The organism is Pedobacter sp. BMA, from assembly GCF_001027745.1.
Taxonomy (GTDB): domain Bacteria; phylum Bacteroidota; class Bacteroidia; order Sphingobacteriales; family Sphingobacteriaceae; genus Pedobacter.
The window spans coordinates 173,014-230,684 of record NZ_LECU01000004.1 but is presented as its reverse complement, the minus strand read 5'-3'; the positions used below and the strand labels follow the sequence as shown (position 1 = coordinate 230,684).

56 protein-coding genes and 1 tRNA gene (1 of these 57 running past the window's edge) are annotated in these 57,671 nt (G+C 40.6%); 29 read left to right on the top strand and 28 right to left on the bottom strand.

The window, feature by feature from the left end; translation table 11 throughout:
* The first annotated feature begins 61 nt into the window (after nucleotides 1-61).
* From AB669_RS07315 to AB669_RS07295, 5 genes are all read left to right on the top strand, one after another.
* Nucleotides 62-1,219 carry a hypothetical protein gene (locus AB669_RS07315; RefSeq protein WP_156166700.1) on the top strand — a complete coding sequence of 386 codons (1,158 nt, stop codon included), beginning with the start codon at nucleotides 62-64 and terminating at the stop codon, nucleotides 1,217-1,219.
* 201 nt (nucleotides 1,220-1,420) lie between these two features.
* On the top strand, nucleotides 1,421-1,990 hold the full coding sequence (locus AB669_RS07310; protein ID WP_047798648.1) for an RNA polymerase sigma factor: 570 nt from the start codon (nucleotides 1,421-1,423) through the stop codon (nucleotides 1,988-1,990).
* Nucleotides 1,971-2,723, top strand: a complete 753-nt coding sequence (locus tag AB669_RS07305) for a hypothetical protein (RefSeq protein ID WP_047798647.1) — start codon at nucleotides 1,971-1,973, stop codon at nucleotides 2,721-2,723. The genes AB669_RS07310 and AB669_RS07305 overlap by 20 nt, the downstream gene beginning before the upstream one ends.
* A gap of 48 nt (nucleotides 2,724-2,771) precedes the next feature.
* Nucleotides 2,772-3,584, top strand: a complete 813-nt coding sequence (locus AB669_RS07300) for an outer membrane beta-barrel protein (RefSeq protein WP_047798646.1) — start codon at nucleotides 2,772-2,774, stop codon at nucleotides 3,582-3,584.
* A gap of 166 nt (nucleotides 3,585-3,750) precedes the next feature.
* Nucleotides 3,751-4,743, top strand: a complete 993-nt coding sequence (locus AB669_RS07295; protein WP_047798645.1) for an ABC transporter ATP-binding protein — start codon at nucleotides 3,751-3,753, stop codon at nucleotides 4,741-4,743.
* Between the two features lie 5 nt (nucleotides 4,744-4,748).
* Here the strand turns inward: AB669_RS07295 and AB669_RS07290 are convergent, their stop codons facing one another.
* Nucleotides 4,749-5,186, bottom strand: a complete 438-nt coding sequence (locus AB669_RS07290; protein ID WP_047798644.1) for a hypothetical protein — start codon at nucleotides 5,184-5,186, stop codon at nucleotides 4,749-4,751.
* 135 nt (nucleotides 5,187-5,321) lie between these two features.
* Between AB669_RS07290 and AB669_RS07285 the strand changes: the two genes are divergently transcribed.
* Nucleotides 5,322-5,882: a DUF4230 domain-containing protein gene (locus tag AB669_RS07285; protein ID WP_047798643.1), complete on the top strand. Its 561-nt coding sequence runs from the start codon at nucleotides 5,322-5,324 to the stop codon at nucleotides 5,880-5,882.
* Nucleotides 5,883-5,960: 78 nt separating this feature from the next.
* Here AB669_RS07285 and AB669_RS07280 read toward each other — a convergent pair whose 3' ends face one another.
* The 18 genes from AB669_RS07280 to AB669_RS21485 form a co-directional block, all read right to left on the bottom strand.
* Nucleotides 5,961-6,308 carry a cupin domain-containing protein gene (locus AB669_RS07280; protein WP_047798642.1) on the bottom strand — a complete coding sequence of 116 codons (348 nt, stop codon included), beginning with the start codon at nucleotides 6,306-6,308 and terminating at the stop codon, nucleotides 5,961-5,963.
* A 45-nt stretch (nucleotides 6,309-6,353) separates the two neighbouring features.
* A complete protein-coding gene (gene ilvA / locus AB669_RS07275; protein WP_047798641.1) occupies nucleotides 6,354-7,604 on the bottom strand; it encodes a threonine ammonia-lyase IlvA in 1,251 nt (416 codons plus the stop codon).
* A gap of 98 nt (nucleotides 7,605-7,702) precedes the next feature.
* On the bottom strand, nucleotides 7,703-8,863 hold the full coding sequence (locus AB669_RS07270) for a 2-isopropylmalate synthase (protein WP_082120612.1): 1,161 nt from the start codon (nucleotides 8,861-8,863) through the stop codon (nucleotides 7,703-7,705).
* A gap of 10 nt (nucleotides 8,864-8,873) precedes the next feature.
* Nucleotides 8,874-9,965 carry a 3-isopropylmalate dehydrogenase gene (gene leuB / locus AB669_RS07265; protein WP_047798640.1) on the bottom strand — a complete coding sequence of 364 codons (1,092 nt, stop codon included), beginning with the start codon at nucleotides 9,963-9,965 and terminating at the stop codon, nucleotides 8,874-8,876.
* A gap of 95 nt (nucleotides 9,966-10,060) precedes the next feature.
* Nucleotides 10,061-11,530, bottom strand: a complete 1,470-nt coding sequence (locus AB669_RS07260; protein ID WP_047799049.1) for an ATP-binding cassette domain-containing protein — start codon at nucleotides 11,528-11,530, stop codon at nucleotides 10,061-10,063.
* Nucleotides 11,531-11,628: 98 nt separating this feature from the next.
* Nucleotides 11,629-12,210 carry a 3-isopropylmalate dehydratase small subunit gene (gene leuD / locus AB669_RS07255; protein ID WP_047799048.1) on the bottom strand — a complete coding sequence of 194 codons (582 nt, stop codon included), beginning with the start codon at nucleotides 12,208-12,210 and terminating at the stop codon, nucleotides 11,629-11,631.
* 59 nt (nucleotides 12,211-12,269) lie between these two features.
* Entirely contained in the window at nucleotides 12,270-12,956 is a 687-nt protein-coding gene (locus AB669_RS07250) for a class I SAM-dependent methyltransferase (protein WP_047798639.1), read from the bottom strand.
* 17 nt (nucleotides 12,957-12,973) lie between these two features.
* On the bottom strand, nucleotides 12,974-13,267 hold the full coding sequence (locus tag AB669_RS07245) for an antibiotic biosynthesis monooxygenase (RefSeq protein WP_047798638.1): 294 nt from the start codon (nucleotides 13,265-13,267) through the stop codon (nucleotides 12,974-12,976).
* 75 nt (nucleotides 13,268-13,342) lie between these two features.
* Nucleotides 13,343-14,749, bottom strand: coding sequence for a 3-isopropylmalate dehydratase large subunit (gene leuC, locus AB669_RS07240; RefSeq protein ID WP_047798637.1), 1,407 nt, complete (start codon nucleotides 14,747-14,749; stop codon nucleotides 13,343-13,345).
* A 56-nt stretch (nucleotides 14,750-14,805) separates the two neighbouring features.
* Nucleotides 14,806-16,287, bottom strand: coding sequence for a ketol-acid reductoisomerase (ilvC, locus tag AB669_RS07235; RefSeq protein WP_047798636.1), 1,482 nt, complete (start codon nucleotides 16,285-16,287; stop codon nucleotides 14,806-14,808).
* A 45-nt stretch (nucleotides 16,288-16,332) separates the two neighbouring features.
* On the bottom strand, nucleotides 16,333-16,794 hold the full coding sequence (locus AB669_RS07230; RefSeq protein WP_047798635.1) for a DinB family protein: 462 nt from the start codon (nucleotides 16,792-16,794) through the stop codon (nucleotides 16,333-16,335).
* Nucleotides 16,795-16,803: 9 nt separating this feature from the next.
* Entirely contained in the window at nucleotides 16,804-17,442 is a 639-nt protein-coding gene (gene ilvN / locus AB669_RS07225; RefSeq protein ID WP_047798634.1) for an acetolactate synthase small subunit, read from the bottom strand.
* A gap of 30 nt (nucleotides 17,443-17,472) precedes the next feature.
* The gene (ilvB, locus tag AB669_RS07220) at nucleotides 17,473-19,221 is read right to left on the bottom strand and encodes a biosynthetic-type acetolactate synthase large subunit (RefSeq protein ID WP_047798633.1); all 1,749 of its coding nucleotides are present in this window, start codon (nucleotides 19,219-19,221) and stop codon (nucleotides 17,473-17,475) included.
* Nucleotides 19,222-19,373: 152 nt separating this feature from the next.
* Complete coding sequence (ilvD, locus tag AB669_RS07215; RefSeq protein ID WP_047798632.1) at nucleotides 19,374-21,056, bottom strand: dihydroxy-acid dehydratase; 1,683 nt, start codon at nucleotides 21,054-21,056, stop codon at nucleotides 19,374-19,376.
* A 99-nt stretch (nucleotides 21,057-21,155) separates the two neighbouring features.
* Nucleotides 21,156-22,046, bottom strand: coding sequence for a branched-chain-amino-acid transaminase (ilvE, locus tag AB669_RS07210; protein WP_047798631.1), 891 nt, complete (start codon nucleotides 22,044-22,046; stop codon nucleotides 21,156-21,158).
* Between the two features lie 698 nt (nucleotides 22,047-22,744).
* The gene (gene atpC, locus AB669_RS07205) at nucleotides 22,745-22,990 is read right to left on the bottom strand and encodes an ATP synthase F1 subunit epsilon (protein WP_047798630.1); all 246 of its coding nucleotides are present in this window, start codon (nucleotides 22,988-22,990) and stop codon (nucleotides 22,745-22,747) included.
* Nucleotides 22,991-23,076: 86 nt separating this feature from the next.
* Nucleotides 23,077-24,579 carry a F0F1 ATP synthase subunit beta gene (gene atpD, locus AB669_RS07200; RefSeq protein ID WP_047798629.1) on the bottom strand — a complete coding sequence of 501 codons (1,503 nt, stop codon included), beginning with the start codon at nucleotides 24,577-24,579 and terminating at the stop codon, nucleotides 23,077-23,079.
* A gap of 203 nt (nucleotides 24,580-24,782) precedes the next feature.
* Complete coding sequence (locus AB669_RS21485) at nucleotides 24,783-25,301, bottom strand: hypothetical protein (RefSeq protein ID WP_053058322.1); 519 nt, start codon at nucleotides 25,299-25,301, stop codon at nucleotides 24,783-24,785.
* An 88-nt stretch (nucleotides 25,302-25,389) separates the two neighbouring features.
* Here AB669_RS21485 and AB669_RS07190 point away from each other — a divergent pair, with 88 nt between their 5' ends.
* The 4 genes from AB669_RS07190 (at nucleotide 25,390) to AB669_RS22465 (ending at nucleotide 27,525) form a co-directional block, all read left to right on the top strand.
* On the top strand, nucleotides 25,390-26,304 hold the full coding sequence (locus tag AB669_RS07190) for an NAD(P)-dependent oxidoreductase (protein WP_047798628.1): 915 nt from the start codon (nucleotides 25,390-25,392) through the stop codon (nucleotides 26,302-26,304).
* A 24-nt stretch (nucleotides 26,305-26,328) separates the two neighbouring features.
* Nucleotides 26,329-26,793 (top strand): redoxin domain-containing protein, encoded by a 465-nt coding sequence (locus tag AB669_RS07185; RefSeq protein ID WP_047798627.1) that lies wholly within the window; start codon nucleotides 26,329-26,331, stop codon nucleotides 26,791-26,793.
* A gap of 99 nt (nucleotides 26,794-26,892) precedes the next feature.
* Nucleotides 26,893-26,966: transfer RNA gene (locus AB669_RS07180), tRNA-Arg, on the top strand.
* 430 nt (nucleotides 26,967-27,396) lie between these two features.
* Complete coding sequence (locus AB669_RS22465) at nucleotides 27,397-27,525, top strand: hypothetical protein (RefSeq protein WP_255352145.1); 129 nt, start codon at nucleotides 27,397-27,399, stop codon at nucleotides 27,523-27,525.
* A 97-nt stretch (nucleotides 27,526-27,622) separates the two neighbouring features.
* Here the strand turns inward: AB669_RS22465 and AB669_RS07170 are convergent, their stop codons facing one another.
* Together AB669_RS07170 and AB669_RS07165 are read right to left on the bottom strand one after the other, a co-directional pair.
* Complete coding sequence (locus AB669_RS07170) at nucleotides 27,623-28,303, bottom strand: DUF4397 domain-containing protein (RefSeq protein ID WP_047798625.1); 681 nt, start codon at nucleotides 28,301-28,303, stop codon at nucleotides 27,623-27,625.
* 32 nt (nucleotides 28,304-28,335) lie between these two features.
* Complete coding sequence (locus AB669_RS07165) at nucleotides 28,336-28,782, bottom strand: DUF2141 domain-containing protein (protein ID WP_047798624.1); 447 nt, start codon at nucleotides 28,780-28,782, stop codon at nucleotides 28,336-28,338.
* A 275-nt stretch (nucleotides 28,783-29,057) separates the two neighbouring features.
* Between AB669_RS07165 and AB669_RS07160 the strand changes: the two genes are divergently transcribed.
* The 3 genes from AB669_RS07160 (at nucleotide 29,058) to AB669_RS07150 (ending at nucleotide 31,590) form a co-directional block, all read left to right on the top strand.
* Nucleotides 29,058-30,095: a sensor histidine kinase gene (locus AB669_RS07160; RefSeq protein WP_047798623.1), complete on the top strand. Its 1,038-nt coding sequence runs from the start codon at nucleotides 29,058-29,060 to the stop codon at nucleotides 30,093-30,095.
* Nucleotides 30,076-30,840, top strand: coding sequence for a LytTR family DNA-binding domain-containing protein (locus tag AB669_RS07155; protein ID WP_047798622.1), 765 nt, complete (start codon nucleotides 30,076-30,078; stop codon nucleotides 30,838-30,840). The genes AB669_RS07160 and AB669_RS07155 overlap by 20 nt, the downstream gene beginning before the upstream one ends.
* 228 nt (nucleotides 30,841-31,068) lie before the next feature.
* Nucleotides 31,069-31,590 carry a porin family protein gene (locus AB669_RS07150; RefSeq protein WP_231582642.1) on the top strand — a complete coding sequence of 174 codons (522 nt, stop codon included), beginning with the start codon at nucleotides 31,069-31,071 and terminating at the stop codon, nucleotides 31,588-31,590.
* A gap of 107 nt (nucleotides 31,591-31,697) precedes the next feature.
* On the opposite strand, the gene AB669_RS07145 is transcribed toward AB669_RS07150, so the two are convergent.
* Nucleotides 31,698-32,282 (bottom strand): Crp/Fnr family transcriptional regulator, encoded by a 585-nt coding sequence (locus AB669_RS07145; protein ID WP_047798621.1) that lies wholly within the window; start codon nucleotides 32,280-32,282, stop codon nucleotides 31,698-31,700.
* A gap of 176 nt (nucleotides 32,283-32,458) precedes the next feature.
* Here AB669_RS07145 and AB669_RS07140 point away from each other — a divergent pair, with 176 nt between their 5' ends.
* From AB669_RS07140 to obgE, 3 genes are all read left to right on the top strand, one after another.
* Nucleotides 32,459-33,526 carry an SDR family oxidoreductase gene (locus tag AB669_RS07140; RefSeq protein ID WP_047798620.1) on the top strand — a complete coding sequence of 356 codons (1,068 nt, stop codon included), beginning with the start codon at nucleotides 32,459-32,461 and terminating at the stop codon, nucleotides 33,524-33,526.
* A gap of 204 nt (nucleotides 33,527-33,730) precedes the next feature.
* Nucleotides 33,731-34,300 carry an adenylate kinase gene (locus AB669_RS07135; RefSeq protein ID WP_047798619.1) on the top strand — a complete coding sequence of 190 codons (570 nt, stop codon included), beginning with the start codon at nucleotides 33,731-33,733 and terminating at the stop codon, nucleotides 34,298-34,300.
* A gap of 75 nt (nucleotides 34,301-34,375) precedes the next feature.
* A complete protein-coding gene (gene obgE / locus AB669_RS07130) occupies nucleotides 34,376-35,371 on the top strand; it encodes a GTPase ObgE (protein ID WP_047798618.1) in 996 nt (331 codons plus the stop codon).
* 16 nt (nucleotides 35,372-35,387) lie between these two features.
* On the opposite strand, the gene AB669_RS07125 is transcribed toward obgE, so the two are convergent.
* Both AB669_RS07125 and AB669_RS21480 read right to left on the bottom strand, forming a co-directional pair.
* The gene (locus tag AB669_RS07125; protein WP_197082375.1) at nucleotides 35,388-36,101 is read right to left on the bottom strand and encodes a YdcF family protein; all 714 of its coding nucleotides are present in this window, start codon (nucleotides 36,099-36,101) and stop codon (nucleotides 35,388-35,390) included.
* Between the two features lie 68 nt (nucleotides 36,102-36,169).
* On the bottom strand, nucleotides 36,170-36,535 hold the full coding sequence (locus AB669_RS21480; protein ID WP_053058321.1) for a YtxH domain-containing protein: 366 nt from the start codon (nucleotides 36,533-36,535) through the stop codon (nucleotides 36,170-36,172).
* A gap of 138 nt (nucleotides 36,536-36,673) precedes the next feature.
* Here AB669_RS21480 and AB669_RS07115 point away from each other — a divergent pair, with 138 nt between their 5' ends.
* From AB669_RS07115 to AB669_RS07100, 4 genes are all read left to right on the top strand, one after another.
* A complete protein-coding gene (locus AB669_RS07115; RefSeq protein WP_231582641.1) occupies nucleotides 36,674-37,054 on the top strand; it encodes an OsmC family protein in 381 nt (126 codons plus the stop codon).
* A gap of 85 nt (nucleotides 37,055-37,139) precedes the next feature.
* On the top strand, nucleotides 37,140-38,393 hold the full coding sequence (locus AB669_RS07110) for a DUF2130 domain-containing protein (protein WP_047798615.1): 1,254 nt from the start codon (nucleotides 37,140-37,142) through the stop codon (nucleotides 38,391-38,393).
* 22 nt (nucleotides 38,394-38,415) lie between these two features.
* Complete coding sequence (locus AB669_RS07105; protein WP_047798614.1) at nucleotides 38,416-40,569, top strand: glycoside hydrolase family 97 protein; 2,154 nt, start codon at nucleotides 38,416-38,418, stop codon at nucleotides 40,567-40,569.
* 286 nt (nucleotides 40,570-40,855) lie between these two features.
* A complete protein-coding gene (locus tag AB669_RS07100; RefSeq protein ID WP_047798613.1) occupies nucleotides 40,856-41,332 on the top strand; it encodes an acyl-CoA thioesterase in 477 nt (158 codons plus the stop codon).
* A gap of 41 nt (nucleotides 41,333-41,373) precedes the next feature.
* Here the strand turns inward: AB669_RS07100 and AB669_RS07095 are convergent, their stop codons facing one another.
* A complete protein-coding gene (locus AB669_RS07095) occupies nucleotides 41,374-41,895 on the bottom strand; it encodes an NADPH-dependent FMN reductase (RefSeq protein ID WP_047798612.1) in 522 nt (173 codons plus the stop codon).
* 182 nt (nucleotides 41,896-42,077) lie between these two features.
* Here AB669_RS07095 and AB669_RS07090 point away from each other — a divergent pair, with 182 nt between their 5' ends.
* The 9 genes from AB669_RS07090 to AB669_RS07050 all read left to right on the top strand — a co-directional run bounded on the left by AB669_RS07090 (nucleotide 42,078) and on the right by AB669_RS07050 (nucleotide 54,383).
* Entirely contained in the window at nucleotides 42,078-42,881 is an 804-nt protein-coding gene (locus AB669_RS07090) for a ParA family protein (RefSeq protein ID WP_047798611.1), read from the top strand.
* 7 nt (nucleotides 42,882-42,888) lie between these two features.
* Entirely contained in the window at nucleotides 42,889-43,797 is a 909-nt protein-coding gene (locus AB669_RS07085; RefSeq protein ID WP_047798610.1) for a ParB/RepB/Spo0J family partition protein, read from the top strand.
* On the top strand, nucleotides 43,797-44,528 hold the full coding sequence (locus AB669_RS07080) for a DUF5683 domain-containing protein (RefSeq protein ID WP_053058320.1): 732 nt from the start codon (nucleotides 43,797-43,799) through the stop codon (nucleotides 44,526-44,528). The genes AB669_RS07085 and AB669_RS07080 overlap by 1 nt, the downstream gene beginning before the upstream one ends.
* Nucleotides 44,529-44,532: 4 nt before the next feature.
* Nucleotides 44,533-45,267: a 4-hydroxy-tetrahydrodipicolinate reductase gene (dapB, locus tag AB669_RS07075; protein ID WP_047798609.1), complete on the top strand. Its 735-nt coding sequence runs from the start codon at nucleotides 44,533-44,535 to the stop codon at nucleotides 45,265-45,267.
* A 101-nt stretch (nucleotides 45,268-45,368) separates the two neighbouring features.
* Nucleotides 45,369-46,565, top strand: a complete 1,197-nt coding sequence (gene lepB, locus AB669_RS07070) for a signal peptidase I (protein WP_047798608.1) — start codon at nucleotides 45,369-45,371, stop codon at nucleotides 46,563-46,565.
* A gap of 154 nt (nucleotides 46,566-46,719) precedes the next feature.
* A complete protein-coding gene (locus tag AB669_RS07065) occupies nucleotides 46,720-47,910 on the top strand; it encodes an ROK family protein (protein WP_047798607.1) in 1,191 nt (396 codons plus the stop codon).
* A gap of 111 nt (nucleotides 47,911-48,021) precedes the next feature.
* Complete coding sequence (locus AB669_RS07060; RefSeq protein ID WP_047798606.1) at nucleotides 48,022-51,288, top strand: SusC/RagA family TonB-linked outer membrane protein; 3,267 nt, start codon at nucleotides 48,022-48,024, stop codon at nucleotides 51,286-51,288.
* A gap of 19 nt (nucleotides 51,289-51,307) precedes the next feature.
* A complete protein-coding gene (locus AB669_RS07055; protein WP_047798605.1) occupies nucleotides 51,308-52,903 on the top strand; it encodes a SusD/RagB family nutrient-binding outer membrane lipoprotein in 1,596 nt (531 codons plus the stop codon).
* A gap of 55 nt (nucleotides 52,904-52,958) precedes the next feature.
* Nucleotides 52,959-54,383, top strand: a complete 1,425-nt coding sequence (locus tag AB669_RS07050; protein WP_047798604.1) for an alpha-L-fucosidase — start codon at nucleotides 52,959-52,961, stop codon at nucleotides 54,381-54,383.
* A 64-nt stretch (nucleotides 54,384-54,447) separates the two neighbouring features.
* Here the strand turns inward: AB669_RS07050 and AB669_RS07045 are convergent, their stop codons facing one another.
* The 3 genes from AB669_RS07045 to AB669_RS07035 form a co-directional block, all read right to left on the bottom strand.
* Entirely contained in the window at nucleotides 54,448-55,542 is a 1,095-nt protein-coding gene (locus tag AB669_RS07045; protein WP_047798603.1) for an Ldh family oxidoreductase, read from the bottom strand.
* 20 nt (nucleotides 55,543-55,562) lie between these two features.
* Nucleotides 55,563-57,149, bottom strand: a complete 1,587-nt coding sequence (gene bshC, locus AB669_RS07040) for a bacillithiol biosynthesis cysteine-adding enzyme BshC (protein ID WP_047798602.1) — start codon at nucleotides 57,147-57,149, stop codon at nucleotides 55,563-55,565.
* 323 nt (nucleotides 57,150-57,472) lie between these two features.
* Nucleotides 57,473-57,671, bottom strand: partial view of a DEAD/DEAH box helicase gene (locus AB669_RS07035; RefSeq protein ID WP_047798601.1) — the 3' end only. 1,706 nt of this gene lie beyond the right edge of the window; 199 of the gene's 1,905 nt are visible here — the last part of the coding sequence; its start codon lies off the right edge, out of view; it ends in the stop codon at nucleotides 57,473-57,475.

Here is a 57,671-nt window from a genome sequence, read left to right as displayed (position 1 = left end):
GCTTGCTAGTTTATACTTTACGAAAAAACTATCCTAAATTTGAGCCTTAAAATCCAAACTCATGTTTATAAAAACGGGTCTGAAGAAGACCTTACTGCTAATATCCCTTCTTTGTATTTCCTTGGCTGCTTTTTCCCAGTTCGATCAGTCTGCACTGGAAAACAGGATTCGTCCGGATAGCAGTCTGACAAACGAAGTTCATTTTAATCTCTACAACTTCAATTACGTTCGAAACTACGAGTATACCAACGATTTCCATGATGGCTATACTTTGTATGGAACCCAGTTGCAACCTCAGATTGTTTACTATGCACATCCTAATTTAGCCATTATTGCAGGTGCTTTTATCCGCAAAGATTTTGGCCGGAACGGTGTTACTGATGCGAAGCCACTTTTTAGCCTTAAATATCATAAGCGGAATTTAACACTTATTTTCGGTAGTCTTGAAGGTGGAATTCAGCACAAGTACATTGAGCCACTTTACGATTTTGAAAGAACAATTACCAATCCAGTTGAATATGGAACCCAGTTGTTAATCGAGCGCAAAAAATTTAACCTGGATGCCTGGATTGCATGGCAGAAAATGATTTACACCGGTGAAGCAGCCAAAGAAGAGATTGTAGGTGGTTTATCTACTGAAACCACCATCTCTGAGAATAATGGCTGGAAGTTCAGTTTTCCTGCTCAGTTTCTGGCTTTCCACCAGGGCGGTCAAATCGATATGCTGAAAGAAATTCCGATCAGTACGGTTTTCAATGGCGCCACTGGACTAAAATTGCATAAAGAGATTAACACCAATATTAAACAGGTTTATACAGACAATTACATCGCTGTTTATAAAGACTTTTCACCCGATAAACGGAGGGCCTATCAGGGTGGTTTCGGTATGTGGTTAAATGCGGGTGTAGAAAGTAAATGGGGAAGCCTGGTAGCGTCATATTGGAAGGGGAATAACTTCATTTCGATCAAGGGAATGCCCTTGTATGAATCTGTTTCCGGTAATTTATACACGAATGGCTTAAAGCAAAGTGCGAGGAACATTGTTTCATTACGCTATGCTTATCAGAAAGAACTAATCCCTAACCTATATCTTGATGTTCGCTTCGAACCGCATATTGATCTGGATAATACAGATAAACAACTACAGTTTAACCATTCATTTTTTCTAACTTATAAACAGGATTTTAAATTGTTTAAAGTTAAAAAATCAGAAAAATAAAGGCTAAGGTGCAAAGCCACGCCTGACAAACCCCATAATTTTAAAAAAATTATGGGGTTTTAGTTTAATATATCGTATTCTTATTTATTATATCTTTCTGATAATCATTTGTTAACGTGGTTTTCATCATTTATTTAACTTTTTTTTACACCTCATGCAACCATTGTTTGTAATCTGCCATCTTCTATATACAAACACACAATGAAATTGACGCGAAGCTATACGATAGACGATTTGATGGAGGGCTGCAAAGCTGGCGACCGGAAGATGCAAGAGATGCTCTACAGGCAAACTGCAACGAAAATGCTGGCTGTTTGTATGCGCTACGCCAAAGATAGAATGGAAGCCGAAGATGTTTTGCAACTGGGCTACATCAAAATCTTTCAGAAGATTAAAGATTACAGAGGGGAAGGTTCTTTTGAAGGATGGATCAGAAGGGTAATGGTAAATACGGCAATTGAAAGTTACCGTAAAAATTTAAGGAGCTTGAGTGTAGTCGAAATAGACGAAGCTTACGAACAGCCTTCAACCGGATTTGATTTTAGCCGTTTGGGGATGCAGGATTTGATGAAAGTGATTCAAAAACTGGCCGATGGTTACCGGGTGGTGTTCAATATGTATGCAATTGAAGGCTATTCACATAAAGAGATCGGAGAGGCATTGGGTATTTCTGAAGGCGCCAGCAAATCCCAGCTGTCAAGAGCAAGGGCAATTTTAAAAGAAGAAATTATAAAAATGGAGGGATTTGGTTATGCAACCTATACGGGATAAGGATTTAGATAAGCTATTTAAAAATGCTTTCGAAGATGCTGAAATCATACCGTCGAGAGACTTGTGGAGCAGCATAGAAAGTGAAATTGATACAAAGAAGAAAAGGGTAGTTCCATTGTATTGGTTATCGGCAGCAGCCGTGCTTTTAGTAGCCACAGTCTGCTTTTTGATTTATCAGCAACAAGATGTTAAGCCCAAACAACTGGCAGCTCATGTTGAGCCTAAATCAGTTATACCAGCTGTCGAAACGAAACCTGTTGTAGGCACAGAAAAGGACCTGGATGCTCGTTCAGTAAATCAGGGTCAGGTTTTGACTAGTGCTTCAAAATCATCTCAATCAATTGAGAAAACTGCCATCAAAGAAAAGGTTAAAGCAACAGAAAAACAACAGGTAATCACTGCCCCTGAAATGCAAAAGCAGGAAACCATGATTGCAAAAGTTGAGGAGCCTCAGAAAGATTTAAAAACAAAGATTGACGAAGCGATTCTACAGCCAAAGCAAGATGTGGTTTTAGCGCAGAATGAAAACATTGTTAAAACTGCTGATGAGGTAACTGGTGATGATAGTGAAAACAAAGGAATCCGTAATGTTGGCGATGTGGTGAACCTGATTGTTAACAAAGTAGACAGACGGAAAGAAAAGTTTATCCAGTTCCGTACAGATGACGATGATTCTTCTATTTCATCTATTAATATCGGCCCGTTTAGATTTGGAAAGAAAAATAAAAAATAAACCAGCAATACCTCCTTAATAGTTCAAAGAAACAAACACACACAACATATGAAACGTTTAATTTATACAGCATTATTGGTAAGCGGACTTGCCGGTGCTACTACTACCAGTGCTTTTGCACAACAAGATACTGTTGCCAAAGACACAGTAATAAAAAAGAAAAATAAATACATGGTGAGAATTGGTGGTGGTACGCTGGTTACAAAAATGGACGACTCCACAAAAAAAGCTCCGAAAAGCAAATTTGTAGGCGGGATAACCTTTACCAGAGTTGATTTGGGTTTCTCCAGATTAATTGATAACGGCGATTTCAATTTATCTCCTACAAACGATTTTCTTGATTACAAAGGGGGCAAAACCAGTACTTTCTCATTTGATGTACTGCAGTTCGGATATCGTTTCAGCTCAAACTTTAAAATTTATGTTGCTGGTGGTTTCGACTGGACGCTGATCAGATTAAGGGATAATATCACCATCCAAAAGAATCAGCCAACGCTAACTTACACCAACGATAATGTGGCTTATTCGAAAAATCGTTTCTCCAGCAGTTATGTGCATATACCGTTAAACTTTGAATTCCGCACGGCAGAAAGCAAGAAAGGTAAAAGATTTTATTTTGTCCTCGGACCTGAAGTGAGCTTCTTGTTGAACGGAAAAGTAAAACAAATCAGCGATGAATTTGGAAAAGTAAAGCAATATGATAATTATCACTTCCAGTCGGTTCGTTACGGTGGTACAGTTAGATTCGGTTACGGAGGTTTAGGTTTATTCACCAAATACTATTTCAATGATATGTTTGCAACCCCTGCACAAGCTGGTTTGAAAAACATGAGTTTCGGTGTAACTTTCGGCTTAAACTAAGGCTTAATATCTTTCAGTTTCAAGGCCAGTTAAGTAATCGTCTCTGAACTGATAAATGATTATTATACACACAAAATGAAATCCTGTTTCGGTTAGGCGGAACAGGATTTTTTATTTATTGAACATTAAGCTTTAGCCTTTCTTCTTTAAGCTTTATATTTACCCCGTGAGCAATACCATAATCAGCGTTAAAAATTTAACCAAACAATATCAGGCCGAACAATCTGGCGGAGTTAAAGATGTCAGTTTTGAGATTACCCGGGGCGATGTTGTAGCCATTATCGGCGAAAGCGGGAGTGGAAAATCTACCCTCCTGAAATCGATTTATGGATTATTAAAAAGCGATAGTGGTGATGTTTTTTTTGACGATAAGCGGGTTTTAGGTCCCGACGAGCAGCTAATCCCCGGCCATAAGCAAATGAAAATGGTTACCCAGGATTTCTCTTTAAACACTTACGCAAAGGTTTACGATAATATCGCTTCACAACTATCAAATACTGATCTGAAAACCAAAGCTGAGAAAACGCTGGCCATAATGGAGCATTTGCGTATCCTTCCACTACAAAATAAAAAGATTATTGAACTGAGTGGCGGAGAACAACAGCGTGTAGCAATTGCCAGGGCAATGGTTTCCGACACCCAGGTGCTACTGATGGACGAGCCATTCAGCCAGGTTGATGCCTTGTTGAAAAACCAGTTAAGAGCTGATATCAAGCGGGTGGCTGCCGAAACCGGAGTAACAGTTATTCTGGTGTCTCATGATCCGGCTGATGGCTTGTTTCTGGCAGATCAAATGATCATTTTAAGGAATGGCGAGTTGTTACAAACAGGTAAACCTACCGAAATCTATCAGCAACCTAAACATATCTACACGGCTCAGATTTTAGGCAATGCAGTTGTGCTGTCTCGTGGCGATGCAGAGAAACTGGGCATTAAAACTTTTGCGGCATCAGTGGTTTTCTATCCGGAGTGGGCTGAAATCAATAGCAGCTGGAATAGCAGGCGTTTTGAGGTTAAGGATGTTTACTATAAAGGATTTTATGATGAGTTGCTCCTGGAAAGAAATGGCGTTTCCGTTAGGGCTTTACAACTGAACAGGGGAGAGCATAAAAAAAACGACTATGTTCAATTGAACATTAGTCGTTTCTTAGAATTTTAAGTTTCTTATGTTACGTTTTCTGCGGCGATTAAAGTGATTTTAACCCTTACTTTAGTAGTTGGTCTTACCGGAGCAACTGTCTGCGTATCCGAATTTTGTGCCTCAAGCAAAATACCGCCAATATATACAGTATAGCTATAAGACTGTAAATTGTATACAAATGGTAAGGCTGAATAGCTGGTAAAATTGCCATTAGCATTCGGATAAGATATTGCAACAATTGTAGCTTCATTATCCAAATGGTATCCATCTATTTCACTTAAGCCCGTGATTTTATCAAGCTGAACACTGTATGTATTTCTGTCAGATGACAATACCCAGTCGCTGGGTAATACGTCAACAATAATGGTTTTGTTCATTGAAGGTTCAATGATGGTGTCTTTCTTGCAGGATGCCAGACCTAGTGTGGCAATGCAAAGCATTAGGATGGTTAGCTTTTTCATGTGATTAGTTTTCTTTGTGTGTGTACTCCGCGTAATACAAAATAACTGCCAAAAAAACCTGAGCACACAATATGGATTAATAATTGTTTATAGCATTAAGCACATCAATGAATTTTGAACACATAACATCCTGTAATGAGAATATTTTTTAGAGTTTTACCCTGGTTGATCTTGATCGTAGCCGGATACTTTTTCATCTCAAAAAAGTTCAGTATAAATACAACAGTGGAAAGTAAACACCAGCTTTTGGTTGAAAAGATTGAGGCTATTGGCAAATTAGAGCTGGTTCGCTATCAGATTAGTGATGTACTCGAGCATAAAAACAAAACTGATTTTTTACCCGAAGCGAGTGTATTGCTCATAGTCAAAGCGGATGCTGTTGGCTGCATCGACTTAACCAAAATTACCCGTGAAGATATTACAGTAGATGCGGACACTGCTGTGGTAAATTTACCACAGCCTGAGATTTGCTATGTCAAAATTGACCATAAAAATTCAAGGGTTTATGATACAAAGATGGCTTACTTCAGAGAAGCAAAATTAGTAGATGAAGCATATAAATCAGCCGAACAGAAAATATTGGCTGAGGTGAAAAAATCGAATATTCTGGCTCAAACCAAAACCAATGCGGTTAGTGTTTTAAAACCGATTGTTGAAGGTTTGGGGTATAAGAATGTGAGGCTGACTTTTGAGTAACAAGCTTTAATGTATCAGGTACCAGATATCAAACATTAGTTGCAAGATGCCTAGTGTCGAGTGCTGAAAAGATATAATCTATAAAAAATCTGCCCGATGAGGATTAAAAACGTCAATTAACAAACCGTCTTCTAAACACACAACCCCATGAAATACAAGAGTTGGAGCAAAAAAAACATCACCTTCGTTTAAAACTTTCTTATCCTCACCCATTGTTACTTCAAAACTGCCTCTGGCAACATAACTCAGTTGTAAATGTGGGTGGTTATGAACGCTGCCAATTGCTCCTTTTTCAAACTCAACTTTAACCAGCATCAGGTTATCATCATAAGCCATAATTTTACGTCTTACGCCGTTGCCTAAAACTTCCCAATCAATATCAGAGTCGGCAATTAGTGTCTTATTAGTTAAATCTTTGAAGTTCATATTTCTGGTTGTTTGCTGTATTGTACGTTTTTGTGAAATGGAAAATTAAACCAGATACTCAAATAAGGTCTGGTCCTGGTTCAATTCAATTATCTCAAATTTGAAATCCTTCATCCGCTGTAATAAGCTCGCATAGTCGTCTTTATTTGTTAATTCAATACCCACTAGTGCAGGCCCGTTTTCCTTATTTGTTTTCTTAATAAACTCAAAACGGGTAATGTCGTCATGTGGGCCTAAAACCTCGTTCACAAACAATTTTAAGGCCCCTGGACGTTGTGGAAAGCGGACAATAAAGTAATGCTTCAAACCCTCGAACAGTAAAGATTTCTCTTTAATTTCCTGCATCCGTTCGATGTCGTTGTTTCCACCGCTAACCACGCAAACCACCGTTTTGCCTGCAATCTGATCTTTAACCTGTTCTAAAGCAGCAACAGATAGTGCCCCGGCAGGTTCTACAACGATTGCGTCTTCGTTATAAAGCTTTAAAATGGTCGTACAAATCTGTCCTTCGGGGATTAAATAAGTCGAACTTAACAGTTCCTTGCAATACTGATATGTAATCCAGCCCATTCTTTTAACGGCTGCACCATCCACAAAACGTTCAATGTTTTCAACAGTTACCGGTCCACCGTTTTTTAGTGCTTCACTTAATGATGGCGCACCCATTGGCTCCACACCAAAAATTTTCACATCCGGTTTTACGGTTTGTAAGTATGCGCTTACACCAGAGGCCAAGCCACCGCCTCCAACGGGTACTATGATGGCATCCAAATCAGGCAGATCTTCAAAAATCTCCACCGCTACGGTTGCTTGTCCTTCAATTACTTTATCATCATCAAACGGAGGAATAAATGTTGATGCTTTTTCTTCGCAATAAATCAAGGCTTCTTTTAAGCAATCATCAAAAGTATCGCCAACCAATATAATTTCAATATTGTCGCCACCAAACATATTTACCTGTTTGATTTTTTGTTTAGGCGTAATTTCAGGCATAAAGATAACCCCTTTGATACCTAATTTTTTGCATGAATAAGCCACACCCTGTGCATGATTACCCGCACTGGCACACACTACGCCATTAACCAGAGCGGCTTCTGGCAGCTGACTAATCTTATTGTAGGCCCCACGTAATTTGTACGACCGTACAATCTGCAAATCCTCTCTTTTTAAATAAATATTGGCATTGTACTGGGCAGAAAGTCCGGCATTAAACTCTAATGGAGTACGTTTTACCACGCCTTTGAGCCGTTGCGATGCAGAATTAAAATCGAGTGTATATGGGGTTGTTGTATTCATTTCTTATTTATGTGGAAACGGTTAACAGGCGATGAAACTTGTCAACCGTTTATATTGTGTCTCAAAAAGCAAATTGCTATGCTTTTCGCTTATTGTGGTTAAGCCAGGTGCAAGGCAACCAACTGGTTCAAATCAGTATCGTTAATGCCCTGTTTGCTGTCGGCTAAAACCAGGAACTGTTTATAAACGATATCTAGGTTATCTTTATTTAAATCGTGCCCTAAACGAACCAAATGATGTTTTAAGGCATGGCGGCCGCTTCTTGCTGTTAAAACGATGCTTGCATCAGGGAAACCCACATCTTCAGGTTTAATAATTTCATAATTTTCACGGTTTTTCAAGAACCCATCCTGATGAATACCAGAACTATGAGAAAATGCATTTCCACCTACAATGGCTTTGTTTGGCTGAACAGGCATATTCATCTGGTTTCTTACCATGTGGCTGATATCATAAAACTGGGTAGCATCAATACTTGTATTTAAACCTAAAACCTTATGCGTTTTTAGGATCATTACCACTTCTTCCATCGAGGTATTTCCAGCACGCTCTCCAATACCGTTAATGGTACATTCTACCTGACGGGCACCATTTTGTAAGCCTGCAATGGAATTAGCTGTTGCTAAACCTAAATCATTGTGGCAGTGAACAGATATAATGGCGTTATCAATATTTTTTACATTTTCTTTCAGATAAAGGATTTTCGAACCGTATTGATCAGGCAGGCAATAGCCATTAGTATCTGGAATGTTTACTACAGTTGCACCTGCTGCAATTACGGCCTCCACCATTTTGGCTAAAAACTCAATATCGGCACGACCGGCATCTTCTGCATAAAACTCAATATCTTCAACATACTTTTTGGCATATTTAACCGCGTCAACGGCACGTTCTAAGATCTCCTCGCGGGTAGAGTTGAATTTATGCTTAATGTGGAAATCGGAAGAACCTATCCCTGTATGGATACGAGGTCTTTTGGCATAACGTAAAGCATCGGCAGCAACATCGATATCATTTTTATTTGCACGGGTTAAAGCACAGATAATAGGATGATTAACTGCTTTCGATAGTTCTATTACACTGTTGAAGTCGCCCGGACTTGAAACAGGGAAGCCGGCCTCAATCACATCAACACCTAAAAGCTCGAGTGATTTAGCGATTTCAATTTTCTGTTTCGTATCTAACTGGCAGCCTGGTACCTGCTCACCGTCACGTAAGGTCGTGTCGAAAATATAAACTTTGTTCGGATCGTGAATCATAATCTGTTATTTAGGATTGATTAATTTTTTGACTTAAGAATTTTAATACCAATTTACCCATTTCGGCAGTGCCTAAAACTTTAAAACGGTTAGTGCTTTGGTCGGCAATATCATGGGTTCTGAAACCATCTTTCAACACAGCATCTACCGTGTCAACCAATAATTTGGCTTCTTCCTGCAATCCAAAACCAATTTCCAGCATCAATGCTGCTGATAGGATAGAGGCTAATGGATTAGCCAGGTCTTTTCCTGTAATATCGTGTGCAGAACCGTGAATAGGCTCAAAAAAACCTGTGCTTTCACCAACTGATGCGGATGCTAACATACCCATTGAACCAGCAATCTGAGAAGCCTCGTCGGTAAGAATGTCGCCAAAGAGATTGGCTGTTAAAACCACATCAAATTTCTTTGGATTTTTGATCAGCTGCATCGCCGCATTATCGATAAACATATGCTCTGTTTCCACATCAGGATATTGCTTTGCAATTTCCTGAACGGTTTCACGCCATAAGCGCGAACTTTCCAGAACATTTGCCTTATCTACAGAACATAATCTTTTACTGCGTTGTTGAGCAGCCTGATAAGCTTTGTGTGCAATACGCTCCACTTCGTAACGGTGGTAGATCATCAGATCGGATGCTGTATTTCTATCTTCTGAGCGTGATTTTTCGCCGAAGTAAACATCGCCTGTTAATTCGCGAAAGAACAGAATATCGGTTCCTCTTAAAATTTCGGGTTTAATGCTGGATGCCTGAAGAAGTTCATCAAATAGTAATATTGGGCGGAGATTGGCAAATAAACCAAGTTCCTTGCGGATTTTTAATAAACCTTGTTCCGGTCTAACTTTCAAACTTGGATCATTATCATATTTGGCATGGCCGATAGCACCAAAAAGGATGGCATCGCTCTTTCTTGCTTTTTCCAGGGTCTCATCTGGTAGGGGCTCGCCGGTAACTTCAATGGCTGCATGGCCCATTAAAGCTTCGTCAAACGTAAATTCGTGTCCGAAAATTTCGGCAATTTTCTCTAATGCTGCTTTTCCCCATGTGGTAACTTCAGGGCCAATACCGTCGCCAGGTATTACTAAAATGTTCTTCTTCATTGTAATCTATTGTTTTTCAGCTAATCATTTGCCACGGAAAGTCAGAAATTAGGAAAAATTTATTCCGTGTATTTTGTGCTTCCGTGGCTGTTTTGTCAGCTTACTATTTCTATATTTAAACTTTCGACGACTTTTACCTCGCCTTTTTCTAATAATATTCTTTTTTCTATGCAGGTTGGCAGCTGCGATTCAAAATGGCCAACGTAAATTAAAGTCATACCGTTGCCGCAAAGCTCATCAATCAGCTGGTTGAAGTATTGTGTTTGCTGTTGGTCTAATCCCTGGCAGGGCTCGTCAAGAATGAGCAATTCAGGATTTTTAATAATTGTCCTTGCCAATAAAACCAGGCACTGTTTTCCCAATGGGAGTGAGGTTAGCAGCTCATTTTTGTTTGCCGTTAAGCCAAAATATTCTATCAGTTCATCAACCTGTTCGCTTTTTGAATAGGGCAACTGTTGAAATAATCCTACCGTATCATAAAAGCCAGATGCAATACTTTGCCAAACCGTTGCTGAGGCATCAAAATACCAGTGAAATTCTGGTGAAATTAAACCGATATGTTGTTTGATATCCCAAATGCTTTCGCCACTTCCCCTTCTGTTTCCAAACAGATAAAGTTCGTTGGCATAAGATTGTGGATGATCTCCGTTTACAAGGCTTAACAAAGTTGATTTACCTGAACCGTTATGGCCCTGCAGCAACCATTTTTCACCGGCATTAACTTCCCAGTTGATGTTTTTTAATACCTGTTTCTCCCCATAGCTGATGTTGACATCAACCATTTTAACAATATTCGTTGATGAATAAACCGGAGATTCTTTCAGGAAATCAGGAATTTCTTTTGAATGTCGTTCAACAACAGCTGGCAAGCGTTCCTTGTAATCAGAAACGACCATCTGTCCGTTTTTTATTTCGGCATATCGGTTAATAAGTGATGGTAGTTCATCGTCGTTGCTAATTAAGATCAGCTGAACACCTTCTTCCGAAATTTTGTTTAAAAGATGGTTTAGATTTTTGCGGGATGATACATCTAAGCCGGTATAGGGCTGGTCGATGATTAACAATTGTGGCTTTAACCACAAAGCTTTTACCAGTTGTAATTTTTTATGCTCGCCGCTAGACAATTCGATTAACTGCGAACTTGCGAAAGATGAAAACTTTAAAGCTTCGAGTATAGGTTCAACCTGATCGAAATGAAGCCCTTTTTCTTTTCCATAACTCACTAACTCGGCATGGACAGTAAGGGTATCTTTAGCCTGCTGGCTGGTGTATCGTTGCTGGTAATAAAAGTTGGCTACACCTTCAAGGTTTTTGAACTGGTACCAGCTTTCAACAAATAAAACTTCGGCAGGCAAATGGCTACCGGCGGCATATTTGATTTCTACCTGACCAGCTGCACTTTGTAAGCCTGCTATTATTTTTGCCAGTGATGTTTTTCCGCTACCGCTTTCACCAAATAAAACATATTGCTCGCCTGCATTTACAGACCAGTTCAAATCACTTAACACCGGTTTCTCACGGTATTTTAGGTTTAAATGTTTTATGCTGACGAAACTCTCTTTCATTTGTTTTTTTACCACCTTAGGAATCTTAATACATGTAAGCTGGATTGTTTTTAAACCATTTTTATGGCTTTTTAACTAAGGCTTTCACCCTTTAGTCTTTAGTTTTTTTCGAATTCCTCAATTAATTTGGTTTGCGCCAAAATAAAATCAATGTCATCGTAACCATTAATCAAACAAGATTTTTTATATGGATTAATTTCAAAAGCCTCCTGTTTTCCGGTTTCAACAATAGTAACGGTCTGGTTTTCCAGGTCAACTTCTAAAGGAGAGTTAGCATTGGCTTCAACGGCTTTAAAGATCTGAGCTAAAAACTCATCACTCACCTGAATCGGTAATAAACCATTGTTTAATGCATTACCTTTAAAAATATCAGCAAAGAAACTACTGATTACAACATCAAATCCGGCATCCTGAATGGCCCAGGCTGCGTGCTCACGGCTACTTCCACAACCAAAGTTTTTACCCGCAACCAGTACTTTTCCGCTATAGGTTGGGTTATTCAGTACAAACTCTTGTTTTGGCGTGTTATCACCATTATAACGCCAGTCGCGAAAAAGATTCTCCCCGAAACCCTCACGCGTTGTCGCTTTTAAAAACCGTGCAGGAATAATCTGATCGGTATCGATGTTCTCTATGTTTAAAGGCACTACTGCCGATGTTAATTTTGTGAACTTTCTCATTTTAATTATTATCAAGTAGCGGGTATCAGGTCTCAACAACCACTACACCGCCTTATTTTTTATTTATTTGCAGCAAAAACTACGAAATTGTAATACTGGTAATAGCAGTTTGCATTTTGTAGCCCTGCACTTTCAAGCCATTCCAATTGAAGTTTCAGTGGAGCCATAATGTCTACTTTGATCCGCTCAAAGGCACTTTGTTTTTCTTCTTCTGTTAAATTCGGATTCTGCTGCACATGATTTTTCCAGTTTTCCGTATAAATCTTTTCTGCTAATTCCGTTTGGCCCAATACCTGGTCGGCATTGATGAACCAGCCGCCCGGTTTAAGTGTCTTCATAATTTTGCGAAAAAGCTGTTGTTTCAATTCGTTCGGCAGATGATGAATCGCTAACCCTGAAACTACCATGTCATAATGATTTTCAGGTAAATCAACATTAGCAAAGTCTGCATTCAAAAAGCTGATATTTTCATTTCCTTCAAAACGTTCCTCTGCTTTTTTTAGCATTGCCGAAGAAATATCAACCAGTGTGATTTGGGCATGAGGATATTTCTCATTAAAAAACGCACTCATTAAACCTGTTCCGGCACCTACATCCAAAATGGTTCTTACATCAGAAACCTCTTCCGATAAGGTTAGTGCAGCGGCATAAAAGTCGTTGAAGCAAGGGATAAGAAAACGCCTTTGCCTGTCGTATTTTTCTGATACTGCATTAAACTGATTTTGTATTTCCTGTAATGTTTCCATTTCGTCTGTTTACATTTTTAACCTTCTACCGCGACATAATGTTCAACAACGGGAAAAGGTTCATAAAAATGATGTAGTAAGCTTTTCCAGTTTTGGTATTCTGCGGAATCTCTAAAGCCTTCCGTATGCGCTTGGAGTGTTTCCCAATTTACTAGCAGGATATACTTATCAACTTCTTCCATACATTTTTTCAACTCATGAGAAATATATCCATCCATCGAAGAAATGATTTTTTGCGCCTCGTTAAAAGCGATTTCAAAATCGGCAGATAATCCTTTTTTAATATTTAATACTGCAACTTCTAAAACCATATTTTATGTCCCTCATTGCGAGGCACGAAGCAATCTTCGCAATGGATTGTTTCGTGCCTCGCAATAAAGGTTTACTTAAACTTTTTCCAATAATTCCCTTACGTCTGTAATTCTACCTGTAACGGCAGCAGCAGCTGCGGTTAACGGACTTGCAAGCATCGTACGTGCATTAGGGCCTTGTCGTCCTTCAAAGTTTCTGTTTGATGTAGAAACACAATATTTTCCTGCCGGAATTTTATCCTCGTTCATGCCCAAACAAGCACTACAACCTGGTTCGCGGAGCTGAAAACCTGAAGCTTCGAATACTTTGTCCAGGCCTTCGGCTTTAGCTTGCGCTTCAACTTGTTTAGAGCCAGGTACAATCCAAACTTCAACACCAGTTGCTTTTTGTTTGCCTTTTACAAAATCGGCAACGGCACGTAAATCTTCAATCCTTGAGTTCGTACAGCTTCCGATAAATACATAGTCAACTGGTTTGCCCAATAAACTTTCATCGTCGTTGAAACCCATGTAATCCAGTGCTTTCTTATATGAAACCTGTTCTGTTGTTGGTTGAGCCAATGTTGCAGGTACTTTATCAGCAATACCGATACCCATTCCAGGGTTAGTTCCATAGGTAATCATAGGGGCAATGTCAGCCGCATCGAAAGTTAATACTGAATCGAATTTAGCATCTTCATCGCTATACAATGTTTTCCAGTAGGCAAGGGCTTGATCCCATTCTTCACCCTTCGGGGCAAACTGCCGTCCTTTAATGTATTCGAAAGTGGTTTGATCAGGGGCAATTAAGCCACCACGTGCACCCATTTCAATACTCATGTTACAAACTGTCATTCGGGCTTCCATGCTTAAGCTACGGATTGCCGAACCTGCAAATTCTACGAAATAACCTGTACCTCCGGCAGCAGAAATCTGGGCAATGATGTATAAAATAATATCCTTTGCACCAACACCTTGTCCAAGCGCTCCGTTTACTTCAATTTTCATGGTCTTAGGTTTCGATTGCAATAAGCATTGCGTTGCAAAAACCTGCTCTACCTGCGATGTTCCGATACCGAAAGCAATAGCGCCCAGAGCCCCGTGTGTTGAAGTATGGCTATCACCGCAAACCATCGTTTTTCCGGGTAGCGTGATACCCAGTTCAGGGCCGATTACGTGAACAATTCCCTGAAAAGGATGCCCTAAGCCGTAAAGTTCTATACCAAATTCTGCACAGTTTTTGGTTAGCATATCTACCTGATAGCGTGAAAGTTCTTCCTTGATTGGAAGTAGCTGGTTCAGCGTTGGTACGTTATGATCGGCAGTTGCAACCGTTTGCTGCGGGCGGAAAACAGGTAATCCGCGTTTACGTAAACCATCAAAAGCCTGCGGAGAAGTTACTTCGTGTATTAAGTGCGTATCAATGTATAAAATATCAGGAAATCCTTCTTCACTTTTTACAACGTGTGCGTCCCAAATTTTTTCTACTAATGTTTTTGACATTTTGTTATGTTTAATAAGACCTCGCAGGTTTTAAACCTGCGGAGTTTGTAAATGTATTATGCAGTTTTAATTGCCTTCATCGCAGTCATGGCTTTACGTAAAGTAGCACCAATCTGCTCAACTTGATGCGAACGGATTGCTTCGTTAACATCAATTAACTTTCTGTTATCTACTGCACCATCTTTACCTTCGTTAAAGTTTTTACCTACTAAGTCAGTATCCACTTTGGTCATAAAATCAGCTAACAAAGGTTTACATGCCTGGTCAAATAAGTAACAACCGTACTCAGCAGTATCAGAAATTACACGGTTCATTTCGAACAGTTTTTTACGGGCAATGGTGTTTGCAATAAGTGGCGTTTCGTGTAGCGACTCGTAATAAGCAGACTCTGGTTTGATACCCGCCTGAACCATAGTTTCGAAAGCCAGCTCAACACCTGCACGTACAAAAGCAACCATTAAAAGGTAGTTGTCAAAATACTCTTGCTCTCCGATTTTAACGTCACCTGCAGGCGTTTTTTCAAAAGCAGTTTCACCTGTTTCAGCTCTCCATTTTAATAGATTTTTATCACCGGCAGCCCAATCTTCCATCATGGTACGGCTAAATTCACCGCTCATAATATCATCCTGATGTTTTTGGAATAACGGACGCATAATGTCTTTTAATTCTTCCGAGATTTCGAAGGCTTTAATTTTAGCCACGTTGCTTAAGCGATCCATCATTGCCGTGATACCACCTTGCTTTAATGCTTCAGTAATTACCTCAACACCATATTGAACCAGTTTTGAAGCATAGCCTGCATCGATTCCTTTTTCAACCATTTTATCAAAAGACAGGATAGAACCTGTTTGCAATAATCCGCAAAGGATAGTTTGCTCGCCCATTAAATCTGATTTAACCTCAGCCACAAAAGATGATTTCAATACACCTGCTCTGTGACCCCCTGTACCTACGCAATAAGCTTTTGCTTGTGCCAGTCCTTTACCTTGAGGATCATTTTCAGGGTGAACAGCAATTAATGTAGGTACACCAAAACCGCGAACATATTCAGCTCTCACTTCACTTCCCGGGCATTTAGGCGCGACCATAATTACCGTCAAATCTTTACGGATCTGCATGCCTTCTTCCACAATATTAAATCCGTGAGAATATAATAATGTAGCGCCTTCTTTCATTAAAGGCATAATGGCATTTACAACTGCGGTGTGTTGCTTATCTGGTGTAAGGTTAATTACCACATCAGCACCAGGAATTAATTCTTCGTAAGTGCCAACATTGAAGTTGTTTTCGGTTGCATTTTTCCACGAATCCCTTTTACCTTCAATCGCCTCTTTGCGCAACGTGTAGCTTACATCTAAACCACTATCTCTTAAATTTAAACCCTGGTTTAAGCCTTGCGCACCGCAACCTACAATTACCAGTTTTTTGCCTTTTAGTGCGCTAATGCCGTCTAAAAATTCATTGCTGTCCATGAAATCGCAAACACCAAGCTGGTTTAATTTTTCTCTAAGAGGTAATGTGTTAAAATAATTTGACATCGTTTTTATTGGTTAATTTCTATTTATTATCGGTTTATGTTTTATTTATATTACTTTTTTTAGTGCCCATGCATAGCCATAATGCACATTGTCATGCCCAACAGTGGTGATCAGCACTTCTTCTATGCTTTTCATCTCCACACCATAGGTTGAGGTAGAAAAAGGAGTAATCGCCTTGAATACCCCTGCTGCATAGTCTTCTTTTATCTGGTCGATACTTTGCAGGGCTATTGCTTTTAGCTCAGCCACTTCTGTTTCAGTAACTGTGTATGTAGGTCGGGTATCTTTTTTGTAAAACTCATTGAACTTTACATTACTGGCATCAGCTACAAGCCCAGTACGAACATAACATAGCGTTTGAGTACTCACTACAATGTGACCAAAATTCCAGATGATGTTGTTGTTAAAACCATCGGGTATCGTATTCAGTTGCCCGATAGTCAAACCATCGATCAGTTGTATAAATGCCTTACGTGAATTGATGATAAATTCAAATATCTCGTCCATGCTGTTTGCTTACATTGTAAAAATCTTCTCGCCTTTGTCTAAAAACTCATTTTCTATAAGTTCTTCTCCTGGTTCAAAAGCTTCAAATTCTTTTAGTTTTTCGTGGAAACCTGCACTATCTTTAATAATGGCCACTCTTGCTGAGCGAACAAATTCTATCAGTTCATATGGCTCAAGCGCTTTAACCAATGCATCTGTTTCTTCTCTGTGTCCGGTAACTGCAAACACCGTATAATCTTTACGGATCACTACGGCACTGGCACCATACTGTCTCAGTAAGCGCTCTACAGTAACTTTTTCAGCAATTTCGTCTGTCGATACTTTGTAGAGGGCAAGTTCCTGCCAGATAATTTCCTCGTTGGTGTTGAAATATACCTTTAAAACCTCAACCTGCTTCTCGATCTGGCGGGCCAATTTTCTCACCACATCGTAACTTTCGGTTATAACGATGTTGAAACGGTGGATGCCATCAATTTCTGATGGAGAGGTATTTAAACTCTCGATATTGATTTTTCTTTTTGAAAAGATAATCGCGATTCTGTTTAATAAACCAATGCGGTTTTCAGCATATACCGTAATGGTATATTCCTGCTTACCTTCGAAATCGGCTTTTGCTATTTTATGTTCTAATGTGTTTTCAGTACTCATGATAATTTCTTTTGGCTTTAATCTTTCAGCTTACTTCAACCTGATCTCGCTTACGCTCATTCCCTGAGGAACCATTGGAAAAACATTGTTTTCTCTGCCTACCATCACCTCGAGTAAATAAGAACCTTCGTGGTTGATCATCGTTTCTAATGCATTTCTCAAATTAGCACGTTCATCAACTTTACTTGCTTCGATATAGTAAGATTTTGCTAAAGCGACGAAATCAGGACTTGTGATGTTAACAAAAGAGTAACGTTTATCATGGAACAACTGCTGCCACTGGCGAACCATGCCTAAGAAACGGTTATTTAAAATCAGAATTTTAACAGCCGCACCAAACTGCATAATTGTGCCTAATTCCTGCGGGGTCATTTGGAAACCGCCGTCACCAATGATCGCGATAACAGTTTTATCAGGCGCTCCGTATTTGGCACCAATTGCTGCAGGCAAACCAAAACCCATTGTGCCTAATCCACCCGAAGTAATATTGCTACGGGTATTATTAAATTTGGCATAACGGCAGGCTACCATCTGGTGCTGACCAACATCAGTAACAACTACAGCATCGCCGCCGCAGATTTCGTTAATGTTGCGTAACACTTCGCCCATGGTCATTTCATCACCTTCAGGATAAAGTTCCGGTGTAATCACCTGATCAATTTCCTGCTGATTGTAATCTCTGAATTTGGCAAGCCAATCCTCGTGCGTAGCGGCATTAACCAGATTGGTTAGCAATGGAAGTGTTTCTTTGCAATCTCCCCATACGCCGACATCTGCCTTAACATTTTTATCAATTTCGGCGGGGTCAATATCCAGGTGAATCACTTTCGCCTGTTTTGCGTATTTGTCTAAACGACCGGTAACACGGTCATCGAAACGCATCCCGATCGCAATTAAAACATCACACTCGTTGGTTAATACATTTGGGCCATAGTTACCATGCATGCCGAGCATACCCACGTTTAGGGGGTGTGAAGTTGGTATGGCACCATCACCCATAATTGTCCAGGCAGCTGGAATACCACTTTTTTCTATAAAATTTTTGAATTCCTGTTCAGCGCTGCCTAAAACAACACCTTGTCCGAATAATACGAAAGGTTTTTTTGCAGAATTGATTAATTCTGCAGCTTGCTGAATATATTCTACCCTAACCTTTGGTTTCGGGCGATAGGAGCGGATATGGTTACACTTAACATATTCAGGAAATTCCTCAACCTGTAGCTGCGCATTTTTTGTGATATCAATTAAAACCGGACCCGGTCTACCGCTTTTGGCAATGTAGAAGGCCTTGGCTAAAACCTCAGGGATTTCTTTAGCATCTGTCACCTGATAATTCCATTTGGTTACTGGTGTGGTAATATTAATGACATCAGTTTCCTGGAAGGCATCGGTACCCAGCAAGTGGGCAAAAACCTGACCAGTGATACAAACCAAAGGCGTGCTGTCGATTTGTGCATCAGCTAAACCTGTAACCAGATTCGTTGCACCAGGCCCACTGGTAGCAAAACAAACACCTACTTTACCACTTGTACGTGCAAAGCCCTGTGCAGCATGAATACCACCTTGCTCATGGCGAACCAAAATGTGCTCTAATTTGTCTGCATAATCGTATAATGCATCGTAAATCGGCATGATTGCACCGCCAGGATAACCGAAGATGGTGGTTACTCCTTCTTCAATTAATCCATTCAAAAGAACCTGTGAACCAGTTCCCTTGAATAATGTTTTAGAGGTTTCTGCTTGTGCCTCCGCTTGAATTGTATCTTGTGCAGTTTCCATAGTTATATTTTTGCGGTTCCTTATTCTTTTATATTAAACCCAATCCGCTCCCGATCATCCCTTTTCATATCATCACAATTTGCGATGATGGATTAATTTCCTAATATGACTTTTTAAGTTGTGACTTCATATCTAAAAATCACATTGGTACACTAATATTCATCGGTTACACAGCCGCTTGCAGCGTCTGATACCGTTTTAGCATATTTATACAAAACGCCTTTAGAAACTTTTAGTGCTGGCTGAACATATTTCGCTCTGCGCTCTGCAATCACTTCTTCGCTTACCTGTAAGCTGATGATGTTGTTAACCGCATCGATTAAAATAGGATCATTGTCTTCAACCAAACCAATTAAGCCGCCTTTATAAGATTCTGGAGTGATATGCCCTACTACAAAACCGTGAGTACCACCCGAGAAACGTCCATCAGTAATCAAGGCAACTGATTTTCCTAAACCTGCACCGATAATAGCGGAGGTTGGCTTTAACATTTCTGGCATACCTGGTGCACCAACAGGGCCAGAGTTTTTGATTACAATTACATCGCCGGGTTGAACACGACCGCTTGAAATACCGGCAATCAAATCATGCTCACCATCAAATACCCGCGCAGGGCCTTCAAATTTTTCACCTTCCTTACCGCTGATTTTCGCAACAGAACCTTTCTCTGCTAAATTTCCATAAAGAATTTGCAAGTGACCCGTTGCTTTGATCGGTTCACTTAATTTTTGAACAATTTTCTGATCGTAATCCATAATCGATTTCACATCAGCCAGGTTTTCAGCAACTGTTTTTCCGGTTACGGTTAAGCAATCGCCATGTAATAAACCTTCGTTCAATAAAAATTTCAATACTGCCGGAATACCTCCATATTGGTGTAAATCCTGCATTAAATATTTTCCGCTTGGTTTAAAATCAGCTAAAACAGGTGTTACATCACTCATCCGCTGAAAATCATCCTGTGTAATTTCAACACCGATTGCTTTACCCATCGCGATGAAGTGCAGCACCGCATTGGTACTTCCGCCTAATATAATAATCGAACGAATAGCATTCTCAAATGCTTTTCTCGTCATGATATCAGAGGGCTTAATATCTTTCTCTAATAAAACTTTGATGTATTTGCCGGCGTCTAAACACTCTTGTTTTTTCTCCGGACTTACGGCAGGATTCGAAGAGGAGTAGGGTAAACTCATACCCAAAGCCTCAATTGCCGATGCCATTGTGTTGGCGGTGTACATACCACCACAGGCGCCGGCGCCCGGACAGGTATGTTTAATAATCCCCTGATAATCTTCCTCAGATAAATTACCACAGATTTTCTGCCCCAATGCTTCGAAAGCCGAAACAATGTTTAATTCTTCTCCTTTGTAATGTCCGGGAGCAATTGTACCGCCGTAAACCATAATCGATGGACGGTCTAATCTGGCCATCGCCATAATGGCTCCGGGCATATTTTTATCACAGCCGGGAATAGAGATAATCCCATCATAATATTGTCCGCCGCAGATAGTTTCAATACTATCTGCAATTACATCACGGCTTACCAACGAATAGCGCATACCATCAGTACCGTTGCTCATTCCATCACTTACGCCAATGGTGTTAAAAACCAAGCCAACTAAATCATTTTTCCAGACCCCCGCTTTAACGTCTTTTGCAAGGTCGTTAAGGTGCATGTTGCAGGTGTTGCCATCGTAACCCATACTTGCAATACCAACCTGTGCTTTTGCCATATCTGCATCAGTTAATCCAATTCCGTAAAGCATCGCTTGCGCGGCGGGTTGAGTAGGGTCTTGTGTAAATGTCTTACTGTACTTGTTTAATTCGCTCATTGTTTAAAATGTATATTCTGGTTCTGTTAGTTGTTGTTATTGACTGTGTAATCCTTCTTCTGATTCTCGCCGCTCAGTAACTGATAATTTTTTCTGATACTAAATAATCACTTCATAGTTCACCTTTTCAAGCACCAGGTTTTTGTAAGCCCGTTGAATGGTGTAACCAATGGATTCCCGCCATAGAGAGCGAAAGATAATATCATCAATCGATGCAATCCCTGCAATTTCAGTGGCCGTTCCACATAAGAAAGCACTGTCGGCTTGCCTTAAATCTTCTACTGTCAGTTTTTTCTCAATGCACTCGATATCCAGTATCGTACACAATTCTTTTACCGTAGCCCTTGTAATGCCTGGCAGTATGTTGCCTAATGATGGCGTATATAATTTTCCGTCTTTTTCAATAAAGATATTCGCGCCAGATGCTTCTGCCACAAATCCATGCATGTCTAAAAGCAATGCCTCATCGTAACCTTTAATGTTGGCTGCGGTAGTTGCCAAAATGGAATTCACATAGCTTCCGCTTAATTTAGCCTCCATCGGAACAGATTTAGGATTTGGCCTTTCGTAGTCTGAAATGGTTAACTTCAACAGCTTATTTCCTGAATAGGCATCCCAGTCCCAGGCACAGATTAGAATGGAAACACCACTTGGCTCATTCAATTTCATATTTGGGTGACAAAATACCAGTGGGCGGATATAGGCATCTTTAAGCTTATTTAATGTGAGCAGCTTATAAGTTTCCTTAATCAGTTCCTGTTTGTCCCATGGGAATGGGATGTTGGCCAGCTGACAAGAACGCTCTAAGCGATCAAAATGCGCAGCAGCTTTGAATATCCGGTTTCCGTTATGGGTTTTATACGCCCTTATACCTTCAAACGCAGCGTATCCGTAATGTAATGACTGGCCATATAAATCCGTGCTGCTATCAACCGCTTTTTCAAACCGTCCGTCAAGATAAATAATCGTATTAGAATTATAGTATTTCATAATACACTGTTTTGTTATTTAAAAAAAGCGTCCTGTTTGTATCAGGACGCTTTAGGTATATTTAGTTTTTTAATATCTATTTAAATTGCGTCCGCTGTTTGCCCCATAAAATCAGGAGTAGTAGGTTCAGGATAATGACAGACAACAACACAACATTTCCAGCCGCAATTGCAGAAGTGTTGTTTAAAAAAGTGTTGTTTTGAATTGTCATTATTTCTCGTTGCTTTATAAATACCAATTTAGTTTTTGGTTCATTAATATGCAAGAGAAATCAGAAAAAAGTGAAATAAGAACATTATTTGTTTTTTGTGATTACATTCAGAATTATATTCTTATTGAGAGTGGAATTAGTGATTTAATGCCGATAGCCGTAGACCAAATATCAAAACGGTATACGGTATGTTTGTTATGCGTGCATTGTAAATTTTATGTTTTTCTTCCTGAAATCCGATTCCGGGACTGAAAATTTAAAATTATGGCTGTTTTTTGGCGCTGAATCATTACGTCATGGATATACCTTTTAATCGGTGTGATGCCTATCCTGTTCTCACACAATCGCTATAGCTGGCCACGAACATTTCCTTCAACACTACACTCTCCTCCTTTTTGATAAATTGCTAATACATTCAGCAGGTTGGTAAACAAAAAAGCCTTTCCGAAATTAATCGAAAAGGCTTATTATTAGTCTTTTATTTATTTTAAGCAATACCTTCTGCTAAAACAACAATCTTGTTATGAATGGCTTCAACTACACCACCTTTAATAAACAGGCGTTGTTCATCAGCTTTTCCTGCTTTGATAATAACTTCTCCATCTTCTAAAGTAGAGATGATAGGGGCGTGGTCTTTTAAGATCTGAAACGAACCTAAAGTACCAGGAACCGTAACTGCTGTTACTTCACCCTCGAAAACTTTTTTATCTGGAGTTAATATTTCTAAATTCATTCTTTTTAGATTTCAGTATCAAGTAGCTGGTATCAAGTATCAGGATTACATTTTCAACCTTGATACATGATACTCAAATCTCAATACTAGTTCGCTTCTGCTAATAATTTTTTACCTTTTTCGATTGCATCTTCAATGCTACCAACTAAGTTAAATGCAGCTTCAGGATACTCATCAACCTCACCATCCATGATCATGTTAAATCCTTTGATGGTATCTTTAATGTCAACCAATACACCTTTTAAGCCTGTAAATTGTTCAGCCACGTGGAATGGTTGAGATAAGAAACGTTGTACACGACGAGCTCTTGATACCACCAATTTATCTTCCTCAGATAATTCGTCCATACCTAAGATCGCAATGATATCCTGTAATTCTTTATAACGTTGTAGAGTTTCTTTCACACGTTGTGCAGTATTATAGTGCTCATCACCCAAAACAGCAGGAGAAAGGATACGTGAAGTAGAATCCAACGGATCTACCGCAGGGTAAATACCTAACTCAGCAATTTTTCGCGAAAGTACAGTAGTTGCATCTAAGTGGGCAAATGTTGTTGCCGGTGCAGGGTCAGTTAAATCATCCGCAGGAACATAAACTGCCTGTACTGATGTAATTGATCCACGTTTGGTTGAAGTAATACGCTCCTGCATTAAACCCATTTCAGTTGCCAGTGTTGGTTGGTAACCTACTGCTGACGGCATACGACCTAATAAAGCCGACACTTCAGAACCTGCCTGAGTAAAACGGAAGATATTATCAACGAAGAAAAGGATGTCTTTTCCAGCGCCTTCGCCATCACCGTCACGGAAATATTCTGCAACCGTTAATCCTGATAGTGCTACACGTGCACGTGCACCAGGAGGCTCGTTCATCTGACCAAAAACCAATGTTGCTTTTGATTCTTTTAATTTTTCAGTATCAACTGCTTTCAAATCCCATCCACCTTTTTCCATTGAGTGTAAGAAATCGTCACCATAGTTGATTACACCTGACTCGATAAACTCACGAAGTAAATCGTTACCCTCACGAGTACGCTCACCAACACCCGCAAATACTGATAAACCAGCATAAGCTTTGGCGATGTTGTTTACCAGCTCCATGATTAATACCGTTTTACCTACACCAGCACCGCCGAATAAACCAATTTTACCACCTTTTGCATAAGGCTCTAATAAATCGATTACTTTAATACCTGTAAAAAGTACTTCAGTTTCAGTAGATAAATCTTCGAACTTAGGAGGAGTTGCGTGGATAGGGCGACCGTCTGTTTTATCAACTGCGTTGATACCGTCAATCGCTTCTCCAACTACATTAAATAAACGACCTTTAATCTGGTCGCCAACTGGCATTTTTATCGCAGCACCAGTGTCAACTACGTCCATTCCACGAACTAAACCGTCTGTAGAGTCCATCGAGATTGCACGAACGCGATCCTCACCTAAGTGTTGTTGAACTTCTAAAACAATTTTTTGTCCATTTTCTTTCGTTATCTCTAACGCATCGAAAATTTTAGGTAGATGGGCATCATTAGCAAAGCTAACGTCAACCACAGGGCCGATAATTTGTGCTATTTTTCCTAAGTTAGGCATATCTGTTGTGAGTATATTTATTATAGTCAATGAATTAAAGCTGTTTAAAGGGGGCTCAATTCGGTTGGCAAAGTTAAGTTATTATTAGTAAATTTTAAATATATATTATAAGTTTTTTTAAGGGGATTTTATGTGGTGGTTTAGCCTCAAAAAACACCCTTAAAATTTTAGTTTCTAAAGCATTTAAAACACATTATTCGGAATTAAAAAGTGTAACCAATTCCAATGCCTAAAGTCAGCAACGAATCTTCACCGGTGAATAACAACAATCCTGTTCTATACATTAATCCTCCCGTTGGTTTTTGATGCCTGAAGCCTGCCCTCACAATAAGCGGAGTATTAACCGCTTCATTTTTGAAATCATAATCGTAACCATTAATGGTGAGCAGCTGACCGGAAAAACCACTAAGGGGCTTTAATATCGTTACGCCCAAACCACCTTCAAAGAAATTTTTAGAAGTCCTGCTCCCGCTGATCAATAAGTTCGCTTCAACCGGGACAATAATTACATTTTGGAGCGTAGAGAAACCAACCCTTGGCGCAATTTTTAAATGATTGTTTAATTGAAAAATCCTGTCGTAGTTAATGGAATAAACACCACCATTCCCAAGTAATTCGGCATAGACACTATTTCGCTTCATGCCTGTATCGGCAGATGAAGTTTCCTGGGCTGACCCTGCCAGGCTTAAAAGTAAAAAAAATGAGAGGAGTGTTAACTTCATGATTATATTTGGCTATACTATATGAGAGAATTATCTCGTCACAAAGCTATTACAATTAACCATTTCATCATACTTAAATTTTAATTTTTTGAAAACAATTTTGGTAACCGGAAGCAATGGTTTACTCGGGCAGAAAATAACCGAAAAAGTTATAGCCGGGGGAAGAGTTAAGCTTGTCGCCACATCCAAAGGTAAAAATCGCTTTCCTTCCAGTTCAGGGTATCAGTATGCTGAAATGGATATTTTAAATCCTGAACAGGTAAAAGATGTTATAACACTTTATCAGCCCGATGCCATCATCCATACCGCTGCGATGACAAACGTCGATACCGCTCAGGCCAATCAGGAAAGCTGTTATCAGTTAAATGTTGTGGCCGTTAATACATTAATATCGGTTTGCGAAGCCAACAATATACAGCTGATACATCTAAGTACCGATTTCGTGTTCGATGGCGATGCTGGTCCATATAAAGAAAATGATCAAGTCAATCCGCTCAGCTATTATGGTGAGTCGAAAGTTTTAGCTGAACAGGCGCTTAAAAAGTCTAACATTCACTGGACAATCATCAGAACGATTCTCGTTTATGGAATTACAAATGATATGAGCAGGAGCAATATCGTGCTTTGGGCAAAAGGTGCTTTGGAAAAAAGACTGCCTGTAAATGTGGTAAACGACCAGTGGCGCATGCCCACATTAGCTGAAGATCTGGCCGAAGCATGCCTGCTGGCTGCAGAACAAAGCGCCGGAGGGGTTTACCACATCTCGGGTAAAGATTACATGAGTATTGCTGATATTGTGCGAAAAGTTGCCGATTATTGGACTCTGGATCATTCAATCGTTACAGAAGTCAGCTCGCAGACTTTAAATCAATCTGCCACGCGCCCGATGCGAACAGGTTTTGTGCTGGATAAGGCGGTTGCTGATTTAGGCTATAGTCCGCATAGTTTCGAAGAGGGGTTGAAGATGCTCGATGACCAAATGAAAGGCAGGCAGCAGGTTTAATAATAAAGCAATTAATAATAATATATGTCACTACAAATTGGCGATCAGGCCCCGGATTTTAAATTATACAGTTCAGATTTAACTGAAGTTTCGTTATCTGCCTTCAAAGGTAAAAAAGTAATTATACACTTCTTTCCAATGGCCTTTACAGGAACCTGCACGGAGCAGCTATGCACCATGCGCGATAATTTCAGTTATTACGAAGGTATCAATGCACAGGTTTTAGGTATTTCTGTCGATTCTCCATTTTCTCTGGCTAAATTTAAAGAAGTACAGAATTATCAGTTCCCACTGTTATCTGATTTCAATAAAGATGTATCTGAAGTTTATGATGCTTTATATCCAGAATTCGTGTTCGGATTAAAGGGTGTTTCTAAAAGAGCCGCTTTCGTGATTGATGAAGAAGGAAAAATTATTTATGCAGAAGTTTTAGAAGACGCAAAAGAATTGCCTGACTTCAAGCAGATTAACGAGGTTCTGGCCAATTAACTTGTGTACTGCGAAATAAAAACTGTCATTTTTTTTAAAATTTAATTGGAAATTTAAAACTCAGTTTATACCTTTGCAGTCCGTTAACGATACGGAAATGCATTTGTAGCTCAATTGGATAGAGCATCTCACTACGGATGAGAAGGTTTGGGGTTCGAATCCCTACAAGTGCACTTAAGGGGATGATTGTTAAATCATCCCTTTTTTATTCACAATCATCACTCCTAAATCTCTCATTCTAAAATAATTAATTGATAGAAGGTTCATTATCGTAGGTGTTCGATAGATGCCGTTTTCATAATAGAGGTTCGAGTCGAACACCAAATCTATATACTCCTGCTTTTCCAACGTATCAAACTGATAAAAGATTGATTTATATCTCTCAATCTTCAAGCTACTTCAGGTGTTTGCAAATGGCATTACCATGTTAATAGTTAACTGGGTTCTTAATTGGTTATAACATGGGTTCTACTCCGGTTTAAAAATATAAGTACGCAGCGGAAGTTAGAAGAGAACGGTGGTCTATACGAACTGCAAAAATCTTCTCAATAATATCCATTTTTAGCATAGGTTAATTTCATATTAGTCGCCTTACCCTCCAAAATGGGATCAGCAGCGATGGGAACAGAGGGAATGGTAACCGATGTGTTGGACGAGAGTGCTTCGAGTAATGGCCAGGGTTTTGCGTCCTCCGCTCAGGGTGATTATCTCAAGGATCAATCGAGCCATTAACAGGATAGGATAAAAAATGAACTAATGAGGGTGCTGAAGTATCAGAACAGCGAAGGCCAGCCTCACAAACGTTAGGCTGGTCTTCGCTGTTCTGCAATTAATTGTGCAGAACCTGATTGATGGTTAGTCTTCCGTCGGCAGCATCTGTAAAGTAGAAGTCGTAAATTTTTCCCGACTGAAGGCCGGAAATGTTGAAGGCTCCAAGGGAATCACCTGAAGAGGTACTACTCAATTGGATAGACAGAGTGCCCGGGTCGACAAATTTATATCCCGTATCTTCATTTCTGGTGATGTTGTTTTGCAATTCTCCGCCACTTGAATCTTTGATTCTGATATTAGCGGGCGCGTTGTCACTAAAATGGATGAATTTTATCTTTACCTTTCCGGAATTGGGCGCGCTCAGATTGTCCGTAAAATATTTGATTCTCGTTTTGCTACCCTGGCCAACCAGATAAACTGTTTGGGATATGGTATTGGCAGTAAATATCTCCCCCGAAGCATACACTGAACCATTTGCATTCTTAAACTCAGCAACCAGTCTCGTTCCTGACGGACTGCTAATGTAATCAGTTGCATCCTGATATTTTAATCCGCCCGGTACCAGTATATTTCCTGCGAGGGTAAAACTCTGCGGCGTGGATGTAGCCGAAGCATTTACAACTTTAAGATTAAACTGCCCTGTGTCATCTATATTGTTTTTTTTACAAGAATAAAATGTAGCGGAAAATAAGAGCGCGATAGCAATAAACGCTTGATGTGTGATTTTCGATGTTTTCATATTTATGTTTTTTATAAGTGTTCAAACACCGGCTAGATATATTTAACTTTTATACCTATGTTTTTCGTTTTATTGACGTTGATCTGAAATTGCCCGAATTTAGGTTTCTTTAGTTTTTCCATAAAAAAGTTTGAAAATCCAAAACCCTCTTTGGGCACCCCGATGAAATTTTTATCAATCCTTCCGTTGGCATTTTCATCATCCACCAGTGTAAATCCATACACACCTGATTCTATTGAAAACTTGACCGTTGTAGATCCACTCTCGATTTCGTTTTTCTTGAAAATGAGCTGTTTGTATGGCTGTTCGTTTTCATAAGACAATTCATCCCTATAGATTTGAATAATCAGGTTTCCTTTAGTAGTTCGGATGCCGTTCACATTTACGACAGCTTCTACAGGAACGGCTTTCTTGGATGAAAAGGAAAGGAGTGTAAGGCCAAGTAAGATATTTAGCCCAAGAATAATTTCTCTGTTCATAATTTTAAGATTTAAGTATTTATTTAGAACCCAAAGGTATTGGTGGCTATGATTCTATGAAAGACAAATGTCGCCGTGGCGGACATAATAGCTTCTAAACGGTCATATTCGGGAGATGAAAGTTAAGTGCTAGACTCCATTACAGATTTTTTCTAACTCAATTGTTTTGCCCTTAATAGGCTGATTTCAGTCGCTTTGTCCTCTTGGGCTTCGATTTTGTCCTCTTCACCTCTTTTGAATTGTAATGGTTGCCAATCATTATTAAGTTTGTAACTATGGTGCTAAAACTGAACGTTAAACGCCTAAACCGGCTAAGCTGGTTGCTGGCAGCCATTATTGGGTTGATTTTTTATGTGATCTATTTTAACAATGGCCCAAGGACATCTTTATATCCATATACATTACTTTCATTCCTGGCAATTGCCCTGATAGGACACGTGGATGTATCGGTAATGGTATTTTTGGGTAGAAGCTTTTCAATAAAATCAAGGCTTTTTACCCTTTATAGAGTATTGGTGACTTATCCGGTCAGTATTTTGGTTTATCTCCTGCTATGGCCATTATGCGCTTACCTGGCCCATTACCAGAAGGAAATCTGGAGTATTAATTTGTTTCTGGCATTCGTTGCTTCCGGAATTTTAATGAACTCAATGGTCTTGATCATGCACGATTCGGTACTTCTTTATGAACATCGCCTTCAGGCAGATTTGGAGGTAGAGAAGCTTCGCGCTTCGAACGCAGAAGCCAAGAACCTGCTTCTGAAACAGCAGATTCAACCACACTTTCTCTTTAACGCCCTCAATACACTGAAAGCGCTTTACCACAAAAATCCTTTAAGCGCAGATGACTACATTGTTCATATGGCTTCTTTCCTCAGGACCGCTATCTCGAAGCAATACACTAACCTTTCTACTTTGAACCAGGAACTGGAATTTCTGAACAGCTATCTCGAAATGCAGCGGATTCGTTTTGGGCAGGCGCTTCAATGCACCATCGAAATTGATGAGCACGATAAGGAGCACTTTTTTTTACCTTCACTTTCCCTTCAACCCTTATTAGAAAACGCTCTTAAGCATAATAATTTCACACCATCCAGCCCACTGATTGTACACATAAAAAAAGTGGGTGATTGGCTGGTGATCAGCAATAATTTGCAAAAGAAATGGGTCAACATTTCATCAACAAATTCCGGTCTGGCGAACCTTGCTGAGCGTTATCAGCTCTATTCGGGAGATGAAATTCTGATTAAAAATGATGGTGGAGTATTTTCAGTAAGTATTAAACTTTTAAAAAATGAAGATAGTCATAATTGAAGATGAGCTTTTAGTTGCCGAAGATTTGGAAAAAAGTTTCCGGATACTGCTGCCTGGGCCGGTCGATATCGATAAGATTGGCTCAGTAAAAGATGGAATAGCCTATTTTTCAAATTTTCCACCACCTGATTTAATCTTTAGTGATATTCAGTTGGGTGATGGATTGAGTTTTGAAATATTTATCGCCTGTCAAACAGACGTGCCGGTAATTTTCTGTACTGCATACGATGAGTATGCACTGGATGCTTTTAAGGCTAACGGAATAGACTATATTTTAAAACCTTTTTCTTCCAATACACTGAGTGCAGCATTGCAAAAATATAATCAGCTGAAGCAACGTTTTTCATCTGCACAGACTCCTCAGATGGAGGCGCTTCTTCAACTTATGTCCAGTTCTGCGGCTCAACAGAGTTCTTCGGTGCTGGTATACCATCAGGATAAAATTATTCCCATAGCGATAGAAGAAATAGCCCTTTTTTATCTCTCGCATGAAGTTTTGCATTTGCTTACTTTTTCAGGAAAAATCTACTATCCCAATAAAACCCTTGATGAGATGGAAAGGGCTTGTGGCTCTACGTTCTTTAGGGCCAATCGTCAGTTTCTTGTTTGTAGGAAAGCCATTCTCGATGTGTCCAGTTTCTTCACCAGAAAACTTTCAATTAATCTGAGGGTGGCTTTAGATGAACGGATATACGTAAGTAAAGTTAAGGCGCCGCTTTTTCTAAAATGGCTGGCAAACGAATAATCTTGATGGATTTTTTCGATCCAGCTTAAGTACATTTCCGGTTTAATTTTGTCCGCTTCACTGGGTTTTTCCTTTTCTAAACTTGTTTTAACCAACACATTTGTGTCAAATAAACAACAGGGGCATTCAACCCAGATAATTAGATTAGAAAAACAATTTATGAAAAAGCTATTATTATTTTCAGCATTTTGCATCTTACTATCCAGCAAAGGATATAGCCAGGGTTTCATGAAAAAACTATCCCAGAAACTTGAATTTGGGATAAAGGCAGGTGGAAATTACAGTGACTTCGGAGATGCAGGTTTTAGTACTGATCCCCTTGCAGGCTTCCATGCCGGAGCAACCATTGCTTTTAAAGTGACCAATAATTTCCTGATTCAGGAAGAATTCCTCTATTCACAGCAAGGGGCAAAAGTGCTTGCAGGTCCGTTGGGTTCGCAGGAGATTAAACTTTCGTATGTGAATGTACCCATCCTTTTAAAATACAGGACTAATTTCGGGCTGTTTGTAGAAGCAGGTCCTCAGGTGAGTATAAAAGTCAAAGAGGATATTGCAGGTTTCCAAGATGCCGATTTCGCAAAGAAGGTTGATTTCGGCGTGGCTGGGGGTATTGGTTTTCAGTCGAAGATGGGATTAGGCATAGGCGCCAGGTACATTTACGGAATTGAAAAGGTGATGGAGAACCCCAGCGCGGTATTGGGGGAATTTAAAAACAATAATATTCAGGCAAGTATTTTTTACAGATTTTAATTGATTCCAAACCCCAATTAATTACAATTTGAATCCCGGTTGCCATTGGCTGCGGGATTTTTTAGTATTAGCTTCATGTTTGTCCGCTTATCGGGATATCAACCTGATTACCTGTTTTTCGAAAGCAGGTTTTTTTTAATCCTGCTCAGTGTTTCCGGAGCAATTCCCAGATAAGAAGCGATTAAGTTTTGTGGAATCCTTTCGGTAATTTGTGGGCTCGACTCCAGCAATTGCAGATAACGTTCTTCTGCATTATGCGTAATGGTGCTCATCAACCGGCGTTCTTTCGTTACCAGGCTGTTCTGGTATAAAATTCTGAAGTAACGATCCATAATCGGTACAGCCAGTGTGAGGGCCTCATAATCATTTCTCGAAAGCGTCAGCAATTCTGAATCCTCAATGGCATCAATGTTAAAAACTGCTGGCTGGCCGGTAAGAAAACTGTTGAAATCTGATAGCCACCATCCTTCCCAGCCAAAAATACTCATGTGTTCGCTGCCCTTATCATCGATGTTGTAGGTTCTGAGTAAACCTTTCGCCACGAAAACAAGATTTTTACAAATCTCTCCTTCCTGCAACAGGTACTGTCTTTTTCTTAGTTTCTTGGGCGAAAAGAAGCCGGCTATCAGCACCTTGTCTTCGTTGCTAAGGGAAACTTTTTCTTCAATGTGACTGAAGAGTACGTTGATCATTTTTGAAATGTTTTATGCAAATATAAGTTTTCATTCATCTAATAGGCGATTGATCCATGTCATCTGTATTTGTTGACACAGGTCAAGTGCCGTCTGCACTGGCTGCGTTATTTTTGTATACAAATCTTTAACAAGGCAACCTGCTCAGGCAGGGGCGGCAATTAAGTAAAAATAGTATGGATAAAATAGCATTAGTAGTAGGTGCAAGTGGTATCGCAGGTAGTAATCTGGCCATAAAACTCATTTCACAAGGATGGAATACCTATGGGTTAGCGCGTACACCAAATCTGGAAATTGAGGGCCTGCAACCTGTTGCGGCCGACCTCCTGGATCCTGAAGGCTTAAAAAATAGCCTGGCAGATATCAAACCCACTCACGTGTACATCACCACCTGGATGCGCAATGATACCGAGGCAGAAAACATCAGGGTTAATAGCATGATGGTCCGTAACCTGCTTGATGTTTTGTCGGTGCACCAATCTGTACAGCATGTGGCATTGGTAACCGGACTGAAACATTATTTAGGCCCTTTTGAAGCCTATGCTCAGGATGGTTTCCTGCCGGAAACGCCTTTAAGGGAGGAACATCCACGATTAGAAATCGAAAACTTCTATTACGCCCAGGAAGATGAAGTGTATGCCGCTGCTGCGCGCGATGGTTTCACCTGGAGTATTCACAGGCCACACACTGTAATTGGCCAGGCCGTTGGTAATGCCATGAATCTCGGTACCACGCTGGCTGTTTATGCAACCATTTGTAAAGAAACAGGGCGACAGTTCAGGTGGCCTGGCTCTTCAGCACAATGGAATGGCCTGTCAGATGTAACCGACGTCAATGTGCTGGCAGATCAACTAATCTGGGCTTCAACTACCGAAAGAGCAAAAAATGAAGCTTTCAATGTAGTGAATGGCGATGTGTTCCGCTGGAGCAGGCTATGGAATAAGCTGGCCGCATATTTCGGGGTAACGGCGGTTGGTTTCGAAGGTACCATTAAACCGCTCGAAACAGAGATGGCCAATGATGGAGAAATCTGGAAAAGCATTGCACGCAAATACAATCTCAAAGAAACAGAATTAAAACGACTGGCTTCTGCATGGCATACCGACCTTGATCTGGGTAGACCCATCGAAGTCATGACCGACATGTCGAAAAGTAGAAAACTTGGATTCCTGGTTTTCAAGGATACAGAAGAAGCATTTTACCAGCTATTCGATCAGTTACGCCGATCAAATTTAATACCTTAAGCAAACACGGAAAGAGAATCAGTTTATGATTCTCTTTTCTTTAAAACTGCCCGGTTTTCAAATAAATTGTCAATTATAAAACTCATCTAAATTAATAATTATATATTTGCAGCCTTGAAAGGCAACACATTGTGTGATTTTCTATTTAGTTAAAGCCATAGGAATAAGGCTTTTTTAATTTTAAAGACAACCTAAACCACGTTAATGCTTAATTTAGTTCTCTTTGGCCCTCCAGGGGCGGGTAAAGGCACCCAATCTGAAAAACTGATCGAAAAATATCAGTTAGTACATGTTTCAACAGGCGATCTTTTTAGAGCACACGTTAAAGGCGAAACAGAATTAGGAAAAAAAGTTAGTCAATTGTTAGCTGATGGTGAATTGGTACCTGACGCCATTACAATCGCAATGCTTGAAGAAGAAGTAGATAAAAACCCTGAAGCAAAAGGATTTGTATTCGATGGTTTTCCGCGTACTGTTCCTCAGGCAAAAGAACTTGATTTATTTTTAGAGCGTAAAGGCAGTAACATCGCCGGCGTAATTGCACTGGATGTAGATCAGGACGAACTGACTAAACGCATCGCTGAACGTCACAAAGTAAGTGGCCGTCCGGATGATGATGCGGAGAAGTTGAAAAAACGTATTTCAGAATACTTTGATAAAACAATCCATGTATTGCCTTATTATGAGGAGCAAGGGAAGTTGAAAAAAGTGAATGGAATTGGTGAAATAGAAAAAGTTTATAGTGATCTTTGCGCTGTAATCGATCAATTCTAAATAATTGAATTTTTGTTTAATGGCGGAAAAGATTTAGATTTTTTTCCGCCATTTTTTATTTTATAAATAAGTAATATGTCTCAGGGTTCGAATTTCGTAGATTATGTAAAGATTTGTTGCCGTTCTGGCAAGGGCGGGGCAGGTTCTGCACATTTACACCGTGATATTTTAACATCTATGGGTGGACCTGATGGTGGTGATGGCGGTCGCGGCGGTCACATCATTGTGAAAGGCAGTATTCATATCTGGACATTATTACATTTAAAATACCGCAAGCACATTATTGCCCAGGATGGTGGCGCCGGAGGAAGTTCCCATAAATCGGGTAAGCAGGGAGAGGATGAAATTCTCGAAGTGCCGCTAGGCACTATTGCCAAAGATGCCGAAACCGGTGAAGTTCTTTTTGAAATCACCAAAGATGGCGAAACTAAAGTGCTAACTGCCGGTGGTCGTGGCGGATTGGGGAACGCCCACTTCAAAAATTCAGTACAGCAAACCCCTCGTTTTGCACAGCCAGGAGAACCCGGTAAAGAAATCTGGAATATCCTTGAACTGAAAGTTTTAGCTGACGTAGGTCTGGTAGGATTTCCGAATGCAGGCAAATCTACCTTGCTTTCCGTAGTTTCTGCCGCAAAACCCGAAATTGCAGATTATCCGTTTACCACCATCGTACCCAACTTGGGGATTGTCAGTTACCGTGGAGGCAAATCTTTCGTAATGGCCGATATTCCCGGAATTATTGAAGGTGCTTCGAAAGGTAAGGGTTTAGGATATCGCTTTTTAAGGCATATTGAACGTAATTCTGTATTGTTGTTCATGGTTCCTGCCGATACCAGCCGTAGCATAAAAGAAGAATACGAAATTTTAAAACGTGAATTGCAATCCTATAATCCCGAGCTGATGCAGAAGCCTCATGTGCTGGCCATTACCAAATCTGATATGCTTGATGAAGAGCTGATGACAGAAATGAAACAGGATCTGCCTGCCGTTCCTTCAATTTTTATATCGTCGGTAGCGCAAAAAAATCTCTTAGAATTAAAAGACATGCTTTGGAAGGCTATTGAAGGATAGTGAGCTATTCTAAGGATTAACTTCGTAAACGGTCTACTGCCAGTCCTATCCACTCCTTGAATAGCATTTCCCAGCCACCAAGCGCAGAGGCACTAGGTATAATGAAATCGGCAAAATCAATCTGATCCGGTCCGGCAAAGTTTGTTGGATAGTATTCGATTTTATGTTTTGATTGCCTGTCGAAAATCATCTTCGCCCGGGGGATATGCCATGCGCTTGTAATCACCAGTATTTTCGCGTCAGGTTTTACTTTCCCAATTAGCCCGATGCTGTTTCTTGCATTTTCTACAGTATTCCTGCTTTGATTTTCAACTAATAAAGCCGAGTCAGGTATACCAATCAGTTTTAAGTAATTGATTACGAGATCGGCTTCTTTGACTTCGTTATCTAACAGGTTCGCACTACCGCTGGCCACTAATATTTTATCTATCTGGTTACTTTTAAAAAGCGAAACGGCCTGAAACAATCTGTCGCCGGCTCCCGAAAAAGCAATTTTATTGTTCCGTTTGTTAAGCCCCGAAAAGCCCCCCAGCACAATGCCAACATCGTAATGCCTTCTCTCAGGATATCCCGCTTCATAGGCATTCATCACCGTGCCAAGCAGCGCCCCATTCGAAAAAAAGAGCAGTAAACCAACAGCAGCATAAAGAATTTGTTGCTTATGTTTCTTCGATAATGCTGCCCAGATTAAAAGTGCAACTACCCATATAATGGGTTTGATGAGAAACATTAAAATTTTAGACAGGATAAAGATCATTTAAAGATATTATCCTGTAAAATTAAAAAAATGTTTCAATCTTATCCCTGACCCTCCTGAACCTGACCATTTTCATGCGCATGCTCCAGAATCTCTTTAATATCCGATTTAGGTTTTTTCGCTACCTTATGCTTGAAATGAGGGATCTCCTGCGCTACAATATCTTCCTCAAAAGCCTCAACTCCAAAGACCTTCTCTCTTAAAAGGTTGTATTTGTCTTGAAAACCATATCCAAGGTTTCTGGCGCCTTTTGCTATTTTCCCTCTTGTACCACTACCGCTGTCTGGCGCAAATAATACACTTATTACTGCACCTGCTGCTAAACCTGCTACCAGGGCAAGCGCAACCTGAACGTTATTATCCGACTTCTGCGTTAAATATTTTCCGATTAACTTTCTGTACTTCATGATCTTGTATTTTATAAGTGCAACAACCCGGGGGATAGAAAGTTTTATTATACATCTACCGAATTTCAAAAAAGATAGGGATGTTACCCAAAATGTGACGATAAACCACAATATTTGGAACTATAAAAATTAATGATAATGGTAAAAGCAACAATCAATAAAGAACACTATGCCTGTTCAGTTACAAATGGTTCACATGAAATCATCGTGGATGAGCCTGTAGAATTAGGCGGCACCCACAAAGGATTTGCACCCAAGGGCCTTTTGATGGCTTCTTTAGCATCATGTGTAGCCATTACGTTAAGAATGTATGCCGACCGTAAAGAATGGCCGGTTGATAAAATTGAGGTTGAGGTAAATATTGGTACAGAAAATAATGAAACCGTTTTTTTTGAAGAAATTACCTGTACAGGCCAGTTAACCGATGAACAAAAAACAAGATTGGAAGACATTGCTTCAAAATGCCCGGTGAGTAAACTTTTAACGGTTGGACATGAAGTTCGTTCGAAGGTTTTGTAAAAGGTGCAAAACTCGTCTGTGCAATCCTGAAAAGCTTTAATATCTTTGTATTTAATTCAGTTTTTTGCTGAAGCTAACACTATTTATGGCCACTGAAATTAAATGTCCGAACTGTTCCCATGTTTTTCCAATGGAAGAAGCCATGGCTGAAGATTATAAAAAAGAGCTGAGAGAAAAGGCTGCTGCCTATGCCAGGCAGAAGGACGAAGAGTATCAGCGCAAACTTCAGGTTTTTGAAGCAGATAAACAGCAGCAACATAAAGCTTTTGAAGCCAGACTTGTTGAGGAAAAAAATAAGCTGAAAGGCGATTTAGAAGAGAATCTGCGTAAAAGTATCGCTTCAGATTATGAAAATAAACTGCAAATGCTTGAAGGTTCTGCCAAAGACAACGCAGAAAAGTTAAGGCTTGCCCGCGAAAAAGAATTACAGTTTTTAAAACGGGAAGAAAGTTTACTGTTAAAAGAACAGGAGCTTGAGTTGTCCATGCAACGTAAAATGCAGGAGCAACGGAATGAACTGGTAGAACAGATCCGAAAACAGGAAGCCGAGAAAAACAGCATAAAAGATACAGAACACCAGTTGCGTTTAAAGGAACTGGAAAAACAGCTCGATGACCAGAAAAAACTGGCGGAGGAGATGAAGCGAAAAGCGGAGCAAGGCAGCATGCAGTTGCAGGGAGAGGTACAGGAGCTAATTCTGGAAGAACTGCTTCGCAGTAATTTTCCCTTTGACGTAATAGAAGAAGTAGGCAAGGGCGTTCGCGGAGCAGATTGTGTGCAGGTTGTACGCAACCAGTTTGGGCAGGAGTGCGGAAAAATCATTTACGAGAGCAAACGCACAAAAGACTTTGGCGGCGACTGGATTGAGAAACTCAAAAAAGACATGCGCAGCATGGGCGTTGATGTTGCTGTAATTGTTAGTCAGTGTTACCCCAAAGGCATGGATTGCTTTGGGCAGAAAGATGGCGTTTGGATTTGTTCTTTTGAAGAAGTAAACGCAGTTGCATACGTGTTGCGTGATGGTATTCTGCGTCTATCGACTGCCATGAAATCGCAGGAAAACCGTGGGGATAAAATGCACATGCTTTACGACTATTTAACAGGAGCAGAATTCTCCGAGCAATGGAAAGCCATCCGCGAAGGTTTTATGAGCATGAAACTATCTATTCAACGCGAACGCGATGCCATGGAGCGCCTTTGGAAAGCACGCGAGAAGCAGCTGGAAAAAGTTTTACTCAACGCCACCCATATCCGTGGCTCCATTGAGGGAATTGCCGGAAGCGACAGCATTCAGCTCAGTTTAACTGATGATGATGATGAAACTTTGCTCCTCGATTAATAATGATAGCTATAATAAAAGAATGATACCTAAATTATATAAAGTGAATAAAAACAATACCCAAGTGCTTAACCTCTCTAACCTTCTGGCATTCATTTGCATTTTGCTTATTTCCGGGAACGTTTCCGGTCAGCAATTAAAATCACCGGATGCCAACCTGATCGCTAATTTTTCTTTAGCAGAAGGCGGTGTGCCAACGTACAGTTTGAAGTATAAAGGTAAAGATGTTATCAAAACCAGTAAGCTTGGTTTGGAGCTCAAAGATGGAAAAAATTTAACCAACGGTTTTACCATCAGCGATACTAAAACCACCGCTTTTAACGAAACCTGGAAACCGGTTTGGGGAGAAGTAAAGGAAATTGTAAACCATTACAATGAACTGGCGGTAACCCTTACACAAAAAGCAAGCAATCGCTATATCATTGTTCGTTTACGATTGTTCAACGACGGTTTAGGCTTCAGGTATGAATTTCCTGAGCAGAAAAACCTTGATTACTTCGTTATTAAAGAAGAAAAAACACAGTTTGCCTTAGCGGGCGATCATAAAGCATTCTGGTTGCCAGGTGATTATGATACGCAGGAGTACAGCACTACAACCTCAAATTTATCTGAAGTGCGGGGTAAAATGAAAGACGCCGTAACGCCCAACGCATCGCAAACAACTTTCTCGCCAACAGGTTTGCAAACCCCTTTGATGATGAAAAGCAAAGATGGTTTGTATATCAACATCCACGAAGCTGCGCTGATCAACTATTCTTTAATGTCGCTAAACCTTGATGATAAAAACATGGTATTAGAATCCTGGTTAACACCCGATGCAATAGGGGATAAGGGTTATATGCAGGCGCCGTGTTTATCGCCCTGGAGAACCATCATCGTAAGCGATAAGGCTGGTGATATCTTAACGTCAAAGCTGACATACAATCTTAACGAACCTACCAGGTTTAAAGATGTATCGTGGATCAAACCAACAAAATACGTAGGGGTTTGGTGGGAAATGATTACCGGCAAAAGCACCTGGGCCTACAATGATTTAACCAGTGTTCAGTTAGGGGTAACTGATTATTCGAAAACAAAGCCAAATGGTAAGCATGCTGCCAATACTGCACATGTAAAAGAGTATATTGACTTTGCCGCCAAAAACGGACTGGATGCTGTTTTGGTTGAAGGCTGGAATGAAGGCTGGGAAGACTGGTTTGGCAAAACAAAAGATTATGTTTTTGATTTCGTAACGCCTTATCCTGATTTTGATGTGCAGGAATTACACCGCTACGCGGCGAGCAAAGGGATCAAAATGATCATGCACCACGAAACTTCTTCATCGGTACGTAATTATGAGCGGCACCTGGATACGGCTTATAAGTTTATGAAAGCAAATGGTTATGATGCGGTTAAAAGCGGTTATGTAGGAAACATGATTCCCCGTGGCGAGCATCACTATGGCCAGTGGTTAAACAACCATTATCTGTATGCCATCCAGAAAGCTGCTGAATATAAAATTATGGTGAACGCCCACGAAGCTGTTCGCCCAACAGGTTTGGCCCGCACCTACCCGAATTTAATAGGCAATGAGTCTGCCCGTGGTACAGAATATGAGGCTTTTGGCGGCAACAATACCGATCATACCACCATTCTGCCTTTCACCAGGCTAATTGGCGGTCCGATGGATTATACCCCCGGGATTTTTGAAACCAGGGTGAGTGCTTACAATCCCGACAATAATTCTTTTGTGCACAGTACACTGGCGCGTCAGCTGGCCCTGTATGTTACGATGTACAGCCCTTTACAAATGGCTGCCGATTTACCGGAAACCTATAATAAATACATGGATGCTTTTCAGTTCATCAAAGATGTTGCGGTGGATTGGGATGATACCAAAGTTCTAGAAGCTGAACCTGGTGATTATATCACTTTTGCCCGTAAAGCCAAGGGAAAAAATAACTGGTTCGTTGGTCGCACGAATGATGAAATTGCCCGTACCTCGAAAATCGACTTCGGCTTTTTAGATGCCGGGAAAAAATATACGGCAACCATTTATGCGGATGCGAAGGATGCGCACTACGAAACGAATCCCAAAGCCTATACCATCCGCAAAATGGAAGTGACCAGCAAAACAAAATTAACACTTAATTGCGCCCCTGGCGGAGGTTACGCGATCAGCATTATAGCAAAATAGTATCTATATCCCTCAGATTACGCTAGTTCCGTAGCTTTCTGTATGATGAAAAAAAATTGCATGCCGCCGTCACCAAAATAATCTGCGTAAATCACTTTAATCTGCGGGAGTTATAAAATAAGTTTATGCCCCCGCAGATTACGCCAATTCCGCAGATTTCTGTATGATGAAAAAAATCATTCAGGTAAGGGTAAATAAACTGTTTCAATAAAAATGATAATTTTTGCATATTGCTGTCAGCAAAATACTCTGTGTAAATCACCTTAATCTGCGGGAATCAACAATCATGGCAAAACCAAAAAATCATATCGAACTACAGTTCTTAAGCGAACCTTCCGATGTCAATTATGGGGGCAAGGTGCATGGCGGGATGATGATGAAATGGATTGATCAGGCAGCTTTTGCCTGTGCCCTGCAATGGAGCAACTCCTACTGTGTAACGATTTATGTTGGCGGGATCCGGTTTTTTAAACCCGTACACATCGGGCACCTCGTAAAAATGGAAGCGCGCATCATTTACACCGGCAAAACCAGTATGCACATCGCTGTGGATGCCTACTCCAAGCCTGTTGGCCAGTCAGAGTTTGTTAAAAATACCCATTGTATTATTGTATTTGTTGCCGTAGATGATAACGGACAGCCCAAAACCATTCCTGCGTTTAAGCCTAAAACGGAGAAAGAGCTCGCCATGCATGGCTATGCCATTAAGCTGATGGAGCTACGCAAAAGCATCGACAAAGAAATGGAACCCTATATCGTTTAAGCGAAAGGGGATTTACAGCTCATTCAGGCATGTGCCTCATCCTAAAACCTGATGAACTTTTCGATCTGTTCGTTTGTAAATTGGATGGTATCTTCTTTAATCAGGTTCCCACTGGCGTCCAATTCAGTTTTGATGTTGGGAATGTGCAGGCGCAGCGGTAAAACATGCAAATGGATATAATGACAAACGCCGGTAAAATGATCTACACCACGAATATTTCCATACTTCCCTGAAGAAATGCCTACAAGTGCGGCTTTTTTATCGTAAAAACTATCAGGATAATTGCAGGCGTCAATCAGCACCTTTAAAACGCCCGGATAGCTTCCGTTATATTCAGGCATTATAAAAAGGAATTTATCTGTTTCTGAAATCATATCCTGGATTTTCTGGAACGCCTCAGAGCGTTTACCGAACATATCGGTATTTAAAACATCTGCAGGGAGGTGCTCTAAGTTGAATACTCCTGCTTCTACACCTTTATTTTTAAGCTGCTGCTGGTAATATTTAGCAATTTTTAGCGTATTGCTATTGGGTCTGTTGGTCGCGGCTATTATTGTTATCATTTGATAATTGTTAATAAGATGTTTAAAACGCAAATACCCTTATTGCTGATATTGCCATTTAGTTTGTATCTTAGCTGATTGAGAAAAAGGGCGTAAACAGCGCAAAAATAGGACTTTTTGCCGATAAAAAGGCATAAACCAATAACGCCCTTACAAACGTTTAGTAAATTTCGGATAGATAGATGAGCAAAATTATTGCATTAGCAAATCAAAAAGGTGGTGTTGGTAAAACAACTTCATCTATAAACCTGGCTGCGAGTTTAGCCGTACTTGAATACAAAACTTTACTGGTAGATGCTGATCCTCAGGCTAATTCAACTTCAGGCATTGGCTTCGATCCCCGCAATATTAAAGATAGTATCTATGAATGTATCATCAACGATATAGATCCCTTACAGGCTATTCAGAAAACAGATACGCCCAACCTTGATTTACTGCCCGCACACATTGATTTAGTTGGTGCCGAAATTGAGATGATCAACCTCAATAACCGTGAATATAAAATGAAAGCGGTTTTAGAAAAGATCAAAGACCAATACGATTTCATTATTATCGATTGTTCTCCATCCCTGGGTTTAATTACGATAAATGCCTTAACGGCAGCCGATTCTGTTATCATTCCTGTCCAGTGCGAGTATTTCGCTTTAGAAGGACTAGGGAAATTGTTAAATACCATTAAGATTGTTCAGAACCGTTTAAATCCTGAACTGGAAATAGAGGGAATTTTGTTAACCATGTACGATGTGCGTTTACGCTTGTCTAACCAGGTGGTTGAAGAAGTAAAAACCCATTTTCACGAGCTGGTTTTCGAAACCATCATTCAGCGTAATACCCGTTTAAGTGAGGCACCAAGTTATGGCGTTTCGGTAATTATGCACGATGCAAACTGCAAGGGAGCCATCAATTACCTGAATCTTGCGCGCGAAATCGTTAAGAAAAACGGCTTGTTGAGAGAAGAAGAAAATATAGGAACAGCAACATTATAATTTATAGATGACATCTTTTCAGCGAAAAACAGGTTTAGGTAGAGGTTTAAGTGCGCTTTTAGATGATAGCGAATCTACTCATCCACCAAAGCAAACTGTAAATGCAGTGAGCGAAACCGAGCAGATTGGTAATATCAGTCATGTAAGTTTAAATGAGGTTGAAACCAATCCATATCAGCCAAGAACAGAGTTTGACCAGGTCGCTTTAAATGAGCTGGCCGATTCAATCAAAGTTCAGGGGCTTATCCAACCCATCACAGTTAGAAAACTGGGTGCCAATAAATATCAGTTAATATCAGGCGAACGCAGATTCAGGGCTTCAAGGCTGGCTGGTTTAACGCAAATACCGGCTTATATCCGGAGTGCTAACGACCAGCAAATGCTGGAAATGGCACTGATTGAGAACATTCAACGAGAAAACCTGAATGCAATCGAGGTCGCTTTAAGTTTTCAGCGAATGATCGATGAGGTAGGCCTGAAACAAGAACAACTTGGAGAGCGCGTTGGCAAAAACAGAACAACTGTAACTAACTACCTTCGTTTGTTAAAACTTCCGCCTGCGATTCAGGCATCCATCCGCGATCAGCGGATTTCAATGGGACATGCACGCGCATTAATCAACGTGGATGGTGTAGACAAACAATTGTTTATTCACCAGGAAATCCTGGAGAAAGGTTTATCTGTAAGAAAAGTGGAAGAACTGGTACGTAATTTACAACATGCACCAGTTAAAACCGATGATAAACCGAAGTCTGCCGGAGTATCTTTCCAATACCAAAAACTACAGGATGATTTAGCTTCTAAATTCGCTACCCGCGTAAAGCTAAAAGTAACGCAGAATGGCAAAGGCGCAATTGAAATTCCTTTTATGAGCGATGATGACCTGAACAGGATTTTAGAGCTATTGGATTGGTAATGCAGAGGATTAAGCTTTTAGTACTGGTTTCGTTATTTACATGTATTGGTGTAAATCTGGCATTTGCTCAGGTAAAGGATACTGTATTGAAAAGCGCAGATACCACCAGGTTAAAGCGTAACTCTTCTTCAGAGATTGCTAAGCCAGCAAAACCAATGTCACGCCAGGATTCAATGAAGGCAAAGTACGTTAATCCGGGTAAGGTTGCCGGAAGAAAGGCTGTTTTCAGATCCATGATCATTCCCGGCTGGGGGCAGTTGTACAACATTCAGATTCTGAATGATGGTTACGGAACCCGGGCAGGTAAAAGTCAGTTCTGGCAGAAGGTGTACACCGGCGGGAAAATCGCTGCAATTTATGGAGGGGCAACCGTGTTAACCTTATCGTATATTCAGAATCGTAAGGATTACAAAATGTATTTGCAGGAAGCACAGGCGAGGGAAATTCTCGCCGCAGGAGGACCAAATAATACTAATCCTTCACTCGCCGGGTTTTCCAGCGCCGGTATTCTATCTGCCAAAAGCACCACTAAGCGGAACTCGCAGATTGTACTATTTTCTTACGGATTGCTATATGCAGCCAATATTATTGATGCCTACGTTTCTGCACGTTTGCATTATTTTAACATTGATGATAACCTCACCTTCAGGGTGATGCCATCAATGATCAATTCTAACAGTATGTATGGTTTTAATGCTACACCAGCTTTAAAACTTTCCTTAACATTTTAATATTATGAAAATTGCGCTTTTAGGTTATGGCAAAATGGGGCAGATTATTGAGAAATTTGCACTTGAACGCGGCCATGAAATCGTTTTAAAAATATCAATTGATAACCGGGAAGAGTTGACCAGGCAAAACTTAAAGGTTGCCGATGTGGCCATAGACTTTAGTACACCGGATTCTGTTTTAAGTAATATCGATGCTTGTTTTGATGCCAATGTTCCCGTTGTCGTAGGTACAACCGGCTGGTATGGAAAACTTCAGGAAGTGAAGAATGATTGCGATAGCAGTAACAATACCCTGCTTTACGGGTCTAACTTCAGTATTGGCGTTAATTTATTCTTCAAACTGAACCAGACACTGGCGAAGCTGATGAATAAATATCCGGCCTATGAGGTACAGGTAGAAGAAATTCACCACACCCAAAAGCTCGATTCGCCAAGTGGTACAGCAATTACGCTGGCTGAAGGCATACTCGATAACGTGGAGCGTAAATCGGAATGGTTAAATGAAGAGGTTGGCAAAGATGTAGAGGTGTTCCCGAAAACAGAACAGCTATTAATCGAATCGCATAGGATTGAGAACATCCCGGGTACGCATACCGTAATTTACAGCAGCGAAGTGGATGATATTGAAATTAAGCATACCGCACACAGCAGGGCCGGATTTGCATTAGGCGCAGTAGTTGCCGCAGAATGGGTGAAAGACAAAAAAGGATTTTTCAGTATTACTGATATATTTGAATAAGAAGGGCATTCATTACCCGTTAACCGGTTAACGAATCTACCAGTTAACCATAACATACAGATAATAGTTACCGGATTTACCGTTAACCAACAAATAAAAATATGAATTACAAATTCTGGCAAAGGAAGAAAGACACTCCTAAAAAGAAAAAAACCAAAACCCGTGAGTGGGTAGACGCAATTGTTTTTGCGGTTGTTGCTGCCACTATTATCAGGGTGTTTTTTATCGAGGCCTACACAATTCCTTCGGGATCAATGGAGCGTTCGCTTCTAATCGGCGATTTCCTGTTCGTAAGTAAGGTAAATTACGGTGCACGTATACCAATGACACCAGTAGCTTTTCCTTTTGCACATCACACCATGCCGCTTACCACTTCCACTAAAGCCTATTGGGATGGCGTGCAATGGAAATACCATCGCTTGCCAGGATTATCGAAAATTAAAAGAAATGATGTAGTGGTATTTAACTTTCCTGAAGGAGATACCGTTGCAGTAGAAAATCAGGAAGACAGCTATTATAACCTGGTGCGCAACCTGGGTCGCGAGCAGGTAAGAAGTACCTTCACCATTGTCGACCGGCCAGTGGATAAACGGGAGAATTTTATCAAAAGGTGTATCGCCATTCCGGGAGATGTCATTTTCATGAGCAATGGTGTTGCAGCAGTAAACAGCAAGCCCGAGCCACTTAAAAATACAGGGATGATGCCGTATCGCATTACTTTCAAATCAACTGAATTTAATATCAATATGCTTACTGATATAGGACTGGAAACAGGAACAATGCAGCAGGCAGGCGATGCGAACAGTTACATCGCCAATGCTTCACCAGAGATGGCCGAAAAATTAAAGGCATTAGACTTCGTTGCATCGGTTGAATTAAGTCCCGATCCGGTAGGGCCGGAACCAGGAGGTGTATTCCCTCACGATCCTAAGCGCGCCTGGAACAGAGATAACTTCGGACCTATTAAAGTGCCGTCGAAAGGATGGACAGTTAATATTGACAGTACCACCATGCCCTTATATTATAGAGCAATCAGGACCTATGAGGGAAACAAGGTAGAACAGGTAAATGGTGTTTGGTATATCAATGATAAGCCAGCTACTACCTACACTTTCAAGATGGATTATTACTGGATGATGGGCGATAACCGTCACAATTCAGCCGATTCACGTTACTGGGGTTTCGTACCTGAAGACCATATCGTGGGTAAAGCTCTTTTCGTATGGATGAGCTGGGATAGCACGGCTTCTTTACTGCATAAAATCAGGTGGAGCAGGCTTTTCATGGGCATTCACTAAGAAAATACTATAAAAAATTACGAAAAGGCGAATAATCGAAAGATTATTCGCCTTTCTTATTTCATAACATTGCATAAATTATCTTTTATAAAAAATTAAAAAGTTTATTGATGTTTTAAATTAAATTATTAAGTTTGATTAATCAACAAACTTTATGTCCATCATTGTAGAAAAAAGTCAGCGGCTCAAAGCTGACATTATCAAGTATTTGTACTACAAAAAGGTGCTGTCTCTTACTGATCTGAGTAAGCTGACGCATAAAAGTTTGCCATTGGTCACCTCCGTGGTGAATAGTCTGATTGCTGATGGGTATGTTATGGAGCAGGGCTTAGCGCCTTCAACAGGCGGAAGACGTCCTTTAATGTTTCTGATCAATCCCGATTTAAAGAAATACATTATTGCCATTGCGATGGATCAGCTAACCACCAGGTTAACAATTTATAATCTGTCGCATAAAATGATCATGCCAGTTCAGCTGTTGGAATTTGACATGACAGCCGAGACAAGCAATGCTGGTGACCTGGTAGCGTTTATTAACGAATGCATCGTTAAATCGGGTGTAGAAAAAGAAGCTATTCTTGGCGTTGGCATCGGGATGCCTGGATTTGTAAATGCCGATGAAGGGGTGAATCACACTTACCTGAAAGTGGGCGATGGGCTAACCATCCAGCAGTACCTGCAAAATGGGATTGAGCTGCCGGTCTACATCGATAACGACTCCAGTTTAATTGCCCTGGCTGAGTTAAACTTTGGCGAGGCCCAAAACATGACTGATGTACTCATTGTAAATATCGGGTGGGGAACAGGTTTGGGCATGATCCTGAATGGTAAGTTGTATCGCGGGAGCGGAGGGAACGCCGGTGAATTCAGCCATATTCCATTATCTGAAAGCAATAACCTGTGTTCATGCGGTAAAAGAGGCTGTATACAACTGGATACCTCGCTTTTGGTAATGACACAGAAAGCAGAGCAGGCCGTTGCGCAAGGTATTGAGTCGAGTCTGAAAAAATTATTTGCAGATAAAACCAAACATGCCAGTGATCATTTCCTTGAGGCTGTTAGTCAGCAGGATCCTGCTGCGGTTTCTATACTTGCAAAGGCGGCTTTCCAAATGGGGAAAGGATTGGCAACGCTCATCCATATCCTTAACCCGGAGTGTATAGTACTAAGCGGAAGAGGTGCAAAGGCCGGAAGAATGCTGTTGCCGCCCATACAGCAGGCCATCAATGAATTCTGTATTGCCAGGATAGCCGAGCAAACCGAAATCAAAGTATCTACGCTCACTGATGGCGCCGAATTGCTTGCCGCTGCAAGTTTAATGATGGAACATCTTCAAATGGATTAACAAAGAAACAATATAAACCAAACCAAAAGACCCAGATATGAGCGTATAAAGTCAACTAAAAATCTTAACATCTCCCAACAACATAACCTTTTACAAAACAACTAAACAATCATGAAAAAAGTCTACATGAGATGTTTAAGCTTGCTATTACTAACCGTATTAACAGTAGCAGCTTATGCACAACAAACCATCACGGGTACCGTGAAAGACGCTTCCGGCATTCTGCCCGGAGTAAGCGTATCGGTTAAGGGAACTACGAAAGTTACCCAAACCGACGGCTCTGGTAAATTTTCAATCGCAGCAAACCCAACGGATGTGTTGGTGTTTTCAGCAATTGGGTATGCCAGGCAGGAATTGCCGATTGCAGGTAAAACAACCCTGGCAGTTACCTTAGCTGAAAGTGCGAACAACCTTCAGGAAGTAAGTGTAGTCAGTACAGCTTTAGGCATAAAAAGACAGGAAAAGTCTTTAGGGTATGCTGTAAGTACTGTAACGGCAAAACAATTAACTGAAGCCGGTAACACCAACTTTGCATCTGCACTTTACGGTAAAGCGGCTGGGGTAAAAATCACAACGGCACCGGGTGGTGCGAGTAGTGCAGTAAACGTACAGATCCGTGGCGTAAACTCTATTAGTTTCAATCAACAGCCACTATATGTAGTAGATGGTATTATCATTCGCAACGACCAACAAAATGGAGCTGATGGAGCAAATAATAATAACTACTGGGGCGATCAACGTATTCGCGGTAATGGCTTGCTAGATATCAATCCTGCTGATATAGAGAGTATGACAATTCTAAAAGGAGCAAGTGCATCAGCGCTGTATGGCTCTGAAGCTGGAAACGGTGTAGTGGTTATAACCACTAAACAAGGCGTTAAAGGTAAAGGGTTGGGAATCGATTTCAATTATCAAGGTACTATTGATCAGGTAGCGTTTTTGCCAAACTTTCAAAATACTTATGGTCCGGGGTATGATAGGGCGACCAATTTAGCTAATGGGGCTACAGAAGAAGGCTGGATTGCAGATTCGACTTCACCATCGGGTTATCGCCCATACTTTCGTGCTTATGCCAACTTTGGGCCTAAAATGGAAGGACAACAAGTAAGATGGTGGGATGGTTCAATTCGTTCATATTCTGCTCAGCCTGATAATTACAGGGATGTCTTCAGAGATGGCTATACCTCAAATGCTAACATTGCAATTTCTAAACAAAGTGAAGATATCAATTACAGATTCTCAGCATCACGTTTGGATTATAATGGTACACAGGAAGGCAATAGTGGTTCAAAAAACTCATTTAATTTAAACTCTACTATAAAGCTTAGCCCTAAACTCTCAGCCGATGTTGTAGTAAGCTATGTGAATACAGTTACTAAGAATAGACCATACCAGCTAGGACAAGTGTTAGGCTCCTTTGGTGGATTTTTTAGCCGTGCTGAGGATATGGGTCTCATGAAAGAAAAATATCAAACAAGTGATGGCTATAAGTATGCAATTTATGATCAGTTGACCAGATCAGAACATTTTCTGTATAACATTCGGGCAACAAACCTCCTTGATTTTTATTGGCAACAGTTAAAAAATGAGTATACAGAAAACGAAAACCGATTAATTTCAAGTGTTACGCTGAATTACGATATTGTCAAAAATCTTAAACTTCGTGGAAGAATTGGTAATGACTATACCGGCGTGAAAACAGAAAATAATCAGTACAACGAATACCCAATTTCTTTCAATGGAAATTCAAGTACAGGGGGTTATACTGCCACACAGGGACAATATTCAATATTATACGGCGATGCATTGCTTACTTACTCGAATACTATAGGTAATGATTTTAAAGTTTCAGTAAGTGGTGGTTACACCGGTCGGAAAGAAAACTACAGAGACCAAAGTTCTGCCACAGCAAATGGTTTAGTAACTGAAAATTGGTTTTCACTGAATAACTCATTTGGTGTTCAAACAACATCTTCAATAAGAAGGGCACAAATTAAATATGCCTACATCGGCATGGCTAACTTCTCTTACAAAGACTATTTATTTTTAGAAGCAACTGGTCGTCAGGAATATGCTTCAACATTGCCACCACAAAATAACCGATATACCTATTATTCAGTTAATGGAGGCTTTGTGTTCAGCGATCTCTGGAAATTGCCGAAATTCTGGAATTACGGTAAAATCCGTGCTGCTTATGGTATGGTTGGTAATGCTGCCCCTTTATACCAGTCAAATATTGTTTATTCGCAAACGTCATTACAAACCATCAATGGTTCCGTTCCATCTCAATTAACTGCGAGCCGATATGGAAACTCAACGCTTAGACCAGAGATGAAGTATGAAAAAGAGTTTGGTCTAGAAACACGTTTCTTAAACGGAAGATTGGGTTTAGATGCGAGTTACTATGATAATAAAGTTAAGGACCAGATTACTTCTTTACAAACAAGTAGTACAGTTGGTGCACAATATCAGTTGGTAAACGTTGGCGAAATCGGTAGCCGTGGATTCGAATTAGCTTTGAATGCAACCCCAATTGTTGGTAAGTTTCGTTGGGATACGAGATTTAACTTTTCTGTAAACAGATCGAGGGTAATTTCTTTAGCAGACGGTATGTCAGAAATCAGTCCTATTGCAACTGATCAGTCAACTGCAAAGATCGTTGCTAAAGCAGGCGAAAATTTAGGTGATATATATATTCGCCCACGAAAAACTGATTCCAATGGGAACTACATCATCAATGATGATGGATATTATGTGATGGATAATAGTGTGTATGTAAAAGCAGGTAATATCATGCCCAAAATGGTAGGTGGTTTCTCGAATACCTTAAGTTACAAAAACTTTGCATTAGATTTTACCATCGACTATCGTTTAGGTGGACAACTGGTTGCACCTAACTTAAAATACATGCGTGGTGCAGGTATGTTAGAGAACTCTATGGAATTCAGAGATACCGAACATGGTGGCTTGACGTATACTTCTGGTGGTAAAACTTATCACGATGGAGTACTCCTGGCTGGGGTTAATGAAACAACCGGAACTGCCAACACCAAAATTCTCTCAGCTGCTGATTACTACTTAACAACCTATAACTGGGGTGAAGGATCTTTGACCGAAGGCGAGATTTTTGATAACAGTTATGTCAAAATGAGAGAAATTACCTTAAGTTACAAATTTCCGGCATCGTTAACCAGTAAGATGAAAATTAACAATCTTAAATTTTCACTTATCGGGCGTAACCTGTTCTACATTTACAGGACACTTAAAGATCTAGATCCGGAAGCTGTCATCGGAAACGCATGGTGGGCCCAAGGTGTAGACGTTGGTTCAACCGCTGCTGCAAGAAATTTCGGCTTCTCTTTATCGGCAAATTTTTAACCAACTAATCATAGAAAAAATGAAAAAGCTAATTATAAAAGTAAGTATCTTTTTAGTTGCCCTAAGCACATTAGGAGGTTGCAAAAAAGATCTTGAAGAATTATATAATGACCCGGAAAAATCGCAAACGGCTAGCGTACCAGGCTTATTTACAGCGATGTTAAACAATGACAGGATTGGTGCAAAATATTGGAACGTACGTACTTTTCTAACCCAAATGCCAGGTGTGTATGCGCAAACTGCATATTTTTCTAATGCAAATAGTGCCTACAGGCAAAATGAAAGTTACGCCCAGAATTATTGGGATGATTTCTATACTACCGGAGGCAATGGAAGTGGAGTAATGGCTCTTTATCGTGCCATGGAACTGCGTTATGCATCATTAGGTACAACTGAAAAAGCCAGTCAGGCAATTATTATGCAGGCTGCTAAAGTAACTTTGATTGAGCAGGCAGCTAAAATGGTAGATCTTTGGGGTGATATTCCATACAGTGAAGCGGGTAGTTTAGAAACATCCAGTACAATTAAAAATCCGAAATACGATGCTCAAAAGGCTCTTTACACAACTTTTATAGCTGATTTGACTTCTGCAGCAGCCTTTTTCAAAGCTAATGCTACAAATAAAGATTTTAGCAAAGCGGATATCCTTTTATCTGGTGATGTGAGCCGCTGGGCACGTTATGCAAATTCACTGAAATTGAGGTTACTAATGCGTATTTCGAAAACTGATGAGGCTACTGCTAAACCTGCAGTACTTGCCATGCTAGCTGATGCAACAACCTATCCTCTGGTGGATGGTGGAAATGTCGCTGCCTATACTCCTGCAAGTGCTGATATCTTATTGCAACCTCTAACAAACAGTACAAGTGATTTAAGCGCCGCATTTATGGAAGGTAGCTGGTATGCGCCTGACTACTTATTGAACACGTTGATGTTGCCTAATAATGATCCACGTATTCCCGTGATTTTTGATAAATACGGACGGACAACAAACGGTAAATTCGTTGCAAATGCAACCTACAGGGCTATGCCAATTTCATTTACTTCAGCACAGCAGGAGAGTAGTTTTGCCGATTACTCATTACTGGATTCGGCAACATTTCTTTTTAACCAAAAACTTCCAGGAATTGTAATCACCGCCTCAGAAGTAAACTTGCTTAAAGCAGAAGCTTACGAAAGATGGGGAACATCAGCTGACGCCAAGGTTGCATACGACAATGGTTTAAGACAGTCTGTTACTTTTTATTACTATCTGAATAATCTGAACCAAGGTAATGGTTACACCAACCTTACTGCTCCTGCTACAGCAACAGTTGACACATGGGTTAACTCAACATCAGCTGCTTATACAGGTACAACAACAGAAAAACTTGCCAAAATCTATACCCAGAAATGGGGACATTTAGGTGTATTGCAGTCAATGGAAGCCTGGTCTGAATATAGAAGAACTGGTTATCCGGTGTTAACTTTCCCAAACACAGGGAAACTTGCAGGGTTCGAAACCCCACCAACTCGGTTGGTTTATCCGGCTAATGAAAAAACCTACAACGCAGCTAACTACCAGGCTGTACAATCGAAAGATACAAGGACTACAAAATTATTCTGGATGCCATAAGCATCAATACTTAAATCCCGGCCTAAAAACCCGGGATTTTTATTATTATTAGCACATGAAAGTCCGCATTCTACTCTTACTTCTATTTATCAGCTGCTCGCAAACCCTATTCGCCCAAAGAGACGATATCATTCAACAATCCGCAAAGTATGAGGCACCGACCGATCCGCTGGTAAAAGCAAAGCTGGACACCTGGCAGGATAAAAAATTCGGGATGATTTTACACTGGGGCCTGTATGCCATTCCCGGAATTATCGAATCCTGGTCGATCTGTTCGGAAGACTGGATTGAACGCGATACGACCATTAAATATGATGATTATAAGAAATGGTACTGGGGTTTAAGTGAAAAATTCAATCCGGTAAAGTTTAGCCCTGAGCAATGGGCCAAAGCAGGTAAGTCCGCCGGTATGAAATACATGGTTTTCACTACAAAACATCACGATGGTTTCGCCATGTTCGATACTAAAGAAAGTGATTTCAGCATAGCCAAAGGTCCATTTGCCGGTAATCCTAAACGCGACGTAGCCAAATATGTATTTGATGCTTTTCGTAAGGAAAACTTTATGATTGGTGCTTATTTCTCCAAACCGGACTGGCATACGCAATATTACTGGTGGGATAAATATGCTACACCCAACAGAAATAACAATTACGACATTGACAAGTATAAATGGCGCTGGAACATGTTCAAGAAATATACCTACAACCAGATAGGGGAATTGATGAACAACTATGGCAGTGTTGATATTTTATGGCTCGATGGCGGCTGGGTACGTCCGCTGTCCTCTGTAAATGAAGAAGTACTTTCATGGGGGGCGCCAATCCCGAAATGGAGCCAGGATATCGATATGCCTAAAATTGCAGAGATGGCCCGGAAGGCACAGCCGGGTTTAATCATGGTCGACAGAACCGTTCATGGTCAGTACGAGAACTACCAGACACCGGAACAGAAAATACCCGAGAAGCAATTAGACTATCCATGGGAAAGCTGCCTCACCTTAAACGGAAACTGGGGCTGGGTACCAAACGATCCCTATAAACCTGCCAAAGAAGTGGTACATAAATTGGTTGAGGTGGTTGCCAAAGGCGGTAGCTTACTGCTGGGTGTTGGGCCGAAACCCGACGGTACCCTGGATGAAGGTGCTGTTGCCCGGTTGAATGAAATTGGAAAGTGGACCAGTGTAAACGGGGAATCCATTTATAATACCCGCATCACTAAAAACTACCACGACGGTAATACCTGGTTTACCCAAAGCAAAGATGGAAATACCATTTATGGTATTTTTCTGATCGATAGTAAACAGCCGAAACAAATCAGCTGGAAAGGAAATGCGCCTAAAAAAGGTACTGTAGTAACCCTGTTGAACGGTAAGCGTAAACTGAAGTGGACCACAACAGGTGATGTAACCACTATCGATTTACCAGGCAATGAGGAACAGGTTGCATGGGCATTTTCCTTCGCCGCCGGAAAAAAATAATATTGATTAAAAAATAACGGATGAATCGTTGCAGCGTGCAGCTATTCATCCGTTAATTCATATTTCAGGCAGATGCCTGTAAGCCATCAATCCCTAAACGTGCAGCCAGGTCATTCAGATCGTTGACTACAACATCGATTAAAGGTATGCCGCTCACTTTTCTTTCCTGCTCAAACTGATGTTCCGGTTCTCCTGGGATGATAACAGTTTTATCTGCATCTACAGTTTTGGCGCTTTTAAAGCGTTCTATCCAATTATCAAGGTGATTCTTAAAGTCTTGTGCCGGTCGGAAGCCGTCTACCCTCATTGCCCCTAAAAAGTGCCCTAAACCTTCACCTACCGGATTGGCTGAAGGTTCCAGGAAAGCCACAAAAGGGGGTGCCCATGGACCGTAATTTGCGCCGGAGAGTACTGCCGATAAAATGTCGACTGTTGCACTTAAACCATAGCCCTTATGGCTTCCATGGTCTTTGTCGCTGCCCAAAGGAAGCAGTGATCCTCCATTTTTCAATTCATTCGGGTCTGTTGAACTTTCTCCGTTTTTATCCTGTACCCATCCATCCGGAATACTTTTGTTTGCTCTTTGTGCAATTTCAAGTTTTCCGTTTGCTGCCGCTGCCGTAGCCATATCTACAATCACCGGAGGATACTTTCCGGCAGGGAAAGCATAACACATCGGGTTAGTGCCCAATAGTCTTTCATTGGCATAGGTTGGCGCAACCAGCGGACTGGCATTTGTCATGCTGATGCCAATCATATCTTTTTCAACCGCCATTAAAGCATGATAACCGGCAATGCCAAAGTGGTTTGAATTCTTTACCGAAACCCATCCGCTACCGTACTGCTCTGCCTTCTCGATGGCAATCTGCATGGCGAAGGGAGCAACTACAAGTCCTAAGCCAGCATCCCCATCAACTGTTGCGGTCGTTGGTGTTTCATGAACAATTCTGATGTCTGGTGTAGCATTGATGCGTTGCTTTTCCCACAAGCGGATATAGCCGCTTAAACGGGCCACTCCATGAGAGTCGATACCCCTCAAATCGGAGCGAACCAATACATCGGTTGCTAAATCTGCATGCTCATCAGAACAGCCCATTTTTTTAAATACGTTACGGGTAAATGCTCTGAGTTCGGATTCGGTAAAGGTGATGAAGTTCATTTTATATGATGACGTGTTATTTAAGGTAAAAGCAGCGTAAAATCGCCACCTAATGGTTCAAACTTTTCAATACAGGTCGACAGGAAGTCCTCGCCATAATTCACATACATTGGCGCAATGTTCATTGTCCTTTCCTGCATGGTTCCATTAGGGAAAAGGCGCTTTTTAACGTTTTCAATTTGTATTAGCGCGGTTTCGTGCTTGCGTTTTTCTGCCCTGAACAATTTCTTTTCCAGGTTGGCCAGCAGGTGATTCGTTTTTTGCTTTGCCGTATCTGTTGAAACCGAAAGTGTTTTGTCGATCTTATAGGCATTCAGTTTAATCTGATCGAAAATGCTGTTTATTGCCCTGGTTTCATCTGCCAGCAGAAGCTGGGCGGTAGAATTTTTGCGGATCCAGAGATTTTTCAATTCTTCAACAGGCAGGAAGATGTCTTCCAGACAAAAACCCAGGCTGTAGAGGTTTTGCGCACTGCGTTTATCGATTAATAAGGCCGAATTCCGAAGCAGTAAAACAGGGAAGTCGACCTGATAATGGTCGAAATTTGCTTTCAATTGCATCCAGTAGGAAACTTCAGCTCCACCACCTATATAGGCAATGTTGGGTAGTATCACTTCCTCATACATCGGGCGCATCACCACATTCGGACTAAAACGCTCCGGATGTAACTGAATTTCTGCCTTAAGCTCCGTTTCAGTGAATGAAATATCAGTGTGGTTTACCGTATACTTTCCGTTTTCAAAAATTAAACGTTCCCGTAAATTCTCCTTCAGATAAAAGAAATTAATATCCCTGCCGTTAACTTGTGTTTTATAGCCAAGCTTTTCCAGCTCCCCGGAGCTTTGCTCAATGTTTTTTGCGCTGTTATGCTCAATAATATCGGCTTCTATAATCGGTGTAAAAAGCTTTTTAAGTGATGGCTCATCGGCATTTACAATAACCAGCCCGTATTTTTCGAATAAATTATTAACCAGGTACCGTGTGGCATCAGCCAGGTTATCGTGTTCGAGATAAGCTTTTTCTACAAGTTTAGCGATGTGCTTGCCATTCTTCGAAATCCCTAAATAACCTTTGTAAGCGGTAACGGCTGCAGCTACAGTTTTGGTGCTTAGCCTTCCGGTAGCGCCATTCGTGCTTTGTATCCAGCTGATATTTTTTTCATCTACGCTAACGTGATTGATTTCTTCAAAATCATGATCCTCAGTAGCCATCCAGTAAACCGGTACAAAGTTTTTATCAGGGTGGGCTATTTTCAGCTCAATGGCCAGGTTTATCGCCGTAACAATTTTATAAATGAAGTACAACGGACCAGTAAAAAGATTTAGCTGGTGACCGGTTGTAACGGTAAAGGTATTATGGTCCAGCAGCAGCTCAATATTTCGGGTTACCGATTTATTTGGTTGCAGATGTTGGTATTGATTTCTCAGCACTGATACCAGAATATTACGATCGCCTAAGAAATTTCTTTTTTCAATTGCTTCCGCCAGGCCGTCCATATCCGGACGATAACTATAAAATGCCTTCAGGGCTTCTTCGTTATTAATATAATCAAGAACGAGTTTTGAAAAAGAACCGGTTTCCTGATAGGAGATGTATTTTGCCTGCATAATTAGCGAAAGTAGTGCAATTTACAGATAATAATAAAGCCGGCCTACTATTTTACAATTGTTAAATAAATATGAAGTCTTATGATTCGGTCGGGGCTTAGTCTGATCGGCAGTATCCTTCTGTCTATACCCACTGCTTACCCAGTGCTTACCCAGTGGTTACCCAATCGTCGATTGATTAAAGACTGGGTAACTTTTGGTTAAATTATGGCCAAGTTCACGGTAACGTAGCCCGCAATTTGGCGGAGTTACTATTGTATGCAAATAAAAAAGCCGCTTCTGAATAAACAGAAACGGCTTCTAAAAATATTTGGTTTAGTGATTTACCATTTTTTGCGGCGTTCGCCACCTTCACGGCTTCCGCCTTCTCTGCGGCTTCCGCTTCCACCTTTATCCTCACGGCTACGTCCTGAGAAATCTCTGAAACCACCGCCAGCACTTCCGCCTTCACGACTTCCGCCTTCGCGTCTGCCGCTACCGCCAGATGATCTTCTGTCGCCGCCACGGAAACCACCGCCACCG

What these genes read in the sequence shown, in the direction of transcription:
- AB669_RS07145 (WP_047798621.1), bottom strand. Translation starts at nt 32,282, where the DNA reads ATGATCAACGTACTCTTCAGTCACATTGAAGAAAAAGTTTCCCTTAGC.
- AB669_RS07160 (WP_047798623.1), top strand. Translation starts at nt 29,058, where the DNA reads ATGGTGCTAAAACTGAACGTTAAACGCCTAAACCGGCTAAGCTGGTTG.
- AB669_RS07085 (WP_047798610.1), top strand. Translation starts at nt 42,889, where the DNA reads ATGACATCTTTTCAGCGAAAAACAGGTTTAGGTAGAGGTTTAAGTGCG.
- AB669_RS07140 (WP_047798620.1), top strand. Translation starts at nt 32,459, where the DNA reads ATGGATAAAATAGCATTAGTAGTAGGTGCAAGTGGTATCGCAGGTAGT.
- bshC (WP_047798602.1), bottom strand. Translation starts at nt 57,149, where the DNA reads ATGCAGGCAAAATACATCTCCTATCAGGAAACCGGTTCTTTTTCAAAA.
- AB669_RS07080 (WP_053058320.1), top strand. Translation starts at nt 43,797, where the DNA reads ATGCAGAGGATTAAGCTTTTAGTACTGGTTTCGTTATTTACATGTATT.
- leuD (WP_047799048.1), bottom strand. Translation starts at nt 12,210, where the DNA reads ATGAGAAAGTTCACAAAATTAACATCGGCAGTAGTGCCTTTAAACATA.
- AB669_RS07055 (WP_047798605.1), top strand. Translation starts at nt 51,308, where the DNA reads ATGAAAAAGCTAATTATAAAAGTAAGTATCTTTTTAGTTGCCCTAAGC.
- leuB (WP_047798640.1), bottom strand. Translation starts at nt 9,965, where the DNA reads ATGAAGAAGAACATTTTAGTAATACCTGGCGACGGTATTGGCCCTGAA.
- AB669_RS07230 (WP_047798635.1), bottom strand. Translation starts at nt 16,794, where the DNA reads ATGGACGAGATATTTGAATTTATCATCAATTCACGTAAGGCATTTATA.
- AB669_RS07270 (WP_082120612.1), bottom strand. Translation starts at nt 8,863, where the DNA reads ATGATTCACGATCCGAACAAAGTTTATATTTTCGACACGACCTTACGT.
- dapB (WP_047798609.1), top strand. Translation starts at nt 44,533, where the DNA reads ATGAAAATTGCGCTTTTAGGTTATGGCAAAATGGGGCAGATTATTGAG.
- AB669_RS07290 (WP_047798644.1), bottom strand. Translation starts at nt 5,186, where the DNA reads ATGAAAAAGCTAACCATCCTAATGCTTTGCATTGCCACACTAGGTCTG.
- AB669_RS07250 (WP_047798639.1), bottom strand. Translation starts at nt 12,956, where the DNA reads ATGGAAACATTACAGGAAATACAAAATCAGTTTAATGCAGTATCAGAA.
- AB669_RS07315 (WP_156166700.1), top strand. Translation starts at nt 62, where the DNA reads ATGTTTATAAAAACGGGTCTGAAGAAGACCTTACTGCTAATATCCCTT.
- AB669_RS07090 (WP_047798611.1), top strand. Translation starts at nt 42,078, where the DNA reads ATGAGCAAAATTATTGCATTAGCAAATCAAAAAGGTGGTGTTGGTAAA.
- AB669_RS07050 (WP_047798604.1), top strand. Translation starts at nt 52,959, where the DNA reads ATGAAAGTCCGCATTCTACTCTTACTTCTATTTATCAGCTGCTCGCAA.
- AB669_RS07150 (WP_231582642.1), top strand. Translation starts at nt 31,069, where the DNA reads ATGAAAAAACTATCCCAGAAACTTGAATTTGGGATAAAGGCAGGTGGA.
- AB669_RS22465 (WP_255352145.1), top strand. Translation starts at nt 27,397, where the DNA reads ATGGGATCAGCAGCGATGGGAACAGAGGGAATGGTAACCGATGTGTTG.
- ilvB (WP_047798633.1), bottom strand. Translation starts at nt 19,221, where the DNA reads ATGGAAACTGCACAAGATACAATTCAAGCGGAGGCACAAGCAGAAACC.
- AB669_RS07105 (WP_047798614.1), top strand. Translation starts at nt 38,416, where the DNA reads ATGATACCTAAATTATATAAAGTGAATAAAAACAATACCCAAGTGCTT.
- AB669_RS07285 (WP_047798643.1), top strand. Translation starts at nt 5,322, where the DNA reads ATGAGAATATTTTTTAGAGTTTTACCCTGGTTGATCTTGATCGTAGCC.
- AB669_RS07060 (WP_047798606.1), top strand. Translation starts at nt 48,022, where the DNA reads ATGAAAAAAGTCTACATGAGATGTTTAAGCTTGCTATTACTAACCGTA.
- AB669_RS07310 (WP_047798648.1), top strand. Translation starts at nt 1,421, where the DNA reads ATGAAATTGACGCGAAGCTATACGATAGACGATTTGATGGAGGGCTGC.
- AB669_RS07125 (WP_197082375.1), bottom strand. Translation starts at nt 36,101, where the DNA reads ATGTTTCTCATCAAACCCATTATATGGGTAGTTGCACTTTTAATCTGG.
- AB669_RS07280 (WP_047798642.1), bottom strand. Translation starts at nt 6,308, where the DNA reads ATGAACTTCAAAGATTTAACTAATAAGACACTAATTGCCGACTCTGAT.
- AB669_RS07260 (WP_047799049.1), bottom strand. Translation starts at nt 11,530, where the DNA reads ATGAAAGAGAGTTTCGTCAGCATAAAACATTTAAACCTAAAATACCGT.
- AB669_RS07115 (WP_231582641.1), top strand. Translation starts at nt 36,674, where the DNA reads ATGGTAAAAGCAACAATCAATAAAGAACACTATGCCTGTTCAGTTACA.
- atpC (WP_047798630.1), bottom strand. Translation starts at nt 22,990, where the DNA reads ATGAATTTAGAAATATTAACTCCAGATAAAAAAGTTTTCGAGGGTGAA.
- AB669_RS07165 (WP_047798624.1), bottom strand. Translation starts at nt 28,782, where the DNA reads ATGAACAGAGAAATTATTCTTGGGCTAAATATCTTACTTGGCCTTACA.
- ilvE (WP_047798631.1), bottom strand. Translation starts at nt 22,046, where the DNA reads ATGAAATACTATAATTCTAATACGATTATTTATCTTGACGGACGGTTT.
- leuC (WP_047798637.1), bottom strand. Translation starts at nt 14,749, where the DNA reads ATGTCAAAAACATTAGTAGAAAAAATTTGGGACGCACACGTTGTAAAA.
- AB669_RS07245 (WP_047798638.1), bottom strand. Translation starts at nt 13,267, where the DNA reads ATGGTTTTAGAAGTTGCAGTATTAAATATTAAAAAAGGATTATCTGCC.
- AB669_RS07155 (WP_047798622.1), top strand. Translation starts at nt 30,076, where the DNA reads ATGAAGATAGTCATAATTGAAGATGAGCTTTTAGTTGCCGAAGATTTG.
- AB669_RS21485 (WP_053058322.1), bottom strand. Translation starts at nt 25,301, where the DNA reads ATGAAGTTAACACTCCTCTCATTTTTTTTACTTTTAAGCCTGGCAGGG.
- AB669_RS07045 (WP_047798603.1), bottom strand. Translation starts at nt 55,542, where the DNA reads ATGAACTTCATCACCTTTACCGAATCCGAACTCAGAGCATTTACCCGT.
- AB669_RS07095 (WP_047798612.1), bottom strand. Translation starts at nt 41,895, where the DNA reads ATGATAACAATAATAGCCGCGACCAACAGACCCAATAGCAATACGCTA.
- lepB (WP_047798608.1), top strand. Translation starts at nt 45,369, where the DNA reads ATGAATTACAAATTCTGGCAAAGGAAGAAAGACACTCCTAAAAAGAAA.
- ilvA (WP_047798641.1), bottom strand. Translation starts at nt 7,604, where the DNA reads ATGAATACAACAACCCCATATACACTCGATTTTAATTCTGCATCGCAA.
- AB669_RS07185 (WP_047798627.1), top strand. Translation starts at nt 26,329, where the DNA reads ATGTCACTACAAATTGGCGATCAGGCCCCGGATTTTAAATTATACAGT.
- AB669_RS07170 (WP_047798625.1), bottom strand. Translation starts at nt 28,303, where the DNA reads ATGAAAACATCGAAAATCACACATCAAGCGTTTATTGCTATCGCGCTC.
- ilvN (WP_047798634.1), bottom strand. Translation starts at nt 17,442, where the DNA reads ATGAGTACTGAAAACACATTAGAACATAAAATAGCAAAAGCCGATTTC.
- AB669_RS07300 (WP_047798646.1), top strand. Translation starts at nt 2,772, where the DNA reads ATGAAACGTTTAATTTATACAGCATTATTGGTAAGCGGACTTGCCGGT.
- AB669_RS07100 (WP_047798613.1), top strand. Translation starts at nt 40,856, where the DNA reads ATGGCAAAACCAAAAAATCATATCGAACTACAGTTCTTAAGCGAACCT.
- obgE (WP_047798618.1), top strand. Translation starts at nt 34,376, where the DNA reads ATGTCTCAGGGTTCGAATTTCGTAGATTATGTAAAGATTTGTTGCCGT.
- ilvC (WP_047798636.1), bottom strand. Translation starts at nt 16,287, where the DNA reads ATGTCAAATTATTTTAACACATTACCTCTTAGAGAAAAATTAAACCAG.
- AB669_RS21480 (WP_053058321.1), bottom strand. Translation starts at nt 36,535, where the DNA reads ATGAAGTACAGAAAGTTAATCGGAAAATATTTAACGCAGAAGTCGGAT.
- AB669_RS07305 (WP_047798647.1), top strand. Translation starts at nt 1,971, where the DNA reads ATGCAACCTATACGGGATAAGGATTTAGATAAGCTATTTAAAAATGCT.
- ilvD (WP_047798632.1), bottom strand. Translation starts at nt 21,056, where the DNA reads ATGAGCGAATTAAACAAGTACAGTAAGACATTTACACAAGACCCTACT.
- atpD (WP_047798629.1), bottom strand. Translation starts at nt 24,579, where the DNA reads ATGCCTAACTTAGGAAAAATAGCACAAATTATCGGCCCTGTGGTTGAC.
- AB669_RS07065 (WP_047798607.1), top strand. Translation starts at nt 46,720, where the DNA reads ATGTCCATCATTGTAGAAAAAAGTCAGCGGCTCAAAGCTGACATTATC.
- AB669_RS07110 (WP_047798615.1), top strand. Translation starts at nt 37,140, where the DNA reads ATGGCCACTGAAATTAAATGTCCGAACTGTTCCCATGTTTTTCCAATG.
- AB669_RS07135 (WP_047798619.1), top strand. Translation starts at nt 33,731, where the DNA reads ATGCTTAATTTAGTTCTCTTTGGCCCTCCAGGGGCGGGTAAAGGCACC.